This window comes from Bacillus sp. 22-7, assembly GCF_010628845.1.
Taxonomy (GTDB): Bacteria; Bacillota; Bacilli; order Bacillales; family Cytobacillaceae; genus Cytobacillus; species Cytobacillus firmus_B.
The window spans coordinates 10,899-66,695 of record NZ_NJQY01000028.1 but is presented as its reverse complement, the minus strand read 5'-3'; the positions used below and the strand labels follow the sequence as shown (position 1 = coordinate 66,695).

Annotated in this window: 54 protein-coding genes; 53 read left to right on the top strand and 1 reads right to left on the bottom strand. The window is 43.3% G+C overall.

The features are described 5' to 3' along the window. Positions 1-171 precede the first annotated feature (171 nt). The 15 genes from CE058_RS24860 (at position 172) to CE058_RS19195 (ending at position 15,264) form a co-directional block, all read left to right on the top strand. Positions 172-312 carry a hypothetical protein gene (locus CE058_RS24860; protein ID WP_204260555.1) on the top strand — a complete coding sequence of 47 codons (141 nt, stop codon included), beginning with the start codon at positions 172-174 and terminating at the stop codon, positions 310-312. Positions 313-417: 105 nt separating this feature from the next. Next, positions 418-1,395, top strand: a complete 978-nt coding sequence (locus CE058_RS19260) for a ring-cleaving dioxygenase (protein WP_163144781.1) — start codon at positions 418-420, stop codon at positions 1,393-1,395. Positions 1,396-1,503: 108 nt separating this feature from the next. Then, positions 1,504-2,742, top strand: a complete 1,239-nt coding sequence (locus CE058_RS19255) for an MFS transporter (protein WP_163144780.1) — start codon at positions 1,504-1,506, stop codon at positions 2,740-2,742. Between the two features lie 317 nt (positions 2,743-3,059). Next, the gene (locus CE058_RS19250; RefSeq protein ID WP_163144779.1) at positions 3,060-3,605 is read left to right on the top strand and encodes a GNAT family N-acetyltransferase; all 546 of its coding nucleotides are present in this window, start codon (positions 3,060-3,062) and stop codon (positions 3,603-3,605) included. Between the two features lie 336 nt (positions 3,606-3,941). Continuing rightward, a complete protein-coding gene (locus CE058_RS19245; protein ID WP_163144778.1) occupies positions 3,942-5,150 on the top strand; it encodes an acyl-CoA dehydrogenase in 1,209 nt (402 codons plus the stop codon). A 13-nt stretch (positions 5,151-5,163) separates the two neighbouring features. Further along, entirely contained in the window at positions 5,164-5,937 is a 774-nt protein-coding gene (locus tag CE058_RS19240) for an SDR family oxidoreductase (RefSeq protein ID WP_163144777.1), read from the top strand. Between the two features lie 29 nt (positions 5,938-5,966). Beyond that, positions 5,967-7,577 (top strand): long-chain-fatty-acid--CoA ligase, encoded by a 1,611-nt coding sequence (locus CE058_RS19235; protein WP_163144776.1) that lies wholly within the window; start codon positions 5,967-5,969, stop codon positions 7,575-7,577. Between the two features lie 53 nt (positions 7,578-7,630). Then, positions 7,631-8,194, top strand: coding sequence for a TetR/AcrR family transcriptional regulator (locus CE058_RS19230; protein ID WP_163144775.1), 564 nt, complete (start codon positions 7,631-7,633; stop codon positions 8,192-8,194). A gap of 168 nt (positions 8,195-8,362) precedes the next feature. Beyond that, positions 8,363-9,247 (top strand): 3-hydroxyacyl-CoA dehydrogenase family protein, encoded by an 885-nt coding sequence (locus CE058_RS19225; protein WP_163144774.1) that lies wholly within the window; start codon positions 8,363-8,365, stop codon positions 9,245-9,247. An 11-nt stretch (positions 9,248-9,258) separates the two neighbouring features. Then, the gene (locus CE058_RS19220; protein ID WP_048011278.1) at positions 9,259-9,660 is read left to right on the top strand and encodes an acyl-CoA thioesterase; all 402 of its coding nucleotides are present in this window, start codon (positions 9,259-9,261) and stop codon (positions 9,658-9,660) included. Positions 9,661-9,689: 29 nt separating this feature from the next. Beyond that, a complete protein-coding gene (locus CE058_RS19215) occupies positions 9,690-10,763 on the top strand; it encodes a phosphotransferase family protein (protein WP_197087751.1) in 1,074 nt (357 codons plus the stop codon). 33 nt (positions 10,764-10,796) lie between these two features. Beyond that, entirely contained in the window at positions 10,797-12,572 is a 1,776-nt protein-coding gene (locus CE058_RS19210) for an acyl-CoA dehydrogenase family protein (RefSeq protein ID WP_048011277.1), read from the top strand. A gap of 25 nt (positions 12,573-12,597) precedes the next feature. Continuing rightward, on the top strand, positions 12,598-13,575 hold the full coding sequence (locus tag CE058_RS19205; protein WP_048011276.1) for a quinone oxidoreductase family protein: 978 nt from the start codon (positions 12,598-12,600) through the stop codon (positions 13,573-13,575). A gap of 117 nt (positions 13,576-13,692) precedes the next feature. After that, positions 13,693-14,466 carry a class I SAM-dependent methyltransferase gene (locus CE058_RS19200; RefSeq protein WP_163144773.1) on the top strand — a complete coding sequence of 258 codons (774 nt, stop codon included), beginning with the start codon at positions 13,693-13,695 and terminating at the stop codon, positions 14,464-14,466. Positions 14,467-14,478: 12 nt separating this feature from the next. Continuing rightward, positions 14,479-15,264: an SDR family oxidoreductase gene (locus CE058_RS19195; RefSeq protein WP_163144772.1), complete on the top strand. Its 786-nt coding sequence runs from the start codon at positions 14,479-14,481 to the stop codon at positions 15,262-15,264. Between the two features lie 375 nt (positions 15,265-15,639). Here the strand turns inward: CE058_RS19195 and CE058_RS19190 are convergent, their stop codons facing one another. Next, positions 15,640-16,824 carry an MFS transporter gene (locus tag CE058_RS19190; RefSeq protein WP_048011273.1) on the bottom strand — a complete coding sequence of 395 codons (1,185 nt, stop codon included), beginning with the start codon at positions 16,822-16,824 and terminating at the stop codon, positions 15,640-15,642. Between the two features lie 98 nt (positions 16,825-16,922). On the opposite strand from CE058_RS19190, the gene CE058_RS19185 reads away from it, so the two are divergent. From CE058_RS19185 to CE058_RS19000, 38 genes are all read left to right on the top strand, one after another. Continuing rightward, positions 16,923-17,960: a DmpA family aminopeptidase gene (locus CE058_RS19185; protein WP_163144771.1), complete on the top strand. Its 1,038-nt coding sequence runs from the start codon at positions 16,923-16,925 to the stop codon at positions 17,958-17,960. Positions 17,961-18,170: 210 nt separating this feature from the next. Next, positions 18,171-19,529 (top strand): ethanolamine ammonia-lyase subunit EutB, encoded by a 1,359-nt coding sequence (locus tag CE058_RS19180; protein WP_163144770.1) that lies wholly within the window; start codon positions 18,171-18,173, stop codon positions 19,527-19,529. Positions 19,530-19,546: 17 nt separating this feature from the next. Further along, the gene (eutC, locus tag CE058_RS19175; protein WP_163144769.1) at positions 19,547-20,416 is read left to right on the top strand and encodes an ethanolamine ammonia-lyase subunit EutC; all 870 of its coding nucleotides are present in this window, start codon (positions 19,547-19,549) and stop codon (positions 20,414-20,416) included. A gap of 184 nt (positions 20,417-20,600) precedes the next feature. Then, entirely contained in the window at positions 20,601-22,025 is a 1,425-nt protein-coding gene (locus CE058_RS19170; protein ID WP_048011269.1) for a sensor histidine kinase, read from the top strand. A 2-nt stretch (positions 22,026-22,027) separates the two neighbouring features. Further along, positions 22,028-22,600 carry an ANTAR domain-containing response regulator gene (locus tag CE058_RS19165; RefSeq protein WP_048011268.1) on the top strand — a complete coding sequence of 191 codons (573 nt, stop codon included), beginning with the start codon at positions 22,028-22,030 and terminating at the stop codon, positions 22,598-22,600. A 182-nt stretch (positions 22,601-22,782) separates the two neighbouring features. Then, positions 22,783-24,042, top strand: coding sequence for an ethanolamine utilization protein EutH (eutH, locus tag CE058_RS19160; protein ID WP_048011267.1), 1,260 nt, complete (start codon positions 22,783-22,785; stop codon positions 24,040-24,042). 27 nt (positions 24,043-24,069) lie between these two features. After that, on the top strand, positions 24,070-24,411 hold the full coding sequence (gene eutS, locus CE058_RS19155; RefSeq protein WP_048011266.1) for an ethanolamine utilization microcompartment protein EutS: 342 nt from the start codon (positions 24,070-24,072) through the stop codon (positions 24,409-24,411). Between the two features lie 13 nt (positions 24,412-24,424). Beyond that, positions 24,425-24,922 carry a EutP/PduV family microcompartment system protein gene (locus tag CE058_RS19150; RefSeq protein WP_048011265.1) on the top strand — a complete coding sequence of 166 codons (498 nt, stop codon included), beginning with the start codon at positions 24,425-24,427 and terminating at the stop codon, positions 24,920-24,922. A 165-nt stretch (positions 24,923-25,087) separates the two neighbouring features. After that, positions 25,088-26,536, top strand: coding sequence for an ethanolamine ammonia-lyase reactivating factor EutA (locus CE058_RS19145; RefSeq protein ID WP_048011264.1), 1,449 nt, complete (start codon positions 25,088-25,090; stop codon positions 26,534-26,536). Between the two features lie 17 nt (positions 26,537-26,553). After that, positions 26,554-27,918, top strand: a complete 1,365-nt coding sequence (locus CE058_RS19140) for an ethanolamine ammonia-lyase subunit EutB (RefSeq protein ID WP_163144768.1) — start codon at positions 26,554-26,556, stop codon at positions 27,916-27,918. A gap of 12 nt (positions 27,919-27,930) precedes the next feature. After that, a complete protein-coding gene (gene eutC / locus CE058_RS19135) occupies positions 27,931-28,947 on the top strand; it encodes an ethanolamine ammonia-lyase subunit EutC (RefSeq protein ID WP_163144767.1) in 1,017 nt (338 codons plus the stop codon). A 12-nt stretch (positions 28,948-28,959) separates the two neighbouring features. After that, positions 28,960-29,613: an ethanolamine utilization microcompartment protein EutL gene (gene eutL / locus CE058_RS19130; RefSeq protein WP_048011261.1), complete on the top strand. Its 654-nt coding sequence runs from the start codon at positions 28,960-28,962 to the stop codon at positions 29,611-29,613. 35 nt (positions 29,614-29,648) lie between these two features. Then, positions 29,649-31,178: an acetaldehyde dehydrogenase (acetylating) gene (locus tag CE058_RS19125; RefSeq protein ID WP_053071394.1), complete on the top strand. Its 1,530-nt coding sequence runs from the start codon at positions 29,649-29,651 to the stop codon at positions 31,176-31,178. Positions 31,179-31,194: 16 nt separating this feature from the next. Further along, a complete protein-coding gene (locus CE058_RS19120) occupies positions 31,195-31,488 on the top strand; it encodes a BMC domain-containing protein (RefSeq protein ID WP_026582312.1) in 294 nt (97 codons plus the stop codon). Positions 31,489-31,518: 30 nt separating this feature from the next. Then, positions 31,519-32,172, top strand: coding sequence for a phosphate propanoyltransferase (locus tag CE058_RS19115; RefSeq protein ID WP_163144766.1), 654 nt, complete (start codon positions 31,519-31,521; stop codon positions 32,170-32,172). After that, the gene (locus tag CE058_RS19110) at positions 32,169-32,843 is read left to right on the top strand and encodes a hypothetical protein (RefSeq protein WP_163144765.1); all 675 of its coding nucleotides are present in this window, start codon (positions 32,169-32,171) and stop codon (positions 32,841-32,843) included. Before CE058_RS19115 ends, CE058_RS19110 begins: the two co-directional genes overlap by 4 nt. Beyond that, a complete protein-coding gene (locus CE058_RS19105; RefSeq protein ID WP_048011258.1) occupies positions 32,825-33,097 on the top strand; it encodes a EutN/CcmL family microcompartment protein in 273 nt (90 codons plus the stop codon). Before CE058_RS19110 ends, CE058_RS19105 begins: the two co-directional genes overlap by 19 nt. A gap of 1 nt (position 33,098) precedes the next feature. After that, positions 33,099-33,485 carry a BMC domain-containing protein gene (locus CE058_RS19100; protein ID WP_048011257.1) on the top strand — a complete coding sequence of 129 codons (387 nt, stop codon included), beginning with the start codon at positions 33,099-33,101 and terminating at the stop codon, positions 33,483-33,485. A 36-nt stretch (positions 33,486-33,521) separates the two neighbouring features. Then, complete coding sequence (mdh, locus tag CE058_RS19095; RefSeq protein ID WP_163144764.1) at positions 33,522-34,472, top strand: malate dehydrogenase; 951 nt, start codon at positions 33,522-33,524, stop codon at positions 34,470-34,472. 191 nt (positions 34,473-34,663) lie between these two features. Next, positions 34,664-34,855, top strand: a complete 192-nt coding sequence (locus CE058_RS19090; protein ID WP_048011255.1) for an IDEAL domain-containing protein — start codon at positions 34,664-34,666, stop codon at positions 34,853-34,855. Positions 34,856-35,443: 588 nt separating this feature from the next. Beyond that, positions 35,444-36,610, top strand: coding sequence for a pyridoxal-phosphate-dependent aminotransferase family protein (locus tag CE058_RS19085; protein ID WP_048011254.1), 1,167 nt, complete (start codon positions 35,444-35,446; stop codon positions 36,608-36,610). A 30-nt stretch (positions 36,611-36,640) separates the two neighbouring features. Beyond that, a complete protein-coding gene (locus tag CE058_RS19080) occupies positions 36,641-37,324 on the top strand; it encodes a hypothetical protein (RefSeq protein ID WP_048011253.1) in 684 nt (227 codons plus the stop codon). A gap of 118 nt (positions 37,325-37,442) precedes the next feature. Then, on the top strand, positions 37,443-39,341 hold the full coding sequence (locus CE058_RS19075; protein WP_048011252.1) for a sigma-54-dependent Fis family transcriptional regulator: 1,899 nt from the start codon (positions 37,443-37,445) through the stop codon (positions 39,339-39,341). Between the two features lie 12 nt (positions 39,342-39,353). Then, positions 39,354-40,790, top strand: a complete 1,437-nt coding sequence (locus CE058_RS19070; protein WP_163144763.1) for an FAD-binding oxidoreductase — start codon at positions 39,354-39,356, stop codon at positions 40,788-40,790. 18 nt (positions 40,791-40,808) lie between these two features. Continuing rightward, positions 40,809-42,164 (top strand): (Fe-S)-binding protein, encoded by a 1,356-nt coding sequence (locus CE058_RS19065; protein WP_163144762.1) that lies wholly within the window; start codon positions 40,809-40,811, stop codon positions 42,162-42,164. 376 nt (positions 42,165-42,540) lie between these two features. After that, positions 42,541-43,536 (top strand): tripartite tricarboxylate transporter substrate binding protein, encoded by a 996-nt coding sequence (locus tag CE058_RS19060; RefSeq protein WP_048011249.1) that lies wholly within the window; start codon positions 42,541-42,543, stop codon positions 43,534-43,536. Between the two features lie 244 nt (positions 43,537-43,780). Next, positions 43,781-44,434, top strand: coding sequence for a GntR family transcriptional regulator (locus CE058_RS19055; RefSeq protein WP_048011248.1), 654 nt, complete (start codon positions 43,781-43,783; stop codon positions 44,432-44,434). A 164-nt stretch (positions 44,435-44,598) separates the two neighbouring features. After that, on the top strand, positions 44,599-45,819 hold the full coding sequence (locus CE058_RS19050) for a CaiB/BaiF CoA transferase family protein (RefSeq protein WP_163144761.1): 1,221 nt from the start codon (positions 44,599-44,601) through the stop codon (positions 45,817-45,819). An 18-nt stretch (positions 45,820-45,837) separates the two neighbouring features. Beyond that, positions 45,838-46,659 carry an enoyl-CoA hydratase-related protein gene (locus CE058_RS19045; protein ID WP_048011246.1) on the top strand — a complete coding sequence of 274 codons (822 nt, stop codon included), beginning with the start codon at positions 45,838-45,840 and terminating at the stop codon, positions 46,657-46,659. 109 nt (positions 46,660-46,768) lie between these two features. After that, positions 46,769-47,758 (top strand): tripartite tricarboxylate transporter substrate binding protein, encoded by a 990-nt coding sequence (locus tag CE058_RS19040; protein WP_048011245.1) that lies wholly within the window; start codon positions 46,769-46,771, stop codon positions 47,756-47,758. 63 nt (positions 47,759-47,821) lie between these two features. Next, complete coding sequence (locus CE058_RS19035) at positions 47,822-48,331, top strand: tripartite tricarboxylate transporter TctB family protein (protein ID WP_048011244.1); 510 nt, start codon at positions 47,822-47,824, stop codon at positions 48,329-48,331. A 31-nt stretch (positions 48,332-48,362) separates the two neighbouring features. Continuing rightward, positions 48,363-49,874: a tripartite tricarboxylate transporter permease gene (locus CE058_RS19030; protein WP_048011243.1), complete on the top strand. Its 1,512-nt coding sequence runs from the start codon at positions 48,363-48,365 to the stop codon at positions 49,872-49,874. A 21-nt stretch (positions 49,875-49,895) separates the two neighbouring features. Further along, positions 49,896-50,432 (top strand): gamma carbonic anhydrase family protein, encoded by a 537-nt coding sequence (locus tag CE058_RS19025; RefSeq protein WP_053071393.1) that lies wholly within the window; start codon positions 49,896-49,898, stop codon positions 50,430-50,432. A gap of 146 nt (positions 50,433-50,578) precedes the next feature. Continuing rightward, complete coding sequence (locus tag CE058_RS19020; RefSeq protein WP_048011242.1) at positions 50,579-51,409, top strand: ABC transporter ATP-binding protein; 831 nt, start codon at positions 50,579-50,581, stop codon at positions 51,407-51,409. Positions 51,410-51,432: 23 nt separating this feature from the next. After that, a complete protein-coding gene (gene larA / locus CE058_RS19015; RefSeq protein WP_048011241.1) occupies positions 51,433-52,707 on the top strand; it encodes a nickel-dependent lactate racemase in 1,275 nt (424 codons plus the stop codon). Positions 52,708-52,744: 37 nt separating this feature from the next. After that, a complete protein-coding gene (locus CE058_RS19010) occupies positions 52,745-52,939 on the top strand; it encodes a hypothetical protein (protein WP_048011240.1) in 195 nt (64 codons plus the stop codon). A 338-nt stretch (positions 52,940-53,277) separates the two neighbouring features. Next, positions 53,278-54,264, top strand: a complete 987-nt coding sequence (locus CE058_RS19005) for a Gfo/Idh/MocA family protein (protein ID WP_048011239.1) — start codon at positions 53,278-53,280, stop codon at positions 54,262-54,264. Between the two features lie 263 nt (positions 54,265-54,527). Next, positions 54,528-55,592 carry a M14 family zinc carboxypeptidase gene (locus tag CE058_RS19000; RefSeq protein ID WP_048011238.1) on the top strand — a complete coding sequence of 355 codons (1,065 nt, stop codon included), beginning with the start codon at positions 54,528-54,530 and terminating at the stop codon, positions 55,590-55,592. Positions 55,593-55,797: the final 205 nt, after the last annotated feature.

Here is a 55,797-nt window from a genome sequence, read left to right as displayed (position 1 = left end):
GTTCAACTAAGCCTCTGCCTGCGCGTCGGCAAGTTTCACTGTATCTCACCAATCGGGCCTTTACGGGCAGTTGACCCCCACTTATCCTCTTTTAATTCCTCTGAGTCTTGAAGTGGGGGTCTTACTGCCCGTTAGACTGCGATAAACGGCACATGAACAGGAGATGGAATAATGAAGGAAGCTACGGAAAAAAGATATTGCGAAGTCTGCGGAAAAGAAACGGTTCACATCGCCAGGGAAGATGCACTGGAAATCGAATACATCTGCAAGGAATGCAATCATGAAGAAGACATTATTAAATCCTTTTTCTAGGACCCCGGGTAATATTGACACCAGCAAGATGCCGTGATAAAGTAAAATTATCTCGAATTAAAGATATTTTATTTTAAGATAGATAACAAAGGGGAGGAAGTACACTTGAATCAATTAAAAGGCATTCACCATGTTACAGCCATCACCAGCAGTGCAGAAAAAAATTATGAGTTTTTCACATATACATTAGGAATACGTTTAGTAAAGAAGACCGTCAATCAGGATGACATTCAAACCTATCACTTATTTTTTGCAGATGATACAGGAAGTCCCGGAACGGATATGACATTTTTTGATTTTCCCGGTATTCCGAAGGGCTCTCACGGAACAGATGAAATATCGAAAACGTCCTTCCGGGTTCCGACAGATGAAGCGCTCGATTATTGGGTAAAGCGGTTTGACCGCTTAGAGGTTCCCCATTCCGGCATCCAGGAGCAGTTCGGCAAGAAGACTCTGTCATTCACAGATTTCGATGATCAAAAATACCAATTGATCTCGGATGAAGCCAATAAAGGAGTACCATCAGGAACACCTTGGCAAAACGGGCCAATCCCGCTCGAATATGCAATCACGGGTTTGGGGCCGCTATTTGTAAGGGTTGCTCAATTTGATTATTTTAAGGAAATGATGGAAAAAGTGCTGCACTTTAAGGAAATCGCTCAAGAAGGAGATTTCCACTTATTCGAAGTGGGTGAAGGCGGAAATGGTGCACAGGTTGTTGTGGAATATAATCCATCTCTTCCGCAGGCGCGCCAGGGATACGGAACCGTCCACCATGCTGCATTCCGTGTGGAAGATAAATCTGTTCTTGACGAATGGGATCAGCATTTGAGAGGCTTTGGTTTCCAGACTTCAGGTTTGGTCGACCGCTTCTTCTTCGGTTCTTTATATTCCCGGGTTGCTCCACAGATTTTATTTGAATTCGCAACGGATGGACCTGGGTTCATGGGGGACGAGCCTTATGAAACACTTGGTGAAAAGCTGTCACTGCCGCCATTCCTTGAGCCGAAAAGGGACCAGATCGAAAGCTATGTCCGTCCGATCGATACAGTAAGAAGCACGAAGGATTTTGTAAAAGAATAACCAGGCCAAAGGCACCTGTCAGTCCACCGCTTTAACGCAGTGGGGGACAGCTGCCTTTTTTTAGGGTATAATGGAGGGTATTCTTTATAAAATTAGGAGCAGAGTGAAGTGGAGAAACATAACAGCAAATACAGGTGGCTCGTCTTTGGCGCGGTTTTATTTGCATACTTCTTGATCGTGAGCCAAAGGACAGCCCCTGGTTTAATTACTGATCAATTAATGAAGGAATTTGGCGTGACAGCTGCGGCCATTGGGCTTCTGACGAGCATCCAATTTTTTGCCTATGCCAGCCTCCAGGTTCCGATTGGGATATTATCCGACCGTTTTGGCCCCAATGTATTTTTAATCGCCGGAACTCTTCTGAATGGAATAGGGACGTTATTTTTCAGCTTTGCCGCAAATGAGTACATTCTCTTCGCGGCAAGGATGCTGGTTGGAATAGGTGATGCAACGATTTGGATTAATATTGTCATCATTTTAGGCAGATGGTTTAAGGTAAATGAATTTGTGAAGCTGCTTGGCTTTGCAGGCATGTCGGGCAGCTTTGGATTTTTGCTCGCGACTGTCCCATTTTCCATTTGGATTTCCATATGGGGCTGGCGTATTCCGTTTTTGGCAGTCGGCATTATTTTGACCATTCTTGCCTTATTGCTGTATATCATATTAATCTGGCAGCCTTCCCGAATGGGCGTAGAGCCTAAAAAAACGAAAGGTAAGAAAGAGCCAAAAGAAAAAACAGCAAGCATATTAAAAAGAATTTTTTCTGACCGCCAGGCATGGGCCACGTTCTTCTGTCATTTCGGCCTGGTCGGCACTTATGTCGGTTTCATCGGCTCGTGGGCTGTTCCGTATGGCATGGATATGTATGATCTGAGCCGTTCCGATTCCAGCCAGCTGGTCATGATCGGATTGTTTGGTGCCATCATTGGTGCTCCGTTAATGAGTTTTATATCAGGCCGGATGGGCAGCATCAAACGCCCTTATCTTTTTGCCCACTCAATCGCCGTCCTTGGCTGGGCAACTTTTCTGTTATTTCAGGGTAAGCCTCCATATCCGCTCCTGATCGTTCTTTTCCTGATTATGGGTTATGGTAATGGGGCAAGTACGCTGACGTTTGCGATTGTCAGAAAATCATTTGACATTCGGGATGTAGGTGTCGTTTCAGGATTTGCCAACACCGGCGGATTTTTGAGCGCAGTTCTGCTGCCATTTATCTTCGGAAAGGTTTTGGATACATTTGAAGCAGGCTACCAGTATGGATTTATTATACCGGTCATCTTCTCACTGATGGGACTGATGGGCGCTGGGTTAATAAAGGAAAAAATACGCGCACGGGCTGTAAATTAGCAATAAAGTAGGCTGACAATTGCGTCAGCCTACTTTTTTTATTTCAAAAACGGTTTCATATTTGATTTCTTCGGATCAATGGTAAAACGGTATATCGGCAATTCCTTCCCAACTTCAGAAGGGATATAGCCAAATGTCGTATAACTGTCTACAAAGTTGCTATGCGAATTGGTGTGTTAAAAACGGTAAAGAGGTTTCTGGATATTTGTGTTGAAATGATAGAGAGGCTTATTTAGCGAACGAGCAGTAATGTTGAATAGGATAGGTATTTAGGCTTGTGCTAGTAAAATTCTTTTTCAGAATGGGGCGGTGTCCAAATGAATATTGCAGAGGAAATCATAATTTCTCCATTAAAGGATGAATTAATTGAGGACATCAATAAAACAAATGATTATTTTAAAGTGTTTGGTAAGGTTGTACCCAGTTTTCAATCAGGAAAATGGTCTTTTGAAGAGAATCTATTTGATGAAACTAAAGAAATTCGGTTCCCAGATGATCAACTTGATTGGAGCCTTTATATAAATCGTGAAGATAAAGCTCTTTTTCTAGCTTATAAGAATAATAATTGCATTGGGCAAATTAGAATAATTAAGGATTGGAATCGCTTCTGTTATATTGAAAATATCGCTGCAAAAAAAGAATTTAGAGGATATGGAATCGGGAAACTGCTCTTAACTAAAGCGGAAGAGTGGGCAAAACAAAGAAAACTTATCGGTATGTCTCTAGAGGCTCAAGATAATAATCTTGGAGCTTGCAGGTTTTATGTGAAACAAGGATTCATACTAGGTGGAGTTGACACATTGAAGCAGTCATATAATCCAAATATAGAAACCACTTTGTATTGGTATAAGTTATTCAAGTAAACGTGTGCTAATCTTCAACAAAGTAATACGATAAAAAAGCTCGAAGCATAATGCCCCGAGCTTTTTTGCGTGCTAATCTCACTGCTAAAGTGTCTGCTAATTCAACTGCGAAAAGTATTGATAATTCGAATTTTGTACTTCAAAACCGAACCCGTTAGTTTGAGGCTGAGCTGTTAAAAATAAATAAATTCCTTCATAAAAACAGTACTACTTTGGATGGTGAAAAAAATAGATAAAAAAATAAATTTTCTGAAAATAAGTTGATTAATTTCAGGGATTGTTTATACTAAATTTGTAACATACCGACCGGTCAGTTAGTGGAGGAGGGACAGGAATTTGGATTTCTCATACTCACCAAAAGTTCAGGAGCTCATAGGGAAATTAAATGTGTTTATGGAAGAAAACGTTTATCCAAACGAAGCTTTATATGAACAGCAATTGAATGAACAGGTAAATCGATGGAGTGCTATTCCGCCGATTATGGAAGAGCTGAAACGCAAGGCGAAAGCTGCTGGATTATGGAACTTATTTTTACCGGAGAGCGAGTATGGCGCAGGACTCACGAACGTGGAATATGCCCCGCTTTGTGAGATTATGGGGCGATCAATGATTGCACCGGAAATCTTCAACTGCAATGCACCTGATACCGGCAACATGGAAGTGCTCGCAAGATACGGCACGGAGCAGCAGAAGAAGGATTGGTTAAAGCCGCTGTTAGAAGGGGACATCCGATCCTGCTTTTCCATGACAGAGCCGGATGTGGCCTCCTCTGATGCCACAAATATTGAAGCGCGGATTGAAAAGCAGGGTACAGAATATGTCATCAATGGACGGAAGTGGTGGTCTTCAGGTGCGGGAGATCCGAGGTGCCGTATAGCGATCTTTATGGGAAAAACCGATCCAGACGCAAACCGTCATGAACAGCAATCCATGATTCTTGTTCCTATGGATACCCCCGGAGTAAAAATAGAGAGGATGCTTCCGGTGTTTGGCTATGATCACGCTCCACATGGCCATGCTGAAATTACATACAACAATGTCAGAGTTCCTGCTGAAAATATCATTTGGGGTGAAGGGAAAGGGTTCGCCATTGCACAGGGCAGGCTGGGTCCGGGACGCATCCATCATTGCATGAGGCTGATCGGGGCAGCAGAGCGCGCTCTTGAGGAATTATGTATGCGTGTACAAAATCGAACTGCTTTTGGCAAAACGCTCGCAAGCCAGGGTGTCATCCGTGAATGGATAGCGGATTCCCGGATTGAAATTGAGCAGGCAAGACTATTAACGCTTAAAGCTGCCCATATGATGGATACTGCCGGCAACAAAGTGGCGAAAACCGAGATTGCTATGATCAAGGTCGTGGCGCCATCCATGGCCCTTAAGGTAATTGATCGGGCAATCCAGGCGTTTGGAGCAGCTGGAGTGAGTGAGGATGTACCGCTTGCCGCACTGTGGGCAAATGCCAGAACGCTGAGATTGGCAGACGGTCCAGATGAAGTCCACCGGGCACAGATTGCTAAGCTTGAATTGAAAAAATACCAATAGGAGCTGAAAAATCATGAAGGTAATGGAACTATTTGACCTAACCGGAAAGACTGCACTGATTACTGGAGGCGGGAGAGGGCTGGGTGCTCAGATTGCCGAAGGATTAGCCGAAGCAGGGGCAAATGTCGTGCTTTGTTCAAGAAAAGTGGAGGCATGTCAGGAAACCGCTGACCGCCTTGCAGCACTTGGTGTGAACACATTAGCGCTTTCCTGTGACATCAGTAAACAGGAGGATGTCCAAAAAGTGGTTGAAGAGACGGTTCAGGAATTTGGGGCTATCGATATTCTGGTCAACAACAGCGGGGCTACCTGGGGAGCTCCCGCGGAAGAAATGCCGCTTGAAGCCTGGCAAAAAGTCATCAATGTGAATGTGACTGGGACGTTTTTAATGAGCCAGGCTGCAGGCAAGGTCATGATCGAACAGGGATCAGGAAAAATCATTAATATTGCCTCTGTTGCCGGACTTGGAGGCACGGACCCCAGGGTGATGGATACAATCGGCTATAACACCAGCAAAGGGGCAGTCATTACGATGACAAAGGACCTGGCTGTAAAATGGGGCAGGTATGGCATCAATGTGAATGCCATTGCTCCAGGTTTTTTTCCTACAAAAATGTCCTCGGCGATTATGGAGCAGGGACGAAACCCCATCCTGGACGCAACACCGCTCAGACGCTTCGGCTCTGAGGATGATTTGAAAGGCGCCGCATTGTTCCTGGCTTCCAATGCTTCAAATTATGTGACGGGAGACGTATTAATTGTTGATGGCGGAACACATGCAATGTAAAATGGCAAATTATGTTGGAGGGATTTCAAATGACCGATAAGAAAACCTGGCATGCACACTATCCTGAATCCATTGCAGCTGAAGTAACCATTCCAAGTAAATCGATGCCTGAGATGCTTCAGGAAGTGACAGCGATATATCCGCAGAATATGGCACTATCTTTTTATGGACGAAAGATGAATTACGCGGAACTTCAAAAAGCCGTCTATGGATTTGCCGCATCCCTGCAGAAAAATGGTGTTCAAAAAGGCGACCGTGTTGCCATCATGCTTCCTAATTGCCCGCAATATGTAATTGCTTATTATGGAATACTTGCAGCAGGCGCGATTGTTACTCAAGTAAACCCGATGCTGGTTGAGCGCGAGATAGAGCATATCATGAATGACTCTGGTTCTGAAACTCTTGTCGTGTTTGATGCCCTATATCCCCGGGTTAAGGGTGTTCAAGACAGAACGAAGGTTAGAAATATAGTCATTGTCAGTCTGCAGCCAACAGAAGCAGATTTTTCACCTGACAAAACATTCGAAGGTTTTATACAGGAAGCCAGTGGACAATACACCCCGGTCAACATTGAGCCCCAGCAGGATATTGCCGTTCTTCAATATACGGGCGGAACAACCGGACGGTCAAAAGGAGCCATGCTGACTCATTACAATGTTCTCGCAAATGTGGTACAGTCTTATGAATTTTTTAAAGATAGAACGGAAATAGGCGGGGAAAAATTCTTAACCGTCATTCCGCTGTTCCATGTTTTTGGCATGACTGCCTGCATGAACTTTGCCATTTATACGGCCAATGAATCGATTTTATTGCCGCGCTTTGATGTGGAGGAAGTGTTAAATACAATTAAAAATGAGCAGCCATCTGTATTTCCTGGTGTTCCAACCATGTATGTGGCCATCACCAATCATCCGCATGCAGAGGAATATGGCATTGACAGCATTGAAACCTGCAATAGCGGCAGCGCGCCTATGCCTGTCGAACTGATGCGGGATTTTGAAAAAGAGACGGGAGCAAAAATTCTCGAAGGTTATGGTTTATCAGAAGCTTCCCCGGTAACACACTGCAATCCGCCATTTTCAGAAAGAAAGCCTGGAAGCGTTGGAATCGGCTTTCCTTCAACTGATTATAAAGTAGTTGATTTGGCCGCAGGTACCGAAGAGGTCCAGAATGGAGAACTGGGCGAGGTCATTATCAAGGGCCCTCAGATTATGAAAGGCTATTGGAATATGCCTGAGGAGACGGCTGTTACATTACGGGATGGATGGCTCTACACCGGTGATATTGCGAGAATGGACGAAGATGGGTTTCTATACATTGTCGACCGCAAGAAAGACCTGATCATTGCCAGCGGCTATAATATTTACCCGCGCGATATTGAGGAAGTGCTCTATGAGCATCCTGCAGTTCAGGAGGCTGTCGTCATTGGTGTCCCGGATCCTTACCGGGGTGAAACAGTTAAAGCTTTCGTCGTGCTGAAAGCCGGTAAAACGGCGACCCAAGAAGAAATCATTTCATACTGCAGGCAGAACCTGGCTGCCTATAAAATTCCATCGGCCGTAGAATTCCGAGAGGAGCTTCCAAAGACCAATGTCGGAAAAATCCTTCGAAGAGCTCTGAGGGATGAAGTCCGGAGTTAATCGTTTTGTGATATAATGCTGTCGATATTTTCTAACAGAAGCGGGGACTGACATTGAAAGAAAAAATTACTGAAAAGAGCATCCGGCTATTTGATCAGAAAGGTTTCAGCGAAACATCAATTCAGGATATCGTCGACAGCCTCGGTGTCACGAAAGGCACGTTTTATTACTATTTCTCGAGCAAAGAACAACTGCTGATGGACATTCATCTTCGCTATATAGATGATATGCTGGCCAATCAGCACGAAATCCTCGGGGATGAGTCCAAATCCAGTAAAGACAAACTTCTAGAGATTGTTCAAATGCTGCTGGGCAATATCAAAACCCAGGGAGCAAGCGCAAAAGTCTTTTTCAGGGAAATGCGCAACCTTAGTGAAGAAAGCTTATCGGAAATCATTCCAAAAAGGGATCAGTTCAGGCTGAATATCGAAAAATTAATAGAAGAAGGCAAGCAGAAGGGAGAGTTCCGAGCTAACCTCAACTCTCCGATTATCGCTTTTGGCATCTTAGGCGTCACCAACTGGAGCTATCAGTGGTTCAATCCAGAGGGAAGCATATCCGACCGGGAAGTGGCAGAGATCTTTACGGAAATGATATTAAAGGGGATAGAGATGTAGCTAGATATTGGTGAGTTTTTCAATTTATCGGCGAAAATTTAATATTTATCGGCGAATTTTTAAAAATATCGGCGAAATTTAAATTTTATCAGCGAATTCTTGAGAAACCTGAGAAATTTTGATTTTCCCGGAAAACATACCAACTGGTCAGTATAAGGAGGATAAACGATGAATGCAAAGGATGTTAAGCAAATTACCGTTATAGGTGCCGGACAAATGGGCCACCAGATCGGAATGCTCTGTGCTCTTGGAGGCTATGAGACGATTATCCAGGATTTGAGCGAAGCCGCATTGCAGGATGCCGAGGCTAAGCTGCAGATAATTATGTCAAAATGGGTTGCCAAGGGGAAGCTGGATGAAGATGCGAAAGCCGCTGCTTTCGGAAAGCTTCGTTTCTCCAGCAGCCTTCAGGAAAGTGTCCGAAGCTCCGACTTAATCATTGAAGCCGTAACGGAAAAGCTTGGTGTGAAAAAAGAGGTATTCAAGAAACTGGAAGAGTTCGCGCCTCCTCATGCCATCTTTGCAACCAATAGCTCTACAATCGTTAATAGTTTAATAGCCGGTGAAACTGAGCGGCCTGAAAAAGTCGTTAATATGCATTTCTTCTTTCCGCCTCTTGTGATGGACTGTGTGGAAGTAGTCATGAGTGAACAGACGTCTGAAGAAACCGCACAAATTGCGATGGAAGTCTGTGAAAAGATTAATAGAACAGCCGTCCTTTTGAAAAAAGAAATTTCCGGCTTCGTCGCAAACCGCATTCTCGGTGCACTCCAAAAAGAGGCAGTGGCTCTGTATGAACAGGGGATTGCCGACTATAAAGATATCGATATCATCTGCCGGAAAGCCTTGAATCATCCCATCGGCCCGTTTGAACTCATGGATTTATCCGGACTGGATGTGGCCTATTATGTAATGGATCAGCGTTATCGGGAGACAGGAGATCCTGCAGATAAGCCATTTGACTGTGTTGCCGAAAAAGTGGCAAAGGGAGAATTGGGGAGAAAGACAGGTAAGGGCTGGTATGAGTATTCTTCCAATAAGGTGAAGAGTTAAGGGGTGCCATCATGCATGAAATGCAGGTAACAGTAAGGTTTTGCGAAACTGATGCTCTTGGCCATATCAACAATACAAGTTATTTTATTTACCTTGAAGAAGCACGGGTGAAATACTTCGAGACACTTGGCTACAGCATGGATGTGAAAAAATGGAGTTTTATCCTGGCCTCCACAAAATGCGACTTTCTAAGCCAGGGATATTTTAACCAAATCCTAACGGTGAAAACCTGGGTATCAAGGATTGGCAGCAAAAGCTTTCAGCTCGATCATGAAATTGTATGCAGCCAGACAGGCACACATATTGCCAGAGGGAGCGCCGTAATCGTCTATTTTGATTTCGCCCAACAGGAAAGTGCTGCTATACCTGATCTTCTAAGGGAAGGTCTAAACCAAAATTTAAGAGAAGCATAATTTAATTTTCCTATAAAAAGGAGGACCACATGCCGAAGCAAATGAGTCAGGATACCATTTCCGTTAGAAAAGGAGAGCAATTGAATACCGCTGAATTGGAAAAATTCCTGCGGAACGAGATGGCTAATCTTCCAAATCAACCGCTTGAGATTCTTCAGTTCCATGCTGGGCACTCCAATCTTACCTATCAGCTGAAAATGGGAGAGTGGGAAGCCGTGCTGCGCCGGCCTCCGCTTGGACCTGTCGCACCGAAAGCTCATGACATGGAGAGGGAATACAGGGTGATTTCTGAGATACATCCCTTTTTCAAAGAAGCCCCGAAGCCGATCCTGTTTACGAATAATAGTGAAATCACAGGAGCACCATTTTTCATTATGGAACGGCGGCATGGAATTGTTTTAGATACCTCATTCCCTGAAGGAATGGAACCGGACGAGGAAATTTGCAGAAGACTGTCTCAAATTATGGTTGATAAGCTGGCAGAACTTCATTCCATTGACTATAAAAGGACAGGTCTAGCGGAAATCAGCAATCCCGATGGATTTATGGAAAGGCAGGTGCATGGCTGGATTGGCCGGTATGAGCGGGCAAAGACAGATGAAGTTTCTGAAGCGGATACGCTGAAAAAGTGGATGACCCATCATATCCCGGTTAGTCCTGAGCCATCCGTCATCCATTATGATTACAAGCTGAACAATGCAATGTTCAATGAGGATTTAACAGAAATGACGGGCCTTTTCGACTGGGAGATGGCAACGGCAGGCGATCCGCTGGCAGATCTTGGTGCCGCGATGAGCTATTGGATTCAGGGAGACGATCCCGATCTGCTCAAGTATGGATTAGGAAAACCCCCGGTAACCGTTCTAAATGGCTTTTACTCCCGCAGAGAATTTATGGAGGCCTATGCTGGAAAAACAGGCCGTGATCTCAGCAGTATGAATTTTTATTTAACATTTGCTTACTTCAAACTGGCCGTCATTTGCCAGCAAATCTATTACCGTTACAAGAAAGGCCAGACAGCAGATCCGCGTTTTTCACAATTTAATAGATTCGTTAAAGTACTCCTGAAACATGCTGTACAGGCGGCAGATGAAAAAATTTAAGATGAAGAGATGCTGAGGAGAGTGAATCCGTACATGGAAAAAGTAAATACAGCCAATACTGGTGCAAGCTTTTTGTTCACAAAGCTTGATCCTGAAACACTTTTCATACCCGAGGAATTTACAGATGAGCATATCTTAATAGGAAGAACAGCTAAACAATTTACTGAAAAAATGGTTCACCCTGAAAAGGACCGGATCGAAAACCAGGAATTCGAGCTGGTAACGGATTTACTGAGGAAGGCAGGCGAACTTGGCCTGCTTGCCCATAGCATCCCCGAAAAATACGGCGGTCTTGGCCTGGATAAAATCAGCAAGGGGATCGTCGGAGAAAACATTGCCTCATCAGGCGGTTACGGGGTAGCCCACTCAAACCATACCTGTATTGCAACCCTGCCGATCACTTACTTCGGAACTCCTGAGCAAAAAGAAAAGTACTTGCCGAAGCTTGCTTCAGGGGAGTACATAGGCGCTTACTGCCTGACAGAGCCGAACGCAGGATCGGATGCTCTATCCTCCCAGACTACCGCCGTTTTAAATGAGGATGGGACCCATTACATTTTAAATGGCACGAAAATTTATATTACGAATGCTGTATTTTCAGATACATTCATTGTATATGCCAAAGTGGACGGCCGGCATTTTACCGCATTTATCGTCGAACGGGACACACCAGGATTATCCCTTGGCCCGGAAGAAAATAAGATGGGCATTAAAGGATCTTCAACCAGATCGGTCATTTTTGAGGATTGTCCTGTGCCAGCAGAAAATCTGCTTGGGGAAGTGGGCAAAGGCCACATCATTGCTTTGAACGTCTTGAATTTGGGCCGTTTCAATTTAGGTTCAGCCTGCATGGGGGCAGCAAAAACCGGCTTGAAGAAAACACTCCAATTTACAGGGGAAAGAAAGCAGTTTGGGAAGTCGATCGCTGATTTTCCGGCTACCAAGGAAAAAACGGCGAAGATGGCAGGAAGAATCTACGCCGCTGAATCACTGCAATACCGCACCGCAAGCCTGCTGGAGGAATCATTGGGAGACTTATATGAATCAACTGATCTAAAGCTTATTGGAAAAAGAATGAGCGAATATGCCACGGAATGTGCGATCTGCAAGGTGTTTGGCTCGGAAACACTGGATTATACGGCAGATGAAGCACTGCAGCTTCATGGCGGCGCGGGATTCATCAAGGAATACGGTGTGGAACAAATGTATCGGGATTCCCGCATTAACCGTATTTTTGAAGGTACAAATGAGATTAATAGATTGCTGATTCCTACTCACCTTTTCCGAAAAGCGCTGAAGGGTGAAATCGATTTAGCAGCAAGAGTGGAGGAAGCGATTGTTCAGCTGAGCAAACCTGCACCAATCGGGCAGGCGATTTTTAAGAAAGAGAGAGCAGCGGTTGATACTATAAGAAACCTATTCCTGCTGAATGCCGGACTCGCTTATGAAGCATTTGGCGATACCCTTGTTCATGAACAGGAAGCCCTAATGAAGCTTGCTGATCTCGCCATTGCCCTGTATGCAGCAGAATCAGCAGTTTATCGGACATACAAAGCCATTCAGAAAAATGGTGAAGAAAAAGAAGAATTGAAGATTCAGCTGACCAGGACTTTTCTGGAAAGTGCAATATGGGAAGCTGAAAGGCTATCCCGCCAATTAGTGTCCGAATTGTCTTCAGATGAGAAAAAGGATGCGCTGATCGGATTAATCATCCGGGAATGCAGCAGGTTCAGCTCCCTTGGAAAAGAAAGTTCAAGGAACCGGAGAATAGCTGAGCTCATTTATGAAAAAGGCGAATATTGCTGCTAGAAATATAGAAAAGGAGTGTTTGAAAATGAAAGCCATTCAATTCAAAGAATATGGGGGACCTGAAGTCCTTAATGTAATCGAACTGGATCGGCCGCAGCCGACCGGACGGGAAGTTTTAATCGAAGTTCATGCGATCGGAGTGAACTATGCCGATACCGCAAGAAGAGAAGGGCAATATGTTGTGCCGACACCTCTGCCGTTCATTCCCGGTGCCGAGGTGGCAGGTGTTGTCGCAGCCGCAGGTGAAGAGGCGAGTATTCCGGTTGGCACAAGAGTGGTGACGCTAATCGAATCAGGCGGCTACTCAGAGTATGTCACAGCCGATGAAAGGGGGTTGATTCCGCTGCCGGAAGGACTGGATTTCAATCTTGCTGCGGCACTGCCCCTGCAAGGACTGAGCGCCTATCATATTTTGAAAACGATGGGCCGGCTTGGAGCGGGTGAAAGCGTCCTGGTCCATGCAGCCGCGGGGGGAGTGGGAACACTTGCCGTTCAGCTTGCAAAATTATTCGGGTCCGGGACTGTCATTGCTACCGCCAGCACTGATGAGAAACTGCAGCTTGCAAAAGAAATGGGAGCCGATGTCCTTGTCAACTATACGAATGAAGGCTGGGAAAATGAAGTACTCGAAGCAACAGGCGGAAAAGGTGTGAATGTGGCACTCGAAATGGCAGGCGGCGAAATTTTTAATAAAACCCTGAAATGCCTTGCCACCTTTGGCCGCCTTGTCATTTATGGTGTGGCAAGCGGGGAGCAGAGCCGGTTTTATCCTTCTTCCTTAATGGGGCGGAATCAATCGGTCATCGGATTTTTCCTGCCGCAAATAATGAGGAAACCGGAATTGCTGCAACCGAGCATGAAGGAATTATTATCCTATACAGCCCAAGGGAAGCTGAAGCTGACTATTGGAGAAGTCCATCCTCTTGAGGACGCTGCCAAAGTACATGAGCGAATGCAGTCTAGGCAAACAAAAGGGAAACTAATTCTTGTGCCTGCCAGATAAACAGCAGCCTGCCATTTCACCAAGTGGCAGGCTCTTTTTCTATTAATCTGACAGGATTATAGGGATTTGTATAGAAACTAAATAGTATAGGTGAATTTTTGATGGTGGTGATTACATATGGAAAAGGAAGAGATAAAGAAAAAGGTACAAAATACATTCGGTAAAAACGCAGAAAAATATGTGACAAGCAAAATTCATGGAGATGCGGCAGAATTACATCAGCTTGTTCAAACCCTGAATCCGCAGAAGGATTGGGTGGTGCTGGATATCGCGACAGGCGGCGGGCATGTGGCCAAAAGTCTGGCACCCTTTGTTTCCCAGGTCTTCGCAGCTGATTTGACAAAAGAAATGCTGGCGAATACCGCACGCCATCTGGAAAGCTATAAAAATATCTGGTATATCGTTGCAGACGCGGAAACTTTGCCTTTTCTGGATGAGTCCTTTGATGCTGTCACGTGCCGGATCGCGCCACACCATTTTCCCCATCCGGAAAAGTTCATTGCTGAAGCTGGCAGGGTTTTAAAATCAGGGGGAAGATTCCTGTTAGTTGATAATGTATCACCCGATGAAAAAGAGCTCGCAGACTATATGAACACAGTTGAGAAAATGCGGGATGACAGCCATTACCGGTGTTTGTCAACGGCAGAGTGGAGAAAGCTATTTGCTGCTTCCGGACTGCATGAAACGAACGCAAAGAGCAGGAAGAAAACCTTCGAATTCCCTTCCTGGGTGAGGCGGACGGCTGAAAGTGATGAACAGATTAAGGCAGTCGAAGATTATATTCTGCAGGCTGATCAGGCTGCTGCGGATTATTTTCAAATTGAACTACATGAAGGCAAGGTCCAATCCTTTAAAGTGGATGAATGGATGGCGCTTTGCGTTAAAAAATAGGAGGAAACGATCATGGATTTAAAACTGAAAAATAAAAAAGCGCTTGTCGTGGCTTCAAGCCAGGGCCTCGGAAAAGCCATTGCAGCACAGCTTGCAAAAGAAGGCACCAAGGTCATGATAACAAGCAGGGACGAAGCAAAACTAAAGAGCGTTCAAAAGGAATTCCGTGACCAATTCAATGCCGATGTTGAGTATTACCGCTCAGATGTTACGGACCCTGAGGATATAAAGAACCTGATTCAGCATACAGCTGAAACCCTTGGGGGAATTGATATATTAATCAATAACGCCGGAGGGCCACCCGGGGGGACGTTTGAAAACCTGACAGATGAAGACTGGGAAAAAGCGTTTCAGCTAAATCTATTAAGCCATGTCAGGCTGATCCGCGAGGCACTTCCTGAATTAAAGAAAAATGGCGGCAGGATCATTAATATAGCATCATCAAGCATAAAGCAGCCGATTCCGGGCCTGCTCTTATCCAATACATTCCGGCTTGGGATTGTCGGACTGACCAAAACACTCTCACAGGAATTGGCAGCTTATAATATCTTAATTAATACAGTAGCTCCGGGAAGAATTGCGACCGACCGCGTTGATTATCTGGATCAGCATAACGCGGACCGGCAGAATATCACCAAAGAAGAAGTCGCAGAAAGAGCCAAAAGCAAAATTCCGCTAGGCAGATACGGGACCCCGGAAGAATTTGCGAACGTTGTCACCTTCCTTGCATCTGATGCCAGCAGCTACGTGACCGGAAGCTCCATTTTAGTCGATGGCGGGATGGTGAAAGCTTTATAGGAGGAATTACTGTTCGGGCAGTTAGAGTATGAGATCGAATTTGGTGCAGCTTCGGACAGAGAAATTGGAAAAACTAAAGTGTAAGGCCGAAACTGGCGCAACTTCGGACAGAGAAAGCAGAGAAACCATAATTTGAGTGCGAATACGGGTCAACTTCGGACACAAAAGTCGGAAAACCAGGAGTGTAAGTCCGAACCTGGTGTAACTTCGGACACAAAAAGCAGAGAAACCATGATCTGAGTCCGAACCCAGCCCAACTTCGGACACTGACCGCGAAAATCACAAGCACAAAGTCCGAACCCACCGCACCACCTGAAAAACTCACCCAAAATAAAAAGACGATTTTCCGCATCTCCCGGAAAATCGTCTTTCGCATTAACCCCTTTTTGTCACCAGAATCCAGATATACAGTAGAATTGAAATCACTACCGATCCGGCTGCTGTCAAATAAATGGTGCTATACCCAAACAAATGAGCGATCTGCCCAAACACGATGGCGCCAATCCCTACTCCAAGGTCAAAGAAGGAAAAGAACGTAGCATTGGCCATCCCGCGCCGATTGGCAGGCGCTTCTTTTACAGACCAGGCTTGAAGGGCAGGCTGGACTGATCCAAATCCGAGACCATAAAGAATCGCAGCTATATACATAATCAAGCTGCTAGGAAGCCACGCCAGCAGGAACATGGCTGCCAAAATCAGCACCGCTCCTGGTAAGAATACAGCCTGGTGACCTCTTTGATCATATAATCTGCCGGCAAAAGTCCGGGAAAGCATTAAGGCTATGGCAAACAGCAGGAAGTACCAGTGGATGCCGCCTATCCCTTTTTGGGCTGAGTAAATAGGAAGAAATGATGCAATGCCCCCGAAGGTAACGGTGATGAAAAATAAAAGAAATGAAGGCCTTAAAGCACTTTTTTCATAGATGTCCCAGCGCTTCTGGGGAACAGTTTGTTTTTCAGCCTGCTTGTAGTTGATCCTCGATGACAACACCAGTGCGGCTAAACCCAGCAGAGCACAAATTAAGAATAAGAGTTTGAAAGAGATGACTCCGGCGAGCGCCAGTCCGAGGGTGGGGCCGAATGCAAGGGCAATGTTCCCGGAAAGCCCGAAATATCCCATTCCTTCTCCCCGCCGCTTTGCAGGAATTAAATCCGTGGCAATGGTTCCCGAGGCTGTAGTGGAGAAACCCCAGCCAAATCCCTGGATAATCCTTAAAACAAATAAGAAGATTAAACTATTAATAAAACCAAATGACCCAACCGAGAGCACGAAAATTGCCAGGCCAGTTAAATAGACAAAGCGCCTGCCTTTGGTCTCCAGCGTATGCCCTGCATAAGGACGCAATAGCAGAGCCGAAAATGTAAAGATCCCGACCACTATCCCGATCAGCTGGTCATTCCCGCCCAATTTTTCCACAAAAAGAGGGATAGTGGGCAATGTCATTTGAAATCCGAGAAAAATAAAAAAGTTGGACATCAAAATCAGAACAAAATCCCTTGACCAAATCTTTTCGGAACCTGCAGTCTGTTTTTTTGCTTCTCCTGATAAAGTATCAGCCATATAATTCCTCCCACAATGGTGTAAAATGATTAGGTAATCTAAATATTTTACTATTATAAAGGAAAACAAAGGGAAATTCTATTTTAAGGAGCGCCAAGATGAAGATTAGAGAAAGAGGAGTAACAATTGGAACACTGAGACCTGGAAAAAAGAATTGCATTACAGATATAGATGGAGTCATGGCAGGCCATATCACTCTGGACTATCCTCTGGATGATGACCAATATGTCTGTACGGGTGTAACGGCCGTTGTGCCGCATGGAGGAAATCTCTTTCGTGAAAAAGTCCCGGCAGCCTCTTATGTCATCAATGGCTTTGGTAAAACGACGGGTCTGGTGCAGGTGGAAGAACTGGGTGTGATTGAATCTCCGATTATGCTGACAAATACATTTGGGGTGCCGTCAGTCACACAGGGAACGCTGGAATACCTGCTAAAAACCACGCCGGAAATTGGAGACACAACCGGAACTGTTAATATCGTCACAGGGGAATGCAACGACGGATATTTAAATTCCATTCGGACACTCTCTGTAAAACCGGAACATGCAATAGAAGCCATTCAAAATGCCAAACCGGAAAAGGTGGAAGAAGGTGCGGTCGGAGCTGGTACAGGCATGGTGTGTTTTGGGTATAAAGGCGGCGTGGGTGCTTCTTCACGGGTAATCACTGAGGAACAAAGCACAAATGAATACAAAATCGGATGTCTGGTTGTAACCAACTTCGGCAATAGAGACGAATTTCCATTCATTAAATACGGACTGTCAGCAATTCCGCCGAAAACAAAAGACACGCCTGATGGCTCCATTATGATTATCCTGGCTACAGACGCACCTGTCAGTGATAGGCAGCTGAAAAGGCTCGCGAAGAGATGCGGCATAGGCCTAGGACGAACAGGAAGCCATTTCAGCAACGGCAGCGGTGATATTGTTATCGCTTTTTCCACCGCAAACAAGAGCATTCATGAAAGCAGCAATATGATCCAAACTGCCTATTTTATCAGAGATGATCATCCCATCATGAATCAGCTTTTTCAAGGTGCGGCCGAGGCTGCGGAGGAAGCGATTCTTAATTCGCTGTCACAGGCAAAGACCACAAATGGGCGGAACGGAAGAGTGGTGGAGGGGATGTTTTCATAAAAAAGTGTAAGATCATATAATCAAAAAAGTCTATCTTTTCAGTTAACTGCTTGGTATAATGATAAGAAAGTGAAAATATCAGGTGAAGACGCCTTAATAGGTAAGCTGTTAATCAGCTTATGCTATTATGGCGTCTTTTTGTTTGGAGCAGCTTGTAATCGCTTTCTTTATCGTTGCAGACTGCTTTTTATACTCGAAGGGAGGCTATTTATGTATAAATGTTCGTTAAAAAATCAAACCTATCAGTTCCGTTCTATTGCGGATGTATTGGCAAAAGCCAGTGAGGAGAAGTCCGGGGATAAAATGGCAGGCATTTCTGCAGGATCATCTATTGAACGAATGGCAGCCAAAGTGGTGTTAAGTGAAATGAAGCTAAAAGAAATTTACGAGAATCCCGTCATTCCGTACGAAAAGGATGAAGTAACACGTATTATCTATGATGACCTAAATCTTTTTATCTATAAAGAAATTGCAAATTGGTCTGTTGGGGAATTGCGAGATTATATTTTGTCACACCAAACACGGACATCGGATTTGTTCAGAATCAGCAAAGGCCTGACAAGTGAAATGATTTCTGCTGCAGCAAAGCTTATGTCGAGCATTGATTTGGTGATGGCTTCACAGAAAATCCGGCCGACTGCCCATTGCAACACAACGATAGGCGAAGCCGGGCGCCTGGCATTCAGGTGCCAGCCCAACCATCCCATTGACCATCCCGAGGGAATTCTTGCCTCCATGAAAGAAGGGCTTTCCTATGGATCCGGGGATGCTGTTATAGGTGTGAACCCTAACAATGATTCTGTTGAATCTGTATCGAGAATTCTTCATATGACTCATGATTTTATACAAAAGTGGGAAATTCCAACACAGAACTGTGTGCTTGCTCACATCACAACACAAATGCAGGCTCTCAAAAAAGGTGCTCCAATCGCTTTAATGTTCCAGAGTCTTGCAGGTACACAGGCTGCAAATGAAGACTTTGGGGTTTCAAAAGAGATCCTGGATGAAGCGTTTCAGCTGATGGCTAAGCATGGCACCTCAACTGGCCCTAATCAGCTTTATTTCGAAACTGGCCAGGGATCTGAAGTTTCTCTGGATGCCCACCTTGGCATTGATATGCAGACACTCGAAGCACGAACCTATGGATATGCCCGTCATTGGAAGCCGTTCATGGTTAATAATGTTTCAGGTTTTATCGGTCCTGAGACCATTTACGACGGAAAACAAGTTATCCGTGCAGACTTGGAAGACCTTTTTATGGGGAAAATTCATGGGCTTCCAATGGGGATTGCTCCTACTTATACCAATCATATGCAGGCAGATCAAAATGACCAGGAAATCGCCGGTATGCTTACCGCACTTGCAGGAGCAAATTTTTATATGGGCGTGCCTGGAGGAGACGATGTCATGCTAAGTTACCAGGATACCAGCTATCATGATGATGCCAGCTTAAGAGAAATGCTGGGGCTTCGTCCTCTTCGTGAATTCGAGATATGGCTTGAGAATATGGGCTTAATGGAGAATGGAAGATTGACAGAACGAGCGGGAGATCTATCCATTTTTAAATAGGAAAGGGGGAGCATTTAGTGGATATTCAGACAATTGTAAAACAGGTAATGGAAGAACTTCAGAAAGAAGGACAAATAAAAAGCGGAGATAAACCAGCAAACGATGCCGTACATACAAAGGAATCCAGTGTCCGCACTATCATTTACGAAAAAGTGAAACAATCAGGTGTAGATCTGCCGGCCGATCTGCAAGAGATAGAGAAGGTACAAGCCATCACACCTGCGAGAATTGGGATTGGGCGGACAGGAACACGAATGAAAACAAGGAATTACCTCGATTTCAGAATAGATCACGCGGCAGCCCAGGACGCCGTTTTTAAAGACGTCTCTGAGAAATTACTGAACGAATTAAAGCTGCCGGTGCTTCATTCAAAATCTGAAACGATGGATCAATACTTAATGGACCTGGACAGCGGCAGAAAGCTCCTTGATTCATCCAGGCAATGGGCAGAAGAAAATCTTCCAAAAAATAAACAAGTGCAAATCATTGTATCGGATGGACTGAGTTCAACAGGTGTTGAGGCAAATATAAGAGATTTGCTTCCTGCACTGGCCCAGGGGCTTAAATCAAAAAATATTTCACTTGGAGAACCTGTCTTTATTAAGCGGAGCAGGGTTTGGATTCAAGATGATCTTGCTTCTATTGTGAATTGTGATTGTGTCATTTCACTTATCGGAGAACGCCCTGGATTGGCAACTGCTAAAAGCATTAGTGCCTACCTGATCTATCAGCCAAATGAGAATACAGTTGAAGCCGATCGCACGGTAATCAGCAATATTCATGAAGGGGGGGTTCCCCCGGTTGAAGCAGGAGCCCATCTGGCAGATTTAATAGAGGAGATATTAAAACACAAAGCAAGCGGTGTAAAATTATCTCAGCTCAAATAGTTGAAGAAGGCAGCAGGAATGAACTTTTCTCATGGCTGCCTCTTTTCAATATCCAGTATAATCTCAAAACTGAATCAAATTCCCTATCAAACTATTAAAAAGCATGTTGACAATCTACTATATTCCCTATAATATTTTTATATATTCTGACATTTCCAACTATAGATTCGGGAGAACACACCCTATGACAAACCTCTCAGCAGAAGAGCTATGCACTCTTCATACAAGTCTATCAAAAATAGATGTCAAAAAAATTAAAGAGGTCTCTGCCAATCTTTCATTAATCGCAGACCTGAACCAGGCAAATGTTTTTGTAGACTGTCTTACTAAAGAAGGAAAACATGCGATTGTGGTTGCTGAAGCAGCCCCAAGTACCGCTAATTCTGTTTACCAGAAGCCAGTCGCAGGCAAGTTCGCTTATGAAGCATTTGAACCCGCCGTTTTGTATACCCTGAGGACCGGGAAAAATATGTTTCTCAATCGGGCACTGACCCAGGAAGGCAAGACGGTTGAACAAAGTGTTGTGCCGATTATGGGATTGGAGGATCGGGTCATAGGTGCACTGATTATGGAAAAGGACATCAGTGAGAAGCTTCAGCGGCAGCGGAAATTGGAAGCGTTATCAGAAGCAACAAAAACTTTAAGCGGGATACTCATTGGAATGGCAGAAGATCGGCCGATTATTCCAGAGGTGATTGAGGAAGCATTGTTCTTTATTGATCATGAAAATAAGGTAGTCTATAACAATCCATCGGCTACGAATCTCATTCATGAAATCGGGAAGGAAGATTGCAGGCCGGGCATTCCTCTTATTGATTGCTTTCCATGCATTCAAAAGATATTGAACGAACCGGAAGAACTTCTTGTTAGAGAACTGAAAATGATGAATAAGGTTTTCCGCGTAAAAAAAATTCGTCTTCAAGTAGAAGGTAAATCGAATGGAGCCTTTATCATCCTTAAAGATCTGACTGAACTCAGGGAAAAAGAACGCGAAATTGCCGTTAAATCTGTTGCCATACGGGAAATCCATCACCGAGTAAAAAATAACCTGCAGACAGTTGCCAGCCTTTTGAGGCTTCAGATGAGAAGGGGTGTGCCGGAAGAAAGCAAGGTGCACTTCGTGGAAAGCCTAAACCGCATCTCAAGTATTGCTTCGGTGTATGAAATTATTCTTTCAAGCTCAAGTGTGGATGAAGTGGATATTTACAGCTTAATAGAGAAAATTGGCAATATGCTCGTCCATGAAGCAAAACACGAGCAAAAAAAGATACATATTCAATACAGGGGACCAAAACTTTTGATCGACTCTGAAAAAGCGGTTTCTCTGTCTCTGGTCATCAATGAACTTATACAGAATTGTGTAAAGCACGCATTTAAACATATGCATGAAGGGATAGTCGATGTCTGTTTTGAATATTCCAATGATGAAATCAAGGTTGAAGTCATTGATAACGGTGAAGGGTATTCCCCGGAAGCAAAACCTTCTCTAGGCTTGGATATTGTGAAAATGATGGTCGAGCACGATCTATCCGGCCATTTTTTAATCGAACGGGCTGAAACAGGGACCATTGCAGCTGTGCAATTTCCCTTTGAAAGGAAGGCGGAATAGCCGTGAAAAAAAGAATTATGGTTGTGGAGGATGAATCAATTTTCCGCATGGACTTAAGCTTGATGCTAAAGGATGCCGGCTACGAAGTAGTTGCAGAGGCAGGCGATGGTGAAAGGGCAGTTGAGCTTGCTTTTTCTTTAAAACCTGATTTAATTCTTATGGATATCAAGATGCCTAATCTCAATGGACTTAAAGCAAGTGAAATCATTTCCAATAAAATCAATACGCCCATCCTGCTCCTTACAGCATATAGTCAGCGGGAATATATCGATAAAGCCAAAAAGGCAAATATACTCGGCTACCTTGTTAAGCCGGTTAATGAAGCCAGTCTTATTCCAGCGGTTGAGATCGCGCTCAGACAGGCAGAGAATGCCAAGGCAATCCGGGAACAAGTGGAAACCATGAATCAGAAGTTAAACGATAGAAAAATAGTGGAAAAAGCAAAAGGCATTTTAATGCAAAAGTTTAATATGCCGGAAGAAGATGCCTTTAGGAAAATGCGTAAGATCAGCATGAATAAACAGGTTACACTGGAAAATGTGGCAAAGCGTATAATTGTAAAATATAACGCTTAATATTCTTTTACAAGTGGATAGAACGGGCAAAGGTGCCATGCGTCTGCAAATAGCTGACGTACGGCACCTTTTTGTCTTTTTACTTATTCTTATACTATCGAACTCCTATTTTTATCCTATTTTCTTGTAAAAAAGCTGCAGGATTCCGTTAACATATAAAAACTTTTAGGGAGGGATCTATGATGGAAATGGTAGGTAAAATTGTTATTTACATTATCATGGCTTGTGCCGTAGCTGGGGCGTTTGCTGCCATCCGCAACAGTGATGAAGGATTAGGAAAACAATTTATGGAGGGGCTTCATGCAGTCGGCCATATCTTTGTTCCGGCTGCCGGCATAATGGCATCCATTCCGTATTTATCGTGGTTTATTGATAAGGTCTGCGGTCCATTTTTTGCTGCGATCGGGGCAGATCCTGCCATAGCTGCAACTGCCATATTGGCAACCGATATGGGCGGCTACCAGTTAGCTGAAGTGTTAAAGCAAACACAGGAAGGCTGGATCATGGCGATGATTGTCGGTTTTATGGCGGGTGCAACCATTGTTTTCTCCATACCGATGGGCCTGGCTATGCTTGATAAGAGAGACCATAAATATATGGCTCTTGGTGTGATGTCAGGCGTTCTGACCATTCCAATCGGCGCTTTCATTTCAAGTGTGATTATTGCGGTTTCAAGCTCAAGTTTCAGGGATTTCATTTCCACGTCAGGGGAGGCAAAATATCAGTTCGCACTCGGATTAGGACAAATTTTATTGAATTTAAGTCCGCTTTTAATCTTTGTAGTGTTGATTGCACTGGGTTTATATTTCCTGCCCGATTTAATGATCAATGGGTTTATGTGGTTTGGACGTATTTTAGATGCGGGCATTAAGCTTGTTTTAGTCTTTTCCATCGTGGAAATTTTTACCGGATTGTTCTCAACTGTATTTGGAGGCTGGGGCTTCCACCCTATCATGGCGGATTCGGAGGATCAATTCCGGGCACTTGAGACTGCAGGTTATATTGGGATCATGCTTGCCGGTGCATTTCCGATGGTTTATCTTCTCCAAAAGTATGCCGGCGGACCGCTGGAGGCTCTAGGCCGTAAAGTCGGGTTAAGCAAGGAAGGCAGCGCAGGGATAGTTGCTACAATAGCGAACATCCTTGCCATGTTTAAATTGGTCAGAACAATGCCGCCTAAAGATAAAGTCATTAATATTTCCTTTGCAGTCTGTGCGGCCTTTTTGCTTGGCGATCATTTATCTTTTACAGCAAATTTCCAGCCTACATTAATTCTGCCTATTATAGCCGGAAAAATTTCTGCTGGAGTCATAGGGATTGGATTAGCGTACTGGTTATCTGTACCAAAAGCTCTGGAATTGGAGAAAAAAGACCGCGAAGCTGGCATTATCGGAAAAGATGAATATTTAACGAAAGAAGAAAAAGTAAAAAAAGCAATCTAAGCAGCAGTCACCTGGGAGGCCAAAGCAATGAATGAGGAAAAACAACGATTTATACAGGAATTTGTGCCGGGAAAGCAAGTAACACTCAGCCATTTAATCGCAAATCCTGATCCGGATATGTTTGAAAAACTGGGGATCCAGCAGGCAGGAGCGTTGGGGATTTTAACACTGACACCAAGTGAAACGGTTATTATTGCAGGAGATTTGGCGACAAAAGCTGCAGACGTGCAGATCGGGTTCCTGGACCGGTTCACTGGCAGTCTTGTCATTGTAGGAACCGTATCGGCTGTGCAAATGGCCATGGAGGAAATCAACCGCTTTTTATCTGAAACACTGAGGTACACTCCTTCGGAAATAACTAAATCATAAGGAGCTGTATAGAATGTCCAAAATGAACAGAGCAATGCTAATCGGTTCAATCGGGGCTGGAAAGTCGACTCTAACAAATGCCCTTCTAGGCCGCAAAGCGGAAGCGGTTAAAACACAGGCACTGAACTATTATGACTGGATTGTGGATACACCGGGGGAATACACAGAAAATCCATTTTTCTATAAAAATATCATGGCAACGGCACTCGAAGTGACCCATGTACTATATTTGCAGGATTCTACAAAGCGGAAAACTATTTTTCCGCCAGGTTTCAGCAATGGGTTTAATAAGCTTGCAATTGGAGTCGTGACAAAAAGCGATTCTGATCAATCGGATGTAAACTCGGCAATCAGGCAGCTTAGAATTGCAGTCCCAAATGGACCTATTGTGATTACCTCCTCTATTTCCGGAAAAGGAATAGAAGAAATACGCTGCCTGGTGAAATGCCATTCTCTTCAAGAAATGAAAGATTATGCTGATTCATTGCCGGATGATGTCGTAATTTTCTGATGAAACCCTTTACAAAGTGACGATAATAGAATATATTCTAATTATACAAAAGAATAAATCAGGCAAAGGCGCCTTGTATGAACAATCAATTAATGGTTGCTTCATATGGGGTGCCTTTTTTTATTTTCTGCATAATAGTTAATTCGTTGCAGTAAGGCGGGGATCATGTTGAAGCGTTACGATGCACAAAAAGAGAATATAATCAGCGCAGGAATTGACATCGGAACGAGTACGACCAAACTCGTCATCAGCAGATTTTCTCTCATGAATATGGCTGGCGGAACCCATATGCCGCGAATAGAAATTATCGAAAAAGAAGTGCTCTACCGTAGTCCGATATACCGGACTCCTCTTCTGACTGCGTCATCTATCGATATTGAAGCTGTAGAGAGGCTTGTCAGAGAGGAGTACATGAATGCGGGAATCGAGCCGGGTGATATTAAAACAGGTGCTGTCATTATTACCGGAGAAACGGCGACAAAACAGAATGCCGAAGAAATGGTCCACTATTTATCTGACCATGCAGGGGATTTTCTTGTCGCAACTGCCGGTCCTGATTTAGAAGGAATTATTGCTGCAAAAGGTTCAGGAGCTTATGAATTATCCAAGAGGACTGGAAAAACTGTGGCTAATATTGATGTTGGCGGAGGCACTGCCAACGCTGCAGTTTATCGTTCAGGAAGGCTCTGCGGGACATGCACTCTCCATATCGGCGGCAGACTGATTGAATTTACAGACGGCAAAATAAAAAGTATTTCTCCTCCTGTTCAAACAATCCTTCGGCAATGGGGGGCTGATTTAAAAAGAGGGGACAGCAGAAATCACCCTATCATCGGAAAGCTGACGGACTACATGGCAGAAGTAATTGGGCGAATGCTAAGGAAGGATCTTTATCAGGAGGATTTGCCTCTGCTTCTGGGACATGATCCAAATTGGATAGAGGAGATAGATTACATCATGTTTTCAGGCGGGATCAGTGAATGCCTGTACCAATTTGAAAACGCTGAATCCTCTCCTGCTCAGTATGACGATATTGGTAAAATGCTGGCACAGTCATTACGAAATTGCCGTGATCTAGCCTCCTTTAAATGGGTGGAACCGGATGAAACGGTCAGGGCAACAGTTCTCGGAGCAGGTACACAAACGACTGAAATCAGCGGGTCAACCATCCATGCTGAAGGCCATGAACTGCCAATTCGCAATTTGCCAGTCTATCAGATCCGGTTTGATAACAATCTGGAAAAAGGTCTCCACCAGATTCAAGAGGCAGTAAAAAAGGCGGTGGAAATTTATGATTCTCAGCAGGAGGGACAAAATTTCGCCCTGTATTTAACGGCACTGCCCTATTTGAGCTTTCGAGATATCCAGGAGCTATCTTTAGCCCTGCTGAAATCCATACAAGCAAAGCCGAAACCAGAACAGCCGCTTGTTGTCGTTTTAGAAAGCGACCACGCTAAAGTCCTTGGCCAGACAATTAAAGCTCAGGAAACAAAGCAAAGTATCGTATGCATCGACCAGATAAAGGCAGAGCATGGCGATTACATAGATATTGGCCACCTGCTTCAAACCAATGTGGTACCTGTTGTCATAAAGACATTGACATTCCATCAGTAAGAAAGGAGGGATTATTTATGAAGCTGCAAACCAATCATTTGGGAAATGTGTATCAGTTTAATAATCTGAAAGATTTATTCGCTAAAGCAAATGAAGAAAAGTCAGGGGACCGCCTCGCGGGAATTGCAGCGGAAACCGTCCAGGAAAGAATCGCAGCAAAATTGGTTCTAAGTCATTTAACTCTATCTGATATCCGCGAAAATCCTATGCTTTCGCCTGAAGAGGATGAGGTTTCGAGAATTATAGAAGGCGGGATGAATGAACCCGTCTATCAGAGCATAAAAAATTGGTCCGTTGCTGAACTTCGTGAATATATCCTGGACGATGACACGACAGGTGAAGATTTAAAAAGAATCAGCAGGGGATTAAACAGTGAAATGATTGCTGCCGCCGCAAAAATCATGTCTAATCTTGATCTTGTTCATGCGGCCAATAAAATCGAAATCCTAACGAAATGCAATATAACGATTGGATATAAAGGAACCCTGGCTTCCCGTCTGCAGCCTAATCATCCAACCGATAATGTGGATGGCATGATCGCTTCTTTAAAAGAAGGTTTATCCTACGGCATAGGGGATGCAGTGATTGGAATTAATCCTGTGGACGATTCGGTTGAGAGTGTAAAGAGGTTGCTCCATGCCACACATTCTTTTATTAAGGACTGGGAAATACCAACACAAAACTGTGTGCTTGCGCATGTAACAGCTCAAATGAAGGCAATCGAACAGGGTGCACCTGCTGATATGATCTTCCAAAGCATAGCTGGAACAGAGGCTGCCAACCGGTCATTCGGAATTACGGTCTCACTGCTTGAGGAAGCAAATGACATGGCAAAAACTCTCGGCACCGGCACCGGGCCTCAGCGTTTATATTTTGAAACGGGCCAAGGTTCAGAGCTTTCCGCTGAAGCCCATTTTGGAATGGATCAGATGACACTTGAATCGAGAAATTACGGCTTTGCCCGGCATTATGACCCTTACATAGTAAATACAGTGGTAGGTTTCATTGGTCCCGAGTATTTGTACAATAATAAACAGGTCATCAGGGCTGGGCTTGAGGACCATTTTATGGGGAAAATGCACGGCATCCCAATGGGTGTTGACATCTGCTACACAAACCATATTAAGGCCGATCAAAATGATATCGAAGACCTTGGCGTGCTGCTGACAGCAGCTGGAGTGAATTTTATTATTGCTGCCCCAATGGGGGATGATTGCATGCTCAATTACCAATCCATGAGCTATCATGACGTTGCCACCCTTAGGCAGACAATGAATAAGCAGCCATCTCCGATATTCAGGGATTGGCTTGAGAAAATGGGAATCTTCGAAAATGGAAAGCTGAGCAAAATCGCAGGCGATCCGACCATTTTTTCACGATAGGAGTTGAAAATAATGAATCCTGAACTGATTGAAAAAGTAACACGCCTAGTGGTGGAAAAACTTCAATCCCAGCATGATGCTGTTGACCAAGCACAATACAGCAGCACAGGAGTGAAGTTTTGGGACCATACTTCTAATCAAAGCAAAGAAAAATCCATGTCGCCAAGCGTGATAGTTGAAACGGACAAACAGGATGCAGGCGAACTTATAAAAATTAAAAGCTATCAGAGAACGAAAGATTCAAAAAAGGCTCCGTCGCATCAATCCAGTCAATTTAAAGTGGACCCCTTTAGTGAAAGGAGCGGGATTGACAATCCTGCTGATCCAGTTGAACTGCAGTCCTTAATCAGCAAAACACCAGCTAGAATCGGGGTGGGAAGAGCAGGTTCAAGACCGAAGACAGACACATGGCTGAAATTCCGCTTCGACCATGCAGCGGCAGTCGATGCTGTCTATGGAGATGTAAATGACGAGCTTATAACCCGTCTCGGACTTTTTAAAGTCAACACAATGGTGAATGAAAAAGAAGTTTACATCCGCAGGCCAGATTATGGCAGAAAGCTATCAGAAGAAGCCAAGAAAATCATTCTAACTAAATGTGAAAAGGAACCGGCTGTTCAAATCATTCTGTCTGACGGACTGAGCTCAAGTGCCATTGAAGAAAATGCAGAGGATGTGTATTTATCCCTTAAGCAATCCCTAAAAAGTTTAGGACTCGATATGGGAACCCCTTTTTATATTGAAAAGGGAAGGGTGGCTGTTATGGATGAAGTAGGGGAGCTTCTGAAACCCAAAGTGGTTGTGTTATTAATAGGCGAACGTCCTGGTCTGGTCAGTGCTGAATCACTGAGTGCCTACCTATGCTATGAACCCCGAAAAGGAACGATTGAAGCTGACCGGATGGTAATTTCCAATATACATAAAGGCGGAATTCCTCCCGCAGAGGCTGGAGCCTATCTCGGGACGGTTATCCAAAAAGTTATTAAATATGAAGCAAGTGGTGTATCGCTGGTAAAAAAAGAAGGGTAGGAGGCGAAAGGAATGGGATTAGAACGCATTCACGCTGATATAGTGGCTGTCAGGGTCATTCCAAATGTGGATCCGGATCTTGCAAAGCAATTTGATCTGAAGCCTCACCATAGAAGTTTGGCGATATTCACCTCTACCGTCGATGATGTGGGATATACAGCACTTGATGAAGCTACTAAAAGAGCAGATGTGGAAGTCGTTTATGCGAGGTCTTTTTATGCCGGTGCCGCTCATGCTTCCGGACCGCTGTCTGGTGAAATGATTGGTATCATCGCCGGACCGTCTCCAGATGAAGTTAAAAGCGGCATGGAAGCTGTTTTCCAGACTGCAGAATCAGACGCTTTTTTTGAAGCACTTGATCAGGAAAAATCTCATGCCATTTACGCACATGTTGTTTCCAGAACAGGCTCCTATTTGTCAAAAGAAGCAGGCATCAATATCGGAGAGCCTATTGCCTATCTGATAGCCCCTCCATTGGAAGCCGTTTATGGACTTGACGCTGCTCTAAAGGCAGCGGATGTGGAAATGGTTAAATTCTTTGGTCCGCCTTCGGAAACCAATTTTGGCGGAGGCCTTTTGACCGGCTCTCAATCAGCCTGCCAGGCAGCTGCTGATGCTTTCCGGGATGCCATTTTGGAAATTTCTCAGAACCCAATTAAATACTAAGTCTTTCAAAATATCCTGAAAGGAGTGTGGGAATCTTGCAATTTGATCATGATCTTCAATCCATGCAGGAAATGCGGAATGCTGTAAAGCTGGCCAAAGAAGCGCAGTTAAAGTATATGGCCTTTACACAGGAGCAGGTCGACGAAATCGTCAAAAAAGCCGCTGATGCTGCTTATGCAAAGTCACTTTATCTTGCCCGGATGGCGGTAGAGGAAACAGGTATGGGCATAGTCGAGCACAAAAAAATAAAAAACGAAGTCGGCTCCAAGGCTGTCTATGAATCAATCAAAGATGAAAAGACAGTGGGCATTATAAGTGAAGACCGTGTAAATAAAGTAACGGACATTGCCTATCCTTACGGTGTCATTGCAGGCATAATTCCAACAACCAACCCTACTTCAACAGCCATATTTAAAGCACTGATTGCTCTAAAAACAAGAAATGCCATTGTTGTGAGCCCTCATCCAAGGGCTGTAAAATGCACAGTTGAAGCGCTGAAAATCGTCAATGATGCAGCCATACAAGCTGGGGCACCTGCAGGGTTGATTGGATGGATCTCAACGCCGTCGATGGGTGCAACAAACGAATTAATAAAGCATCGTGATATCAATCTCATATTAGCAACAGGTGGCGGCGGACTGGTCAGGGCGGCGTACAGTTCAGGCAAGCCAGCATATGGAGTAGGACCCGGAAATGTGCCTTGCTATATTGAAAAGACTGCTAAAGTGGCCCAATCGGTGAAGATGATTATTGACAGTAAATCTTTTGATAATGGAACGATTTGCGCTACTGAACAATCAATCGTCGTTGATCGCAACATCAAAGAAATGACTATGAGAGAGCTCAGGAATAATGGGGCTTATCTATTAAATAAGCATGAAAAAGCTGCGTTGGAAAAAGTCATTTCACCTTCACTTGGAAAGCTGAATCCGGATATCGTCGGTCAAAGTGCTGTTAAAATCGCATCCATGGCGGGGATTCAAGTCCCTGAAGATACGAGGGTATTAATTGCTGAAGAAACTGAAATAGGCAAAGACATACCATTTTCTATTGAAAAATTATCTCCGGTCTTTGCACTTTATACTGCGGAAAGCTTGCAGGAGGCAAAAGACATATGCCTGAAGCTGCTCAATTTGGGCGGAAGAGGACATAGCCTTTCCATCCATACAAATGACGACGCAGTGGCCAGGGATTTTGCCTTGGAAATGCCTGTTTCGAGAATGATGGTTAACACGCTTTCATCCATTGGGGCCGTGGGGGCGACAACCGGTTTGATGCCTTCTCTGACTCTGGGATGCGGTTCATTCGGCGGCAACATTACCTCTGATAATGTAACAGCACGCCACCTGATCAATATTAAAAGAATGGCTTATGGAACGAAAGAAGTCACCATCCCAAAACCGGCAGCATCCTCTTCTATAGATGAAAAAAAACAAGCCGGCAGCTGGGATGTTGATCATATTGTCAGCCAGGTGCTTCAGCAAGTATCGCCGGATGGCAATGTGGATGCAAGCATGATTGCTGAAATGGTCAATCAAGTAATGAAAAAATATCAAACTAACTAATTAGGAGGAAATAAAAATGGCTAGAGAATTAACTGCATTAGGAATGATTGAAACTAAAGGTTTGGTTGCTTCAGTGGAAGCAGCTGATGCCATGGTAAAGGCTGCGAATGTTCATTTAGTTGGTAAGGTGCATGTTGGAGGCGGAATTGTAACGGTTCTTGTCAGGGGAGATGTAGGTGCAGTTAAAGCAGCAACTGATGCGGGTGCTGCAGCAGCACAGCGTGTTGGAGAATTGAAATCTGTTCATGTCATTCCACGTCCTCATAACGAATTGGAAAGCATTCTTCCAAAAATTGATGTTGAGCTTTAATACAAGAATACTACGTTAGGAGCATAAACCATGAACGAGCAAGCCATTCATTCGATTGTCGAGGAAATAGTCTTAAGACTTAAGGGGTCCTCAGTAAAAAAACATTCAATTCCAATGGCTGTCTCTGCCCGGCATTGTCACTTAAGTCAAAGTGATCTGGAAGTTCTTTTTGGAACAGGCTATCAGCTTACCAAAAAAGCTGAATTATCTCAGCCTGGCCAATTTGCTGCTAATGAAATCATTACAATCGCAGGACCTAGAGGAAGCATTGAAAAAGTGCGCATTCTAGGTCCTGCGCGCCATATAACCCAGGTAGAAGTCAGCCGTACAGATTCGATCAAGCTCGGGTTGAAGCCTCCGCTTCGCGATTCCGGGAATATAGAAGGTTCTTCTCCCGTTACTCTGATAGGGCCAAAGGGGAGCCTATACAAAAAAGAAGGTTTAATTATTGCACAGGCACACATTCATATGACTCCAGAAGATGCTAAAGCTTTCGGAGTGAAAAATGGGGAATGCGTCAAAGTTGAGGCAGCGGGAGAACGTCCAATATCCTTTGGAAATGTGTTAATTAGAATCTCTCCCCGGTACAGGCTTGAAATGCATATTGATACTGATGAAGCCAATGCAGGGCTGATTGCCGGGAAAACAGCCGGCAGGCTGGTAAGGCAAGAGGATAGCTTATGATTGACAGGCATATGATTGAACAAATTGTAGAAGAAGTTGTGAAAAATCTATTGGGTGCCACATCAGCTCCCAATCCTAAAATGAAGCATAATCTGCTGGCTGTAGGGGATTTGAATCGAATTGACCCAGCTTTATTAGAAGTGTTAGAAGCGAATTGGAATATCCTTCCCTATGACTCCAGTGAAAATCCCCAGCTGCATACTGTTATGAAAGTTATTTTTCTTGATGCTTCCCAGGATTTGTTTGTCAAAGGGGCATTGGGCATTTGTGATACACCGGAAAGCGAGCTTATCTCAGCCTGTATTATTGATTATGTCCCTGTTACCTTAATTCCGAAAACAAATCTCTATAAAATCCTCAATGGAGAGAAAAAAACAAACCGGGAGTATTTTTTAAGTTTAATGGAGTATAAAGAAAAGCTGTTAAAGTTCGGGGTTGAAATCAACAGTCTGGACGACTTTGCTGCGCCAAAGCCTTTCAGTTCAGATCAGCCAGACGTAAAGAAGCTGATAACTCAAAGAGATGTTCAAGAATGCAAAAAGAATGAAATCCTGGTAGATAAAGAGACCATTATAACACCTTTGGCACGTGATGCTGCACGCGAATTGGGAAAAAGCATTGTTGTAATGGATACAAAAGGGGCTGAAAGCACATGGAAATGGGAACGGTAATCGGCAATGTATGGGCCACAAGAAAAGAGGATAATTTAACTGGCCTGAAATTTTTGGTTGTCGAGCCTCATGGAATTTCAGCAGAAAAATCATTCGTTGCAGTTGATCGAATTGGCGCGGGAGTCGGTGATCAGGTTCTCGTTACACGTGGAAGTTCGGCTTCAAACATGTCCGGGGATTTCAAATTGCCAATTGATGCATTGATTATCGGAATCATTGATTCTGTTGACGTTGAAAAGAAAGAGGTGAAATAGTATGGCAAGAGCACTCGGCATGATTGAAACAAGAGGGCTGATTGGGTCCATTGAAGCAGCAGATGCCATGCTGAAAGCTGCCGATGTTACTTTAGTGAAACAGGAAAAAGTGGACGCTGCCTTAGTCACGGTTTTGGTTCAGGGGGATGTAAGTGCTGTTCAGGCTGCTGTGGATGCAGGAAAAGAAGCAGCAGCCAGAGTGGGGGAACTCGTGTCAGCACATGTTATACCTCATCCTGATGAAGAAATCAAGAAAGCTTTGTTGGATGACAGGAAACCAAAGGAAATGAGACAAGAGGCAGTTCCTGAACCACCCCCCGTAAAAAAGGGAGGAAGCAAAAAGAAACAGATACCAGCTGCGGAGCAAGATAACCGTGAAGATCAATAATGTACTCCAACTGGATGATGAAATGGAGGAACAGCGATGACTTTTAGGAGAAGAAAGATTGCCGTTATCGGGTCAGGCTTTACTGGTGCGACGGCAGCACTGATGCTCGCCCAAAAAGAATTGGGAGACATAATCTTAGTTGACATACCTTCACAGACAAACCCAACAAAAGGCAAGGCCCTTGATATGCTGGAAGCTGGACCGGTTCAGCGCTTTAATGCCAGCATAACCGGAACTTCAAGCTATGAAGACATTCAAGATGCAGATTTAGTTATGATTACAGCAGGAATGCCAAGAAAACCGGGAATGAGCCGGGATGATTTGGTTGCTGTAAATGAGAAGATAATGATTGAGGTTTCTCAAAATATAAAAACATACGCCCCGGCAAGCTATATTATTGTATTAAGCAATCCTGTTGATGCCATGACCTATGTTTGCTACAAAACGACCGGCTTTCCGAAAAATAGGGTAATCGGCCAATCAGGAGTTTTGGATACAGCCCGATTCAATACGTTTGTGGCGCAAGAGCTGGGAGTTTCGATTGAAGATATTTCAGGTTTTGTCCTGGGTGGTCATGGAGATGACATGGTTCCTCTCGTTAGATATTCATATGCTGGCGGTATTCCTCTGGAGAAAATTCTCCCTGCAGACCGAATCGAAGCGATTGTGGAAAGAACCAGAAAAGGCGGAGGAGAAATTGTAAATCTGCTTGGCCAGGGAAGTGCCTATTATGCTCCTGCAGCTTCAATGGTTGAGATGGCTGAAGCGATCCTGAAAGATAAAAAACGAATCCTGCCATCAATTGCCTACTTGGAAGGTGAGTATGGATACAATAACATCTACCTGGGAGTGCCAACAATTCTGGGCGGAAATGGAATAGAAAGTGTCATTGAAATTCCATTGATTGCCGATGAGAAGGAAGCACTCGATCAATCTGTTAAGTCTGTACAAAATGTAATGAGCATACTTGAAACGGCCAAAGGATAAGAGGGCTGACTTGTGAGGGAATAACCCTTCTCATGAGTCAGCTTTTTTGTATATTGTTTAAACGGTTTCAATATCGGGTACATTGTAGTTAACAAGCTTAGCAGCTGCTAACAAAATTTCCAGCAAATAATGATTTGAATAATCTGAAAATTTCTGTTACAATAGAAAAAAGGTCAAGGGGTTGATTGCAAATGGAAAAACGTCTACTTAACTCGCCGCAACAGTCTGAGGAAAACGTGTCATTGTTAGCAGAACAAGTCCTAAATCAAGCTCTTAAGGAATATCGAATTGAAAAGCTTCGCGAAAAAATTGATGAAGCTCTCACTAGCCGGAACCAAAAAGAATTCATGCGCCTTACGGATGAATTAAAAAAAATCTCTTAAGCAAAGCAAATAATACTTATGTTAAAAAGGCAGCCTGTTCGAAAGAACGGGGCTGTCTTTTGTTGTTTGAAAAATCATATGCTCGACTTGCAGCCAAAAACCAATTGGATCAAAACAAAATCGTTGTCATAGAAGCCTCATAATCCCGAAATCCAGAAAGCCAAAGAAAATAGTCGCCAATAAAGGCTTCATGAAGACCAAAATCCAGTGAAGTGGAAAGGAATTGTCCTCATAGAAGCTTCATAAAACCCAAAATCCAGGGCAGCCAAAGAAACCGTCGTCATAGAGGCTCCAAAAAGCCCAAAACCTCGGGCAAAAAAAGAAAATAGTCGTCATAAAAGGCTTCACAAAGCCAACAACCTCGAGCAGCCAAAAAAACCGCCTTCATAACTCCTAATCCCAATTCAACACCTTTCCGCTATCCGCCACAATCTGTTTCATCAATTTGTTCCATTTCGTTTCATAACGAAACACTGAAACACTCCCCAAACAACAAAACCTTTGTACAAAAGGCAATCAACCTTGGCACAAAAATTGCAAAATAATTCATTAGCAAGATATAAATCGAAACGATAAGGGGAGGAAACTATGTTTGAAGAAAAATTGGATTTAAGATTGCCGGGGCCAGTTCAGGTTCCAAAAGAAATACAGCGTGCCATGCTAAGGAGTTTCGATCATCCCATGATGGATTACCGGAATCCAGCCTTCCAGGATGTACTTCAGGAAACGACTGAAAAGTCTAAAATGATATTCCAGACTGAAAACCTGGTGATCCCACTTACCTCAAGCGGAGCATCCGCTCTTGAAACAGCTATTATTAATACGGTTGGTCCCAACGATACGATCATTCTTTGTGTAGTCGGCTATTTTGGTGAGTACCTTCAGGGAATTACAGACCATATCGGCTGCAAAACCGTCCGCGTCGATGCTGAATGGGGAAATATTGTCGATCCTGAAGATGTGAGAAAAGCATTGAAGGAAAATCCTGAGGCAAAAGCTGTTTTTGCGACACACTGTGAAACATCCACCTCTGCAATCAACAACATTCAAGAGATTGCAGCAGTTGTAAAAGAATCAGATGCCATATTCCTCGTTGATGCGGTCAGCTCGATTGTCGGCACGCCTCTATACATGGACGAATGGGGCATTGATATTGTGGCAACCGGAGGTCAGAAAGCATTAATGCTGCCGCCTGGCCTTGCGTTAATTACATTAAGTGAAAAAGCCTGGAACACTGTGAATAAGCATCAGTGCCCATCCTTTTACTTTGACCTTAAGCTCTATAAAAAAGGATTGGAATCAGGGGCCGGCACACCTTATACACCGAATATATCACTTGTTTGCGGGCTTCTTGAAGCCTGCAATATGATAGAAAAAAGCGGAGGAATAGAAGCTGAATACAAAAGGCATGCTGCACTTCGGGATATGACTAGAGCTGGAGTGCGGGCATTAGGTCTAGAATTGCTGGTGGATGATTCGGCAGCCAGCCCAACCCTGACAGCTGTAAAATTAAAAAATGCCGATGAATTCAGAAGGATGATGCGGGAAGAATTTCATATCGCATTGGGAGGCGGTCTCGGAAAGGTGAAGAATCAGATTCTGCGCCTGGGACATATGGGATATACAGATGCTGCTGACATGCTGAAAATGTTTGCTGCGATGGAGCTTGCTTTAAAGAAGACCGGATACGAAGTGGAACTAGGTGCTGGAGTTTCTGCGGCACAGCGGCATTGGCTCGAAAATCCGAACTGTTAAATTACTGGTTCAAAGGAGACGTGAGCCAGAGTGAATATTATTGAAAAGCGAATCGCCGAAGTGGCAAATCTTCCTTCAGTTTCTCCTGGAGATAAAATTGAATTGACACCGGATTGGAAACTCATCAGCGGGAAAAGTTCACATTCTGTCTTTAAAGCATATTGGAACCAAGGCTATGAAAAAGTGACAAATCCAGCCAAAACCTTCTTTTCAGTTACGGGAACAGAAGAGGAAACCACCCTTAAATTCTGTAAAGAAAAAGGCATCAAGTTAATAGATTGTGAGCCTGAAGATTATTTTCGAAAAGAAGGCTTCAAGCAGAATGGTACAGTACTTGCGGGGATTGACCAGCAAATTAAGTGCATGGGAGGAAACGGAGCCATCGCAATTGTGATTTCACCAGCTGCGATGGCGGATTGTCTGGCAACTTCATCATTTAGCCTGGTTATACCCGACACCATGTATATTGAAATTAACGGACCATTAAGTAAGCAATATACCGGGGAAACACTCTGCAGTTATCTGCTCGATTCATTTAATGACAGCTTAATAGGCAATGCAGTGATTTTAGGAGGAGTGGTTATAGATCAGTTAAATATTCAGGATCGAAAGAATCTATCATACTTTTTTCAGCTGTCCGGCGCTGCAGTTGGGTTAATCTCGGCAGAAGGGCCAATGGGCCAGGTTGAAAGCGCGATTAAAATAAAATTGTAACCAGGACCAAAAAAACTGATGATTATGAAAATTCACCGAAATTCTCTTGGCATTTGTTAAGATTAATTTAAAATAAAATTAAAATTGTCCAAGAGAAAAAGCTATATGAGGTGATGTGATGTCTGAAATTGCAATTCTGACTCCAATTGACGGGCTGATACAGGTTTCAAGGGAAGCCGCGAAAAAAACAGGAGAAGAAGTTACAGTAAAGAAAGTGAGTTTTCGGAATGCGGTCGAAGCGGCAAAGGAATTTGAAAAAAACGGTACAGAAGTAATCATTAGCAGAGGGACCTTGGGATTAAAGCTGTTAGAATCTGACATCAATTTACCTGTTGTACAGATTCCCATAACTGGATATGACTTGCTTCGAACAATCAAGGAAGCACAGAAGCTCGGAGAAAAAATTGGGATAGCAGACAACGAAGAAATCTTACAGGGAATCGAAACAATTGAATCTGTGCTGGGCTTATCGATTGAAAAGCACTGTGTATCAATGCCGGAGGAAGCTGAAGCAGCTGTGGAGTCACTCTGCAAAAAACAAATAGATGTGCTGATAGGCAAAAGCATTTTTACCAACAAAGTAAAAAAAGAAACGATTAGAACAGTCATATTAACGTCCGGTGTGGAATCGGTCATTCAGGCAATCAACGAGGCAAGAAGCCTAATCAATGTGAGGCGCTCAGAAATAAAAAGAACAAAGGAACTTCAGGCAATTCTTGATTTTATTGCAGATGGTGTGATAGCAGTGGATGAAAAAGGGGTGATCACAGTTTGCAATCCTTCCGTCTACAGCATACTAAACCTTCCCTATGATTCAGTAATCGGCAAGTCCATAGATGATATTCTCGTGCATTCGCGAATGAGCAAAGTTCTTTCGACTGGCAAGGAAGAGCTGAACCGCATCCAGGATGAAAATGGGGTGAAAGTAGTCGCAAACCGAATTCCCATTCGGCACGAGCAAAAGGTGCTTGGAGCAGTCTGTACATTTCAGGAGATTAATAGAATTCAGCAGCAGGAACAGGAGATCCGCAAAAAGCTGCTTCACCGAGGCCATGTAACGAAATATAGTTTACATAATATCGTCGGTGAGAGTGAAATGTACAAAAAAGCGATTCAAAAGGTGAAGAAGTACTCACAAGTGGATTCGACCATTCTCCTTACAGGGGAAACGGGTGTGGGAAAAGAGGTGTTTGCCCATTTGATCCACAGCTTCAGCAAGCGGTCGGAAGGGCCATTTGTTGCAGTGAACTGTGCAGCTATCCCTGAAAACTTACTGGAAAGCGAATTATTCGGGTATGTTGAAGGAGCCTTCACCGGGGCGAAAAAGGGCGGGAAAACGGGTTTGTTCGAATTAGCACACCAGGGGACCATTTTCCTGGATGAAATCGGCGAACTGGCTGAATCTCTTCAGGCTCAGCTTCTGAGGGTCCTTCAGGAGGGAGAGGTGATGCGGCTCGGAGATGAAAGGGTCATCCCTATTAATATACGTGTGATTGCTGCTTCAAACCGGGATTTCGAAAAGATGGTAGAAGAAGGGCGTTTCCGGGCCGATTTGTACTATCGCCTTAATATCCTTGATATTCCTATCCCGTCATTGCGTGAACGGATTGCTGATATACCGCTGTTATGCAATTTTTTTATAGAAGAACTGGAGCCTGGAATCCGGAGAAATATTAGAGGATTTACTGCTGATGCGATGAAAATCCTGCAAAACTATCATTGGCCAGGAAATATCCGTCAGCTCAGAAACATTGTTGAAAGAGCTATGATTCTTTCTCCCGATAAGGTGATTGATTCTGATACTGTTTTAGCTGCTGGGGGAAAAGACTTTCTAGGTATGCAAGAACTCAAGGCACATCATGAAAAAGATGATGAAGGTGATGAAACAAAGCTTTATCACCTTGAGAAAGAATATATTCTGAATGTGCTCAAACAGGTAAACGGCAATAAAACAGAAGCGGCAAAGATACTTGGGATCGGCAGGACGACCCTATGGCGAAAAATCAATAGTATGTGAGGAGGAGATAGAATGAATGAAACAAAGGCGCCCCCTCCGTTGGATGAAAACATCATATCTCAATTAAGGGATATCTTCGGAGAAGACCGGATTTTAACCAATAACACCGACATGATGACATATTCTTATGATGCTTCCTTTGAAACACAGATTAGTCCAAAACAGCCTCAAGTGGCTGTGATTGCCTTATCCACTGAAGAGGTAAGTTCATGTGTTAAGCTAGCCAATAAATACAGCATCCCTTTATATCCAAGAGGAGCAGCAACTGGCCAGACAGGTGGAGCGGTCCCGGTTAAAGGCGGCATCATGCTGGATTTATCAAAAATGAACCGAATCCTGGATATTGACCATCGGAATATGCAGGTCATTATAGAGCCAGGTGTAATCCAAAATGATCTAAATGAGGCTTTAAAACCTTATGGATTGAGGTTTCCGCCTGATCCTGGCAGCGCAAATATGTGCACAGTTGGAGGAATGGTATCGAACAATTCGAGCGGTCTAAGGGCAGTCAAATATGGAGTCACCCGCCATTATGTACTCGGCATGGAAGTTGTGCTCCCTACTGGTGAAGTAATTGTTACTGGCGGAGCTAAATCGAAAGCACTTAAGTCGGTTTCTGGCTATGATCTCGCTCATTTAATGATAGGATCTGAGGGAACCCTTGGTATTATCACCCGTCTTCGCCTGAAATTATTGCCTCTGCCAGTTACAAGAGGGATTGTTCTATGTTCATTTGAACGGCTGGAAGAAGCCGGTGAGGCTGTTAATGCAGTTTTCTCTTCAGGCCTGCAGCCATCTGCCATCGAAATTATGGACTTTAACTGTACAAAAGCTGTCAATATGATGAAGCCCGAGCTTAGTCTTCCGCTGGATAATGAAGCTATTCTCGTGTTTGAAGTGGATGGAGCCAAGGAGGAGGTTACCTCACAAGTTAACCGATTAAAAACTGTGGTTGAAAAGTATACAAATTATATAAAGTTTAGCGATGAACCGGAGGAATGCGAAAAGCTCTGGCAGGCCAGAAAGCTTGTTGGTGCTGCTGTTGGCCTATTAAAACCTGGCGGGTTCAGGGTATATGGCGGAGAAGATATATGTGTGCCAATTTCAAGGCTCCCGGAAACTTTGCGGGAAATTCATAATATTGCTGATCGATATGACATCATCTGCGGAATATATGGCCATGTGGGCGATGGGAATATGCACACAGGTCCAGTAGTTAATATGAATAATCAAATTGAAATGGAAAATGTGCAAAAAATGATCGACGATATCCATGAGCTTGCAATCAAAATGGAAGGAACAACGACAGCGGAACATGGAGTAGGAATTGTCAGGGCAAAGTATATGGATGTTGAACACGGACCCGCAATGGAAGTAATGAGGGCGATTAAACGGACTCTGGATCCAAACAATATATTGAATCCAGGCAAAATGGCACTGCCAAACTAGGATGGAGGTGACGAGTAGTTGAAACTTCTTACCGCGGAAGAATCTATGCGAACATGTGTGCGATGCGGAGCCTGCCGCAATGTATGCCCAACATTAAATATCACGGGAAGGGAAGCTGACGGCCCAAGGGGAAGAGTATTAATGGCAAGGAGTCTGCTTGAAGGAGATATTCCTGTAAACCAGGAGATTAAAGATCAGCTGGATCGATGCCTGCTTTGCTCTGCATGTGTGGATGCATGCCCTATAGATGTTCAGGTCCCGGATATTGTCATGCTCGCCAAGGAGCGAATAGCAGCAGCTGTTGAAACACCTGTGCAGGCTGCGCCGCCTGTTCAAACGGATATTAAAAAACAAGCCTATACGGCACGCACTTTTAAGGACTACTTTTTTGATCATATTCTCGCGAATCAAAAAAGGCTTAATTCGGTGGGCAATCTACTTTGGTTTTATCAAAAAAGCGGACTTCAATCCCTTACAAGGGGGCTGGGCATATTAAAATTTTTCCCTGAACAGATGAGTCAGATGGAACGAATTACACCTGCGATTTTGCCTCCTTCAAAGCGTAAATATCATCAGGAGTTTACACCAAGCGCATATGAAGTAAAGAAGGCCAAAGGACGTGTAGCCTTTTTCCATGGATGCATCATGGATGTTATGTTCAGAGAAACCAATGATAATTCTATTAAACTGCTGTCAAAGGCCGGGTTTGATGTTGTCACTCCCAGAGCTCAGATGTGCTGTGGAGCCCTGCATCATCATAGCGGGAAAAAAGACAAAACCATCGAATTGGCAAAGGCGAATATACTGGCTTTTGAAGAAGCAGCTGTGGACTATATTATTACAAATGCGGGCGGCTGCGGTGCTGCACTTGCTGAATATGCAGACTTGTTTCGTAATGATCCAGATTGGCTGGAACGGGCAAAAACCTTCTCCGCCAAAATAAAAGATATCAGTGAAATCATTTATGAAGAAGGTGAAATGCCTGCCGTGTCAGGAAGAGGAGAAAGAGTAACCTATCAGCCTTCCTGCCATCTGCAATATGTTATGAAAGTTAAGGATGCACCTGCGAAATTGGTTAAACAAATTCCGAACTCGGAATATGTAGAGCTTCCTGAGAAAAAATATTGCTGCGGTTCTGCCGGTATTTATAATTTATTGCAGCCGAAGCTTGCTAATGAAATATTGGATAAAAAAATGAAGAAAGTGAAAGAAACTGAATCAGCTGTGCTAATTACAGCCAATCCAGGATGCTATCTTCAAATGAAACTTGGTGTTTACCGGGAAGGCATGGAAGAAGAGATTGAAACAAAACATGTGGTTGACTACCTGATGGAATCCATTGAAAGGGCAGAAGCCGAAGCTGCAAATAAATAGTTTCAAAATGGAACGGGATAGATGTATACTTTGTTTCAAAAAAGAACTAAAAACAAATGAATGACAATTCAAAATGTAATGGTGTTCCAGACCAAATAAAACTATGTATGTCCGAGTTTCTTTGAAAAGGCTTACATTCACTTTGACTTAGAGAGAAAATTTCACAATTTTTCAGTGCATTTTTAGCCTTTCGGCACAAAAATTGCATCCTTGAAATATGAAACATGACACATACAGGGGGGTGACAATACTGCTGCAGCGGTGTAAGAGAATAGGAAGGGTTCCATAACCTATTTGTTGTGTGAAAGTGAATACTTACAAGCAGGATTAATTTTCAGAAATTTTAAAATTTTTCTTAATATGGGGGAAAATTAAGATGAAATTAAAGAGGTTTTCGTTTTTGTCTCTTGTAATTGCATTAGTATTCATTTTGCAGGCATGTAGTTCTTCACCTCAAGAAGCAAGCTCGGAAGAAAAGAAAAGCGGCAGTAATTATCCTGAAAGGCAAATTGAAATTGTTGTAGGATTTGGTGCAGGCGGAGGCAGTGATAATTTTGCAAGAGCCATAGCCAAAGAGCTTAAAGACATACTAGGCGTGAATATTAATGTTGTGAACATGCCTGGAGCATCTGGGATCAACTCTGCTGACCATGTAGCAAGACAGCCGGCTGATGGCTACACAATATGGTCTGCTACATCCAATCACCCGGTAAATATTGCGGCAGGTGCAGAAAAAAATGACTTGAGCAAATTAACTGCGGTTGGCAGGGTTCAAAATGACACTATGACGCTACAAGTAAAAAGCGACGGGAAGTTTAAAGACATCGAAGACTTAATTGCGCAGGCGAAAGAAAAGCCTGGAGAAATAACGATTGGCGGTACAGGTTCTGCAGGCTTTGATGAACTGGTGATCAAACAATTTGAAAAAGCAACTGGAACCAAATTCAATTATATCTCTTTTGAAGGTTCCGGGGAAATGACAGCAGCCCTTCTCGGTGGACATATTGATGTAATTGCAGAGGAGCCGGGACCTTCCATTGCCCAGCTGGAGAGCGGAGATATCAAGATGCTTATTGCATTTACCGAAGAAAAGATGGAAGGTTTTGAAGATGTTCCAATTTCAACTGAGATGGGAATCGATGTAACGGATGGACAGGGAAGGGGATTCATGGTTCATGCGGATACGCCTCCTGAAATAATAGAGGTGCTGGAAAATGCGCTTAAAGAGGCAAAAGACCAGGCAGGTTATAAAGAATATGAAAAAGCAAGTTACTTGCATCTGCGTGATGGCTGGTTAAATGCGGAGGACTATAATGCTGAATTTGAAAATCTGATTGATACTTACGGTACTCTTTTAAAAGATATGAAGTAATCATAAAAGCAGAAAGGCAGGAAATTTTGCCTTTCTGTCTATTTTTATTGGAAGTTACATGCTTAGGCTGAACGGCATTGTGTCGAATTTTGACTAGTTTTACATAACTGTGAAAAATTTATTTAAAATATTGACACTTTTCAGAATATTAATTATTATCAACATAGACGCTGTATACTGGATACAGCATTCAGCATTCAACCCCGTTGTGATATTTACGGAGTTAGAAAGGAGGAAAAGAATTATGGTGCAAAGCCTGCAATTTTCACAGCCGCTTTATCAGCAAATATATGACATTATCAAAAGTTCAATCCTGGCAGGTGAATTAAAACCAGGAGAGAAAGTCAATGTTTCACAGTTAGCAGAGAAGTATAACATCAGCCGGACCCCGTTAAGAGAAGCTCTGCGCCAGCTGCAAATTGAGGGGTTACTGGTCCAGGATCATCTGGGGCTAAGTGTCGTCAAGCTGGAAGAAACTGATTTTAAGGATTTATACGAATGCCGGCTGATGCTGGAGCCCAAAATCATGGGCCTAATTTTGAAAACGGTTGCAAATGAGGAATTGGAGGCGATTGAGAAGGTACTCTTGAATGCAGAGAGCGCATTTAAAGAGGGAAATCTTCTGCAATTATTAGAGCTTAATGCACAATTCCATGATTGGCTTTTGGAAGCCAGTCCGAATAAACGGGCATTACACTTGCTTCAGCAGGTACGTTCATTTCTATTGCTTTACCGGGCCAATATCCTGAAAAATAATGAGCATAACAGAGAGATCCTTAAGGAACATCGCCAAATCCTTAATGCTCTAAAAGCTCGCGACGAGGCAGCGGTTATACAAAACGTGGAAAATCATCTTCGGAATGATTTGGAACGTGGAACCAATATGATTCGTGAATAAAAAAAAGGGGAACATCTCCACTCGCCAAAATAGAAATGTTCCACCCTTAATAAATAAATCGACCTTAATTATACCATATAAAGATAACAATTGTATAGAAATGAACAACTGCCGGTATGATCGGGCTCGCTTCTGACACACAAATTTTAGATGGGGTGTTTGAAATGGGACCTTTACAAGGAATGAAAGTCCTTGATGCTTCTCAAATAATGGCTGGGCCATATTGTACGATGGTTTTAGCTGATTTAGGCGCAGATGTAATGAAAGTTGAAAAAGTTAACGGCGGTGATGACTCCCGGCAAATGGGACCTTATGTGAATGGGGAATCCACTTGTTTCTTTCAAATTAACCGAAACAAACAAAGCATTGCCCTTAATCTTAAAAATGAAGAAGGCAAGGAGATTTTCTACAAGCTCGCAAAGGAAGCGGATGTAGTTGTAGAAAACTACCGTCCCGGGGTGACTAAATCGCTCGGGATCGATTATGAAAGCTTAAAGAAAATCAATCCTGGTCTTGTCTATTGTTCAATATCAGGCTATGGACAGACTGGTCCATATTCTCATAAAGGCGGTTTCGATCTTGTTGCCCAGGGGATGACAGGCTTAATGAGCATGACAGGGGAAAAAGGGATGAGGCCAATGAAATCAGGCATTGCAGTTTATGATATTGGTGCAGGCATCACAGCTGCATACTCTATTCTTGCTGCCTATATTCATAAAATGAAAACAGGTGATGGACAGCATTTGGATATCGCTCTTGCTGAAATTGGATTGCCTTGGTTTACATGGGAAGCAGGTGCCTATTTTGCAGAAGGGACGATTCCGCAGGCAACTGGCTGGCGCCATAGAGTTTCCGCTCCCTATCAGGCTGTTAAAACAAAATCAGGTTATATGATGCTCGGATGCGCAAATCAAAGAACATGGGAAAGGTTTTGCACAGAGGTTGTCGAAAGGCCTGAATGGATTACTGATCCGCGATATGAAACAAACTTATTAAGAAATAAGCATGTTATTGAACTCGAAGAGGATATTGAAGATGTATTAATGCTTCACGAAACAAAGTTTTGGATCGATCGCTGCGAAAAAGCAGGAGTTCCTGCCGGGCCAATCAATAATTTTGCGGAAGCTGTGCAGGATCCTCACTATCAGGAAAGAGGGATGATCGAAGAAGTGGAGCATCCTGTTATTGGAAAAATGAAAATGATTGGCATACCAACTAAATTCTCTAAAACACCAGGTAAAGTAAGAACTGCCTCTCCGCTTTTCGGACAGGATACCGCGGCCGTGCTGAAAAACCTGGGCTACGATCAGGAATATATTGCAAAGCTTTCAGAATCAGGTGCGGTGAAAGTTTTGGAAGAAAGCAATTTATTGAAGAAAAATTAAGAGAAAGGTTGAGAAATAATGTCTAAAAACCTTGAAGCAATAAATGATGAAAAAACTTGCCGCGATCCGGTTTTTTTGGAAAGAGCAGGAGAAATCGCTTACATTTGCTTTAACCGTCCGGAAAAACGGAATGCCCTAAGCTTTGATATTTGGACGAAAATTCCTGAACTAATAGAAGAATGTGAACTCGACTCCAAAATAAAAGTGATCATCTTTAAAGGGGAAGGATCAGTTGCCTTTTCTGCAGGAGCAGATATCAGTGAATTTAAGACGCTTAGATATACCGCTGAAGGTGCCGAAAAATACAACGAAGCTACAATGGTAGCAGAAAAAGCCATAATGAATGCCTCCAAGCCAACTATTGCCATGATTCAAGGATTTTGTGTAGGTGGAGGCTGCGAAATTGCTGTTGCCTGTGATTTCAGATTCTCAGATGAGAATGGGAAGTTTGGCATTACCCCTGCGAAGCTCGGTCTTGTATACAATACACCAGGAACCAAAAATGTTGTAGACCTATTAGGACCATCTAAAGCAAAGGATATTCTTTTTACCGGACGATTGCTGGATACTGAAGAAGCTTTTCGGATCGGCCTGATTGACCGGATTATCCCGGCGGTTTCCATTAAAGAAGAAACTCTGGCGTATGCTGAGTTAATTTGCAAGAATGCTCAAGCCTCAGTCAGAGGATCCAAGAAAATTATAAATGAAGTACTGTCAGGGGCCGAGGAGGATTCACCCGAAGCATCAAAGCTTATCATCGAATCCTTCCTCTCGGACGATTATAAAGAAGGTGTCCATTCTTTCCTGGAAAAACGGAAACCAAATTTCAAATATTCATAGAAAAGCAACCCTTTACTTTCTGTGAGGTGCATCAAGTCATAAGGGCGGCGTAAGACATTTATTGAGGAACTACCATTGTTTCCTACTAATAAAAAAGGACGGAGAATAAATGAAATTTAACAAGTTCTCACTATTATCGCTGCTAATCATACTGCTTTTGGTCCTGCAAGGCTGCAGTTCCGGGACTAGTGCAAAATCAGATTCAAAGAATGGCGCAGGCAATTATCCCGAAAGAGATATTGAAATCGTTGTTGGATGGGGTGCTGGAGGAGGTACAGATACCTTTGCCCGTTCAATCGCCAAAGAAATGAGCGATACATTAGGTGTTAACATTAATGTGGTCAATTTACCTGGTGCCTCCGGTGCAAATGCAGGAGACCATACAGCCAGACAGCCTGCAGATGGTTATACGATCTGGGCGATTTCATCTAACTATCCCATTAACGTTGCACGTAATACCACTCCGCATGATTTGAGCAAATATACAGCGATTGGAAGGGTTCAGCAGGATACCATGTCCCTTCAAGTTCTTAAAGGAAAAAAATTCACTGACTATGAAGATTTTATAAAACAGGCTAAAGATAACCCAGGCAAAATATCTGTAGGAGGCACTGGGGCTGTAGGCTTTGATGAATTAGTCCTCCGACAATTTGAAGAAAAGGCCGGAATCAAGCTTAATTATATTTCCTATGAAGATGCCGGTGAAATGCATGCAGCCCTGTTAGGCGGACATATTGATGGCATGCTAGAAGAAATCGGTCCAAGCATTGCCCAAATTGAAGACGGATCCGTTGAGATGCTCCTGGCATTCACAGACAAGAAATTGGAAGGTTTCGAAGAGACTCCGATTTCAACTGAAGAAGGAATTGATCTGACGGATGGACAGGAACGAGGATTGCTGGTGCACGCCGACACACCTGATGAAATCGTTGAGGCTCTCCAGAAGGCATTGGAGAAAGCGAAAGACAGTGAAGAGTATAAGAAGTATGAGAAAGACAGTTATCTTCATTTACGTGACGGCTGGCTGAGCGGGGAGGACTTCAAAAAGAATCTTGAGAAGAACATTAAAACGTACCAATCAATTGTTGAAGGCCTATAGTATAACAAGTCATCGGGAGAATGCTTTCTCTCGATGATTTTATAAAAGTCAGGGGGGTAAAAGATGCTTCTGGAACGTAATCTTTCGATCATAATGATTGTATTTTCTTCTTTTTTTCTGGTCATGTCCTTACAAATTGAAAATAGGACAGGAAATATTATTGCACCGGGAACCTGGCCTGCTGCTCTTATGATATTAATGCTCATTTTATCTGTCTTCTTATTGATTAGGACATTTAAGAACAAAAATAGTCAGAATTTACAGAATAAAGGGCCGGAAAGTGATGCAAGTGAAGCGGATGAGGAAAAACTGGTTTACCCAAAAAGGTTTATCCTGTTGTTGGGGACTTTAGCCATCTATACATTCATTCTGGGATATGTTGGTTTTATTGCTGCTACTATTCTCGGGATTTTTGTTCTGGCATTTCTCTTTGGCATGAAGAGCTGGGTGCGTGCACTTTTAACTGGCATATTATCAACAGCCGGGTCTATTGTATTATTCCCTATTCTGTTGAACTTGCCCTTCCCAAGGGGAGTAGGAATTTTCCAGATGTTCAGTTTGCTGTTTTATTAATAGCCAATTCTAATAAAAGAGGTGAAACACATTGATTGAAGGACTTTTCGGCGGTTTTGGGAATCTTTTTGAACCATTCAATATGTTCGTATTATTGGTCGGTGTCCTGCTTGGATTTATTGGCGGAGGTATACCGGGAATAAGCGGAACCATGCTGGTCATAATTCTTCTGCCGGTTAGCTATGCGATGGACCCGACAGCTGCCTTCTTGCTGTTAACTTCCATATATGCTACCTCGGTATTTTCCGGTTCCATCAGCGCCATTTTATTCCGGACCCCTGGGACACCTGAAGCTGTGGCCACCATATTTGACGGATATCCCATGGCCAGAAAAGGGGAAGGGGGAAAAGCACTCGGTATATCCATATTCAGCTCTGCTACTGGAGGTGTATTTGGAACTATTGTCTTAATTTTTTTAACACCTCTTCTCGCATCTTTTGCGCTTAAGTTCTCTTCTCCCGAGTACTTTGCTCTGGCGCTTATGGGGCTTACCGTTGTGGCTTCGCTGAGTGCTGGAAATCTTGTAAAAGGGTTCATTGGCGTTTCATTTGGTTTATTTATCGCTACGATCGGAATCGATACAATGACAGGGGTTCCGCGATTTACCTTCGGCTCAGGCCAATTAATGTCAGGAATAGATTTCATTCCTGTCCTGATAGGATTATTCGCCATTTCTGAAGTATTGCGACGGGTTCAGCAAGTCCACAAGGTGAATTCAAAACAAAAAGTAAGGTCTGAGCTGCCAAACTGGAATGTTATGAAACGAATTTCAGGTGTCATTGGCCGTTCATCATTATTAGGTGTATTCATCGGAATATTGCCGGGTATTGGTGCAACGACTGCTGCCATGCTCAGCTACAGTGAAGCTGCACGCTGGTCAAAAAATTCCAAGGAATTTGGAACTGGCATTCCAGAGGGGATTGCAGCACCTGAATCAGCCAATAATGCAGCTGCTATGGGCGCCATGGTTCCATTGCTGTCTCTTGGTATCCCTGGGAGTGCTACAACCGCCATCTTGCTGGGTGCTTTTATTCTTCACGGAATACAGCCAGGACCTCTAATGTTCTCGACGCAGGGATCCTTGATTTACACAATTTTAATGGGACTTCTTGTCGCCAATCTATTAATCATTGTTATTGCAAAACCGTTTATATCTGTCTTCTCTAAGATTCTCCAGGTTCCATATACAGTGATTGGCCCGTTAATTGTGCTCTTTTGTATTGTGGGAACCTTTGCTGTTCGAAACTCCATCTTTGATGTTGGCATGATGCTTCTGTTTGGCATTATTGGCTACTACTTGGAAAATGCTAAATTCCCTTTGGCTCCAATTGTTTTAGGAGTGGTACTTGGCCCGATTGCTGAAGATCAATTTAGAAGAGCGATGCAAATGTCCAACAATGATATTTCGATCTTCTTCACAAGGCCTATCGCACTAACCTTTATCATCCTGTCAATCATCAGTATTTTGTACCCGCTTCTAAATAAATGGATTAAGAACAGGAAAAACCGATTAAATAACTCCGGCAATACAATCGCCTCATAAATAGAATAGGAGATGTTCTAATTGATATATGATTTTGAAGGCATGACGCCTGCTGTCCATGAATCGGTATTTTTAGCACCAAATACGTATGTGATTGGAAATGTTAAGCTGGAAGCTGATGTATCCATATGGTTCAATACAGTACTTAGAGGGGATAATGACTCTATTAAAATCGGAAGCGGTACAAATGTTCAGGAGGGAACCATGATTCATGTTGATGAAGGATATCCCGTCAGCATAGGCAAAAACGTAACGATCGGACATAACTGTGTTATTCATGGGTGCACAATTGACGATGGAGCTCTTATAGGCATGGGAGCCATTGTCTTAAACGGAGCACATATTAAAGAAGGTGCTGTTGTCGCCGCTGGTGCTGTTGTAGGAGAAAATAAAGTAATCGAAAAAAATACACTTGCTGCGGGTGTCCCTGCAAAGCCATTAAAACCAGTTAATGAGGAACTGAAAGTACGCATCATGGAAGGGGCAAAATTTTACCAGAAAAACGGGGTAAAATTCCGCCGAAACGGCATCGTTTCTGAGCTCACCAGCTCTGTTTAGACAGATAATTCGCTGAAATCTGAAAATATTGAGCTGAGACACAGGATTTCCTTCATCCCTTATGGAAATCAATTTATAGTGTCTTCAGCTCTCTTTTGATTTAAGAACATTAGATAGATTCATTTTATAACAAAAGGAGAATCATGATGAGTCATATACAATGCAGCAGTGTCATCTCTCTGGATCAAATTATCTGGAAAAGAAATGGAAAGAAAATTCTGGATCATGTATCCTGGGATGTACAAAAAGGGGAGCATTGGGCCCTCCTAGGATTAAACGGATCTGGAAAAACAACAATTCTTAATATGATTACCGGCTATAAATGGCCTAACGGGGGACATGTTTCGGTATTGGGAAATGTCTTCGGCAAAACCAATATTCCTGATCTTAGAAGGTCTATTGGATGGGTCAGCACCTCCCTGGATGATAAATTTCAGTTCCGTCCTGCTGATACGGCGCTTGAGATTGTATTAAGCGGTAAATTTGCATCTATTGGTTTGTACGAGGACATTACGCAGCATGATTTAGATCACGCAAAAGACTTAATGAAGCAATTTGGCATCAGCCATGTAGAAAACCAGACACTTACATCGCTTTCACAGGGCGAGAAACGAAAGGCAATGATTGCGAGGGCGCTAATGTCTTCACCGCGGCTACTAATTTTGGATGAACCATGTAATGGACTTGACATATTTTCCAAAGAAGAATTGCTGGCATCTATTGAAAAGATGATGGCCATTCCAGATGGTCCTACCATCATATATGTGACCCATCATATTGAAGAAATTGTTCCATCCATTTCCCATGTAATGCTTCTGAAGTCCGGAAAAGTTGTTGCACAAGGAGAGAAAAAAACAATCGTTACAGACAGCAGACTGGAAGAAACATTTTGTGTTCCTTTGTATGTGGAGTGGGAAAATAGCCGTCCCTGGATTCGCGTAAAATCATCGCAATCAATCATAGGCGCAGGCAAGTAATCAGCATAAGGAGGAAATATACCTTGGAAATCAAATTGGCATATGGGAAAGAAGGACTTCTTGTCAATCTTCCCGATCATACAGCAGTCATAGAACCTGTCCATATTCCTGGCCTGGATGACGAAAAGCAAAAAGCATTTGAAGCCATGAGGAATCCAATTGGGACAAAGCCATTAAAAGAAATGGTGAAAAGCACGGATACTGTTTCGATTGTCATTAGCGATATGACAAGACCCACCCCAAATCATAAGCTGGTTCCATGGATTATGGAGGAGTTAAAGCATGTTCCGGCAGAGCAATTTATCATCATTAATGGCACTGGCAGCCACCGTGATAACACGAGAGAAGAGCTTATTCAAATGCTTGGAGAGGACATTGTAAACCAAGTCCGGGTCATTAATAATAATGCATTTGACCAATCCACTCAGACCTACTTGGGGACAACCTCGTATGGGGGTGAGGTTTACCTTAATAAGGAATATTGCCAAAGTGATTTTAAAATTGTTACAGGATTTATTGAACCGCACTTTTTTGCAGGGTTCAGCGGAGGACCAAAGGGAATCATGCCTGGAATAGCCGGGATAGATACAATTATGCATTTTCATAATGCCAAAATGATTGGAGATAAAGACAGTACATGGGGAAAAATTGAAGGCAACCCGGTTCAGGGAGAAGCTACAGAAGCAGCTCTTATGGCAAAACCGGATTTTATGCTGAATGTAACTCTTAACGGGGACAAAGAAATTACAAACTTTTTTGCAGGCGATGTCATTTTGGCGCACAGAACTGGTTGTGAATATGTCAGAGAACATTCGATGGTGGCGTGTGAAGAGCCATTCGATATAGTTATTACAAGCAACAGCGGATATCCTTTAGACCAGAATCTGTATCAGGCTGTTAAGGGAATGAGCGCTGCTCAGAAAATCGTGAAAAAAGGCGGTGCCATTATTTGCGCGTCAGAATGCAGTGACGGCCTGCCGAACCATGGCAATTACGCAGAAATACTAAAAATGAAAGCAACACCGCAAGAAATATTAGACATGATCGAGGATCCCGTTTTTTCCATTTTTGATCAATGGCAAGTACAAAAACAGGCAATCATTCAGGTATGGGCTGACGTATATGTATATTCAAGCCTGACCAATGAAGACGTTAAAAATGCCATGTTCCTTCCTTCTTCCTCTATCGAAAATACAGTGGAAGACCTGCAGCAAAAGCACGGAAGAGATTTAAAGATTGCTGTTATGCCTCTTGGGCCATTAACCATCCCATACATTAAGGAATCTGTTAAAAGCTGAATTTGTAAAATTATTAAACAAACCTAGGGGAGACAAAATGATTCTAATTGCAGATGGTTTTGAAAGAGCAAAACTGAAAGACATCTTTTATTCGCTCATCCAAATAAAAGAATATCATCATTCAGCTATTAGTTATCGTATTAATGAACGAAATATAATATTTCAAGCAGAAGAAAATCAGGACGAGCAGCTGGATGATGAATGGGTGCAGGGCTTATTATTGGACGGCTAATGTGCAGGCAACTGTGAAGAACTCTTGGCTGCGACCTCAATTAATCATCACCATTCAATAAAATTGTAAAGTTTTCTTCATGAGGCTCCACTCACGGTTTTAAAGGAGAACTTACGATTAGATTCGCTGGAGCTGTCATTTACAAATGAACCCTGCGAAATAAAATGGGCTTCATTAATACTGTAAATTCACTGAATATGATTCAATTAATCAAATACATAGAGTAACAATGGAAGTCTGGGAAAATACAGACTTCCTTTTTTAGGCCTTGCTTTTTTTTTCATTTTCCTTAAGAATGATAGAATAATAATCCCATTTTATACACTGGAGGAATAGAATTGGTTCGTTTCGGTATAGTAGGCACTAACTGGATTACAGAAAGATTTTTAAAAGCAGCACTGCAGGCTGAAGATTTTCAGTTGACAGCTGTTTATTCCCGCACTGAGGAAAAAGCAAAAGAATTTGCAGGCAAATATGGTGTGAAGAGGACTTTTACTGATTTACAGACGATGGCCGCAAGCGGCGAAATCGACGCTGTTTATATTGCAAGCCCGAATTCCCTGCATGCAGAGCAGGCTATTATTTTTATGAAACACAAGGTTCATGTTTTATGCGAAAAGCCGATCGCCTCGAATACAAAGGAATTGCAGACGATGATCGCTGCAGCAAGGGAAAACAACGTTCTTCTTATGGAAGCCTTAAAGTCTACCTTAATGCCTAATTTTTTGGCCGTAAAAGAAAACCTTCATAAAATCGGACAGGTTCGCAGGTATTTTGCAAGCTTTTGCCAGTATTCTTCCCGCTATGATGCATACAGGCAGGGAACGGTGCTGAATGCATTCAATCCCGAATTTTCGAATGGTTCATTAATGGATATCGGAATTTACTGCATTTATCCGCTTGTCGCTTTATTCGGCAAACCGGAGGAAATTAAAGCTGCAGGCCATACACTGGATTCCGGGGTCGATGGGGAAGGAAGCATGGTCCTTAAATATTCCGGCATGGATGCGGTCATTATGTTCAGCAAAATCACCAATTCAAGCCTTCCTGCAGAAATCCAGGGAGAAGAAGGCAATATTGTGATAGATAAAATAAGTGCACCTGAAAAAGTTACACTGCATTACCGCAGTGGAGAAAGTGAAGATCTCACACAGGATCAATTAAGCGATTCCATGTATTACGAAGCGAAAGAATTCATCAGACTGATTAAGTCCGGAAAAACCGAATCAGAAGTGAACTCGTTTGCAGCCTCAATGACTACGATGGAAATTTTGGATGAAGCCCGCAGGCAAATGGGTGTGTTTTATCCGGCTGACCAAAAATAACGGGAAGGATCGAACAGCAGCTGTTCGATCCTTTTAGTGCTTTTTACACTTTATCGAAAAGGTAATATTTTGAAATTATCTCTTAATTGGTAAATTTGGATTAATTTCACAGAAGATCAGGCTTCTAAACTACTCTATTTATACTTATTTCGCTATACGAAATTTGTCTAAAGAATAGGTAGCTTACTCTATTAACACTCTGTTACCTCTCTACTAGAATTAATAGTGTAAGATAAATGATTAATTCTGGGGGATTGAAATTTATGACATTGAAGAAAAAAGTTCTATCAGTATCACTGACAGGTTTGATGGCTTTAGGCGCTGTTACAGCAGTTGGTATGCCTGCAGGTGCCGTAGGGAATGGGCCTGGCACAGGAAATGGATCCATTCAGACTTCCATTCTGCATACATATGCCAGTTTAACAGATTATTTGAAAACACAGGATGCCAAGCAGGAGGCTATGCAGCTTGAAGTCATCGGCCAGACGGTAAAAGGCCGTGATATTCACATGGCAAAATACATATCCAATCCTGACAATCCAACGGTTCTATTTCTGACTCAGCAGCATGGGAATGAGCAGCTGACAACTGAGGGAGCCCTGGAGTTTATCAAGCACCTTGGCACCGGCAAAACAAGCGGAGTCCTTAAAGATGTCAACATTCTCGTCATCCCGATGCTTAACGCAGATGGAGCAATGGGGGATGTGGACTTCTCACTTGATGATTATCTTGCCGATGGTGATCGCCATTTAACCCGCTATAATGCCAATCGTGTGGATTTGAATCGGGAACATGCTAAAGAAACAAGCGAAATGGAGCCGGAAGCGCGTGCTCTCCATGAAAACGTGTTCAAGAAATACAATATCGATTACATGATTGATCTTCATCATCAGGGCACATTAAGTGAAACTGAAGGAAAGCTTGTGTCAGGAAGCATTCTGTATCCGACAAACAGCAATGTAAAGCCTGAGGTTCTTGAAAAATCCAAAAAGCTTGGATCAATTGTGTTTAACTCGCTTCACCATACTGGCTGGGGCCATATTGGAAAATATGTCGGCGGCACAGGTGAAAACATTGGCCGGAACGGCGCTGCTGTCCGCTACGACATTTCCACGCTTCTATTTGAAATGCGCGGAATGTCCGACCACAATTATGAGCCATACGCCCTTGGACAAAAGAGCAACGGCTATCTCATCAAACAGACAATCACAACGCTTGATGCGACAGTAAGAGCAATAGCAGACGGTTCAATCAATTCTGCTGACACCAGCTTCTGGGATACACTGCCTGAACAGACAACAAGGCAAAACGAAGAAGCGGACGAATAAAAGTAATGCACCTCCGGTAGTTGCCGGGGGTGTTTTTTATGCTAAAAAACCTAAGCGTCAAAGGCTGGATGCCATATCTCTCGACAAAGCAATAGCAACCAGTGTCAACCTAAATCATCTCTATTAAAAGGTAAAAGAAGCTGCATCGATCCGCATGTTAGACACCACATTTTCAGCAAAAGGTAAAAGAAGCTGCATCAATCCG

What these genes read in the sequence shown, in the direction of transcription:
- eutC (WP_163144767.1), top strand. Translation starts at nt 27,931, where the DNA reads ATGAATCCTGAACTGATTGAAAAAGTAACACGCCTAGTGGTGGAAAAA.
- CE058_RS19150 (WP_048011265.1), top strand. Translation starts at nt 24,425, where the DNA reads ATGTCCAAAATGAACAGAGCAATGCTAATCGGTTCAATCGGGGCTGGA.
- CE058_RS19020 (WP_048011242.1), top strand. Translation starts at nt 50,579, where the DNA reads ATGAGTCATATACAATGCAGCAGTGTCATCTCTCTGGATCAAATTATC.
- CE058_RS19235 (WP_163144776.1), top strand. Translation starts at nt 5,967, where the DNA reads ATGACCGATAAGAAAACCTGGCATGCACACTATCCTGAATCCATTGCA.
- CE058_RS19205 (WP_048011276.1), top strand. Translation starts at nt 12,598, where the DNA reads ATGAAAGCCATTCAATTCAAAGAATATGGGGGACCTGAAGTCCTTAAT.
- CE058_RS19050 (WP_163144761.1), top strand. Translation starts at nt 44,599, where the DNA reads ATGGGACCTTTACAAGGAATGAAAGTCCTTGATGCTTCTCAAATAATG.
- CE058_RS19180 (WP_163144770.1), top strand. Translation starts at nt 18,171, where the DNA reads ATGTATAAATGTTCGTTAAAAAATCAAACCTATCAGTTCCGTTCTATT.
- CE058_RS19140 (WP_163144768.1), top strand. Translation starts at nt 26,554, where the DNA reads ATGAAGCTGCAAACCAATCATTTGGGAAATGTGTATCAGTTTAATAAT.
- CE058_RS19000 (WP_048011238.1), top strand. Translation starts at nt 54,528, where the DNA reads ATGACATTGAAGAAAAAAGTTCTATCAGTATCACTGACAGGTTTGATG.
- CE058_RS19195 (WP_163144772.1), top strand. Translation starts at nt 14,479, where the DNA reads ATGGATTTAAAACTGAAAAATAAAAAAGCGCTTGTCGTGGCTTCAAGC.
- CE058_RS19105 (WP_048011258.1), top strand. Translation starts at nt 32,825, where the DNA reads ATGGAAATGGGAACGGTAATCGGCAATGTATGGGCCACAAGAAAAGAG.
- CE058_RS19035 (WP_048011244.1), top strand. Translation starts at nt 47,822, where the DNA reads ATGCTTCTGGAACGTAATCTTTCGATCATAATGATTGTATTTTCTTCT.
- CE058_RS19190 (WP_048011273.1), bottom strand. Translation starts at nt 16,824, where the DNA reads ATGGCTGATACTTTATCAGGAGAAGCAAAAAAACAGACTGCAGGTTCC.
- CE058_RS19215 (WP_197087751.1), top strand. Translation starts at nt 9,690, where the DNA reads ATGCCGAAGCAAATGAGTCAGGATACCATTTCCGTTAGAAAAGGAGAG.
- CE058_RS19145 (WP_048011264.1), top strand. Translation starts at nt 25,088, where the DNA reads ATGTTGAAGCGTTACGATGCACAAAAAGAGAATATAATCAGCGCAGGA.
- CE058_RS19060 (WP_048011249.1), top strand. Translation starts at nt 42,541, where the DNA reads ATGAAATTAAAGAGGTTTTCGTTTTTGTCTCTTGTAATTGCATTAGTA.
- CE058_RS19170 (WP_048011269.1), top strand. Translation starts at nt 20,601, where the DNA reads ATGACAAACCTCTCAGCAGAAGAGCTATGCACTCTTCATACAAGTCTA.
- CE058_RS19110 (WP_163144765.1), top strand. Translation starts at nt 32,169, where the DNA reads ATGATTGACAGGCATATGATTGAACAAATTGTAGAAGAAGTTGTGAAA.
- CE058_RS19055 (WP_048011248.1), top strand. Translation starts at nt 43,781, where the DNA reads ATGGTGCAAAGCCTGCAATTTTCACAGCCGCTTTATCAGCAAATATAT.
- CE058_RS19115 (WP_163144766.1), top strand. Translation starts at nt 31,519, where the DNA reads ATGAACGAGCAAGCCATTCATTCGATTGTCGAGGAAATAGTCTTAAGA.
- eutS (WP_048011266.1), top strand. Translation starts at nt 24,070, where the DNA reads ATGAATGAGGAAAAACAACGATTTATACAGGAATTTGTGCCGGGAAAG.
- CE058_RS19185 (WP_163144771.1), top strand. Translation starts at nt 16,923, where the DNA reads ATGAAGATTAGAGAAAGAGGAGTAACAATTGGAACACTGAGACCTGGA.
- CE058_RS19220 (WP_048011278.1), top strand. Translation starts at nt 9,259, where the DNA reads ATGCATGAAATGCAGGTAACAGTAAGGTTTTGCGAAACTGATGCTCTT.
- CE058_RS24860 (WP_204260555.1), top strand. Translation starts at nt 172, where the DNA reads ATGAAGGAAGCTACGGAAAAAAGATATTGCGAAGTCTGCGGAAAAGAA.
- CE058_RS19075 (WP_048011252.1), top strand. Translation starts at nt 37,443, where the DNA reads ATGTCTGAAATTGCAATTCTGACTCCAATTGACGGGCTGATACAGGTT.
- CE058_RS19120 (WP_026582312.1), top strand. Translation starts at nt 31,195, where the DNA reads ATGGCTAGAGAATTAACTGCATTAGGAATGATTGAAACTAAAGGTTTG.
- CE058_RS19070 (WP_163144763.1), top strand. Translation starts at nt 39,354, where the DNA reads ATGAATGAAACAAAGGCGCCCCCTCCGTTGGATGAAAACATCATATCT.
- CE058_RS19090 (WP_048011255.1), top strand. Translation starts at nt 34,664, where the DNA reads ATGGAAAAACGTCTACTTAACTCGCCGCAACAGTCTGAGGAAAACGTG.
- mdh (WP_163144764.1), top strand. Translation starts at nt 33,522, where the DNA reads ATGACTTTTAGGAGAAGAAAGATTGCCGTTATCGGGTCAGGCTTTACT.
- eutH (WP_048011267.1), top strand. Translation starts at nt 22,783, where the DNA reads ATGGAAATGGTAGGTAAAATTGTTATTTACATTATCATGGCTTGTGCC.
- CE058_RS19240 (WP_163144777.1), top strand. Translation starts at nt 5,164, where the DNA reads ATGAAGGTAATGGAACTATTTGACCTAACCGGAAAGACTGCACTGATT.
- eutL (WP_048011261.1), top strand. Translation starts at nt 28,960, where the DNA reads ATGGGATTAGAACGCATTCACGCTGATATAGTGGCTGTCAGGGTCATT.
- CE058_RS19100 (WP_048011257.1), top strand. Translation starts at nt 33,099, where the DNA reads ATGGCAAGAGCACTCGGCATGATTGAAACAAGAGGGCTGATTGGGTCC.
- CE058_RS19210 (WP_048011277.1), top strand. Translation starts at nt 10,797, where the DNA reads ATGGAAAAAGTAAATACAGCCAATACTGGTGCAAGCTTTTTGTTCACA.
- CE058_RS19045 (WP_048011246.1), top strand. Translation starts at nt 45,838, where the DNA reads ATGTCTAAAAACCTTGAAGCAATAAATGATGAAAAAACTTGCCGCGAT.
- CE058_RS19200 (WP_163144773.1), top strand. Translation starts at nt 13,693, where the DNA reads ATGGAAAAGGAAGAGATAAAGAAAAAGGTACAAAATACATTCGGTAAA.
- CE058_RS19040 (WP_048011245.1), top strand. Translation starts at nt 46,769, where the DNA reads ATGAAATTTAACAAGTTCTCACTATTATCGCTGCTAATCATACTGCTT.
- CE058_RS19225 (WP_163144774.1), top strand. Translation starts at nt 8,363, where the DNA reads ATGAATGCAAAGGATGTTAAGCAAATTACCGTTATAGGTGCCGGACAA.
- CE058_RS19010 (WP_048011240.1), top strand. Translation starts at nt 52,745, where the DNA reads ATGATTCTAATTGCAGATGGTTTTGAAAGAGCAAAACTGAAAGACATC.
- CE058_RS19085 (WP_048011254.1), top strand. Translation starts at nt 35,444, where the DNA reads ATGTTTGAAGAAAAATTGGATTTAAGATTGCCGGGGCCAGTTCAGGTT.
- CE058_RS19250 (WP_163144779.1), top strand. Translation starts at nt 3,060, where the DNA reads ATGAATATTGCAGAGGAAATCATAATTTCTCCATTAAAGGATGAATTA.